General features: G+C 38.6%; 76 protein-coding genes (2 of these 76 cut by a window edge). 9 read left to right on the top strand and 67 right to left on the bottom strand.

Going from position 1 to position 55544, the window contains the following annotated elements; translation table 11 throughout:
* The 46 genes from MKY77_RS22395 to MKY77_RS22620 form a co-directional block, all read right to left on the bottom strand.
* Positions 1–2360: the 5' portion of a tape measure protein gene (locus tag MKY77_RS22395; protein ID WP_342515488.1), read on the bottom strand. Its footprint begins 1288 nt before the window's first position; 2360 of the gene's 3648 nt are visible here — the first part of the coding sequence; it begins with the start codon at positions 2358–2360; its stop codon lies off the left edge, out of view.
* The gene (locus MKY77_RS22400) at positions 2361–2930 is read right to left on the bottom strand and encodes a Gp15 family bacteriophage protein (RefSeq protein WP_342515489.1); all 570 of its coding nucleotides are present in this window, start codon (positions 2928–2930) and stop codon (positions 2361–2363) included. It abuts the gene before it with no gap.
* A gap of 8 nt (positions 2931–2938) precedes the next feature.
* Positions 2939–3388 carry a hypothetical protein gene (locus MKY77_RS22405; RefSeq protein WP_342515490.1) on the bottom strand — a complete coding sequence of 150 codons (450 nt, stop codon included), beginning with the start codon at positions 3386–3388 and terminating at the stop codon, positions 2939–2941.
* A 43-nt stretch (positions 3389–3431) separates the two neighbouring features.
* Positions 3432–3887 carry a phage tail protein gene (locus MKY77_RS22410; RefSeq protein WP_342515491.1) on the bottom strand — a complete coding sequence of 152 codons (456 nt, stop codon included), beginning with the start codon at positions 3885–3887 and terminating at the stop codon, positions 3432–3434.
* Positions 3888–4286, bottom strand: a complete 399-nt coding sequence (locus MKY77_RS22415; RefSeq protein ID WP_342515492.1) for a minor capsid protein — start codon at positions 4284–4286, stop codon at positions 3888–3890.
* Entirely contained in the window at positions 4286–4612 is a 327-nt protein-coding gene (locus MKY77_RS22420; protein WP_342515493.1) for a minor capsid protein, read from the bottom strand. Before MKY77_RS22420 ends, MKY77_RS22415 begins: the two co-directional genes overlap by 1 nt.
* Positions 4612–4953 carry a putative minor capsid protein gene (locus MKY77_RS22425; protein WP_342515494.1) on the bottom strand — a complete coding sequence of 114 codons (342 nt, stop codon included), beginning with the start codon at positions 4951–4953 and terminating at the stop codon, positions 4612–4614. Before MKY77_RS22425 ends, MKY77_RS22420 begins: the two co-directional genes overlap by 1 nt.
* Positions 4947–5345: a hypothetical protein gene (locus tag MKY77_RS22430; RefSeq protein ID WP_339147640.1), complete on the bottom strand. Its 399-nt coding sequence runs from the start codon at positions 5343–5345 to the stop codon at positions 4947–4949. Before MKY77_RS22430 ends, MKY77_RS22425 begins: the two co-directional genes overlap by 7 nt.
* Positions 5346–5374: 29 nt before the next feature.
* Positions 5375–5650, bottom strand: a complete 276-nt coding sequence (locus tag MKY77_RS22435; RefSeq protein WP_339147641.1) for a hypothetical protein — start codon at positions 5648–5650, stop codon at positions 5375–5377.
* Positions 5651–5670: 20 nt separating this feature from the next.
* A complete protein-coding gene (locus tag MKY77_RS22440; RefSeq protein ID WP_339147642.1) occupies positions 5671–6597 on the bottom strand; it encodes a phage capsid protein in 927 nt (308 codons plus the stop codon).
* Positions 6598–6616: 19 nt separating this feature from the next.
* A complete protein-coding gene (locus tag MKY77_RS22445; RefSeq protein WP_339147643.1) occupies positions 6617–7183 on the bottom strand; it encodes a phage scaffolding protein in 567 nt (188 codons plus the stop codon).
* Between the two features lie 171 nt (positions 7184–7354).
* A complete protein-coding gene (locus MKY77_RS22450; RefSeq protein ID WP_339147644.1) occupies positions 7355–7609 on the bottom strand; it encodes a hypothetical protein in 255 nt (84 codons plus the stop codon).
* 10 nt (positions 7610–7619) lie between these two features.
* On the bottom strand, positions 7620–8795 hold the full coding sequence (locus MKY77_RS22455) for a phage minor capsid protein (RefSeq protein ID WP_339147645.1): 1176 nt from the start codon (positions 8793–8795) through the stop codon (positions 7620–7622).
* Between the two features lie 4 nt (positions 8796–8799).
* On the bottom strand, positions 8800–9000 hold the full coding sequence (locus tag MKY77_RS22460) for a hypothetical protein (RefSeq protein WP_339147646.1): 201 nt from the start codon (positions 8998–9000) through the stop codon (positions 8800–8802).
* A gap of 4 nt (positions 9001–9004) precedes the next feature.
* Positions 9005–10501, bottom strand: a complete 1497-nt coding sequence (locus MKY77_RS22465) for a phage portal protein (protein WP_339147647.1) — start codon at positions 10499–10501, stop codon at positions 9005–9007.
* A gap of 63 nt (positions 10502–10564) precedes the next feature.
* Positions 10565–11911: a PBSX family phage terminase large subunit gene (locus MKY77_RS22470; protein WP_339147648.1), complete on the bottom strand. Its 1347-nt coding sequence runs from the start codon at positions 11909–11911 to the stop codon at positions 10565–10567.
* Entirely contained in the window at positions 11904–12665 is a 762-nt protein-coding gene (gene terS / locus MKY77_RS22475) for a phage terminase small subunit (protein WP_342515495.1), read from the bottom strand. Before terS ends, MKY77_RS22470 begins: the two co-directional genes overlap by 8 nt.
* A gap of 74 nt (positions 12666–12739) precedes the next feature.
* A complete protein-coding gene (locus MKY77_RS22480) occupies positions 12740–13210 on the bottom strand; it encodes a hypothetical protein (RefSeq protein ID WP_342515496.1) in 471 nt (156 codons plus the stop codon).
* Positions 13211–13314: 104 nt separating this feature from the next.
* Positions 13315–13440 (bottom strand): hypothetical protein, encoded by a 126-nt coding sequence (locus tag MKY77_RS22485; protein ID WP_342515497.1) that lies wholly within the window; start codon positions 13438–13440, stop codon positions 13315–13317.
* A 260-nt stretch (positions 13441–13700) separates the two neighbouring features.
* Positions 13701–14153: an ArpU family phage packaging/lysis transcriptional regulator gene (locus MKY77_RS22490; RefSeq protein ID WP_342515498.1), complete on the bottom strand. Its 453-nt coding sequence runs from the start codon at positions 14151–14153 to the stop codon at positions 13701–13703.
* A 74-nt stretch (positions 14154–14227) separates the two neighbouring features.
* Complete coding sequence (locus MKY77_RS22495; protein WP_342515499.1) at positions 14228–14431, bottom strand: hypothetical protein; 204 nt, start codon at positions 14429–14431, stop codon at positions 14228–14230.
* Complete coding sequence (locus MKY77_RS22500; protein ID WP_342515500.1) at positions 14428–14652, bottom strand: hypothetical protein; 225 nt, start codon at positions 14650–14652, stop codon at positions 14428–14430. Before MKY77_RS22500 ends, MKY77_RS22495 begins: the two co-directional genes overlap by 4 nt.
* On the bottom strand, positions 14652–14816 hold the full coding sequence (locus MKY77_RS22505) for a hypothetical protein (protein ID WP_342515501.1): 165 nt from the start codon (positions 14814–14816) through the stop codon (positions 14652–14654). The genes MKY77_RS22500 and MKY77_RS22505 overlap by 1 nt, the downstream gene beginning before the upstream one ends.
* A gap of 37 nt (positions 14817–14853) precedes the next feature.
* A complete protein-coding gene (locus MKY77_RS22510; RefSeq protein WP_342515502.1) occupies positions 14854–15168 on the bottom strand; it encodes a DUF3850 domain-containing protein in 315 nt (104 codons plus the stop codon).
* A 35-nt stretch (positions 15169–15203) separates the two neighbouring features.
* Entirely contained in the window at positions 15204–15713 is a 510-nt protein-coding gene (locus MKY77_RS22515) for a hypothetical protein (RefSeq protein WP_342515503.1), read from the bottom strand.
* 64 nt (positions 15714–15777) lie between these two features.
* Complete coding sequence (locus tag MKY77_RS22520) at positions 15778–15894, bottom strand: DUF3983 domain-containing protein (RefSeq protein WP_342515504.1); 117 nt, start codon at positions 15892–15894, stop codon at positions 15778–15780.
* Positions 15894–16346 (bottom strand): hypothetical protein, encoded by a 453-nt coding sequence (locus MKY77_RS22525; protein ID WP_342515505.1) that lies wholly within the window; start codon positions 16344–16346, stop codon positions 15894–15896. The genes MKY77_RS22520 and MKY77_RS22525 overlap by 1 nt, the downstream gene beginning before the upstream one ends.
* Before the next feature lies 1 nt (position 16347).
* Complete coding sequence (locus MKY77_RS22530; protein ID WP_342515506.1) at positions 16348–16899, bottom strand: hypothetical protein; 552 nt, start codon at positions 16897–16899, stop codon at positions 16348–16350.
* Positions 16896–17018, bottom strand: a complete 123-nt coding sequence (locus MKY77_RS22535; RefSeq protein ID WP_342515507.1) for a hypothetical protein — start codon at positions 17016–17018, stop codon at positions 16896–16898. The genes MKY77_RS22530 and MKY77_RS22535 overlap by 4 nt, the downstream gene beginning before the upstream one ends.
* A 22-nt stretch (positions 17019–17040) precedes the next feature.
* Positions 17041–17268, bottom strand: a complete 228-nt coding sequence (locus MKY77_RS22540; RefSeq protein ID WP_342515508.1) for a hypothetical protein — start codon at positions 17266–17268, stop codon at positions 17041–17043.
* Entirely contained in the window at positions 17252–17473 is a 222-nt protein-coding gene (locus tag MKY77_RS22545) for a hypothetical protein (RefSeq protein WP_342515509.1), read from the bottom strand. Before MKY77_RS22545 ends, MKY77_RS22540 begins: the two co-directional genes overlap by 17 nt.
* Positions 17457–18758, bottom strand: a complete 1302-nt coding sequence (dnaB, locus tag MKY77_RS22550; protein ID WP_342515510.1) for a replicative DNA helicase — start codon at positions 18756–18758, stop codon at positions 17457–17459. Before dnaB ends, MKY77_RS22545 begins: the two co-directional genes overlap by 17 nt.
* Positions 18751–19059, bottom strand: a complete 309-nt coding sequence (locus MKY77_RS22555; RefSeq protein ID WP_342515511.1) for a replicative helicase loader/inhibitor — start codon at positions 19057–19059, stop codon at positions 18751–18753. Before MKY77_RS22555 ends, dnaB begins: the two co-directional genes overlap by 8 nt.
* On the bottom strand, positions 19052–19825 hold the full coding sequence (locus tag MKY77_RS22560) for a replication protein (RefSeq protein WP_342515512.1): 774 nt from the start codon (positions 19823–19825) through the stop codon (positions 19052–19054). The genes MKY77_RS22555 and MKY77_RS22560 overlap by 8 nt, the downstream gene beginning before the upstream one ends.
* Positions 19826–20016: 191 nt before the next feature.
* A complete protein-coding gene (locus MKY77_RS22565) occupies positions 20017–20919 on the bottom strand; it encodes a RecT family recombinase (RefSeq protein WP_342515513.1) in 903 nt (300 codons plus the stop codon).
* The gene (locus MKY77_RS22570; RefSeq protein ID WP_342515514.1) at positions 20912–21172 is read right to left on the bottom strand and encodes a hypothetical protein; all 261 of its coding nucleotides are present in this window, start codon (positions 21170–21172) and stop codon (positions 20912–20914) included. The genes MKY77_RS22565 and MKY77_RS22570 overlap by 8 nt, the downstream gene beginning before the upstream one ends.
* Positions 21169–21624: a hypothetical protein gene (locus tag MKY77_RS22575; RefSeq protein ID WP_342515515.1), complete on the bottom strand. Its 456-nt coding sequence runs from the start codon at positions 21622–21624 to the stop codon at positions 21169–21171. Before MKY77_RS22575 ends, MKY77_RS22570 begins: the two co-directional genes overlap by 4 nt.
* 142 nt (positions 21625–21766) lie before the next feature.
* Complete coding sequence (locus MKY77_RS22580) at positions 21767–22195, bottom strand: hypothetical protein (RefSeq protein ID WP_342515516.1); 429 nt, start codon at positions 22193–22195, stop codon at positions 21767–21769.
* Positions 22192–23712: an AAA family ATPase gene (locus MKY77_RS22585; protein ID WP_342515517.1), complete on the bottom strand. Its 1521-nt coding sequence runs from the start codon at positions 23710–23712 to the stop codon at positions 22192–22194. The genes MKY77_RS22580 and MKY77_RS22585 overlap by 4 nt, the downstream gene beginning before the upstream one ends.
* Before the next feature lie 99 nt (positions 23713–23811).
* The gene (locus tag MKY77_RS22590; protein WP_342515518.1) at positions 23812–24009 is read right to left on the bottom strand and encodes a hypothetical protein; all 198 of its coding nucleotides are present in this window, start codon (positions 24007–24009) and stop codon (positions 23812–23814) included.
* 182 nt (positions 24010–24191) lie between these two features.
* Positions 24192–24524 (bottom strand): hypothetical protein, encoded by a 333-nt coding sequence (locus tag MKY77_RS22595; protein WP_342515519.1) that lies wholly within the window; start codon positions 24522–24524, stop codon positions 24192–24194.
* A complete protein-coding gene (locus MKY77_RS22600; protein WP_342515520.1) occupies positions 24517–24801 on the bottom strand; it encodes a hypothetical protein in 285 nt (94 codons plus the stop codon). Before MKY77_RS22600 ends, MKY77_RS22595 begins: the two co-directional genes overlap by 8 nt.
* Complete coding sequence (locus MKY77_RS22605; protein WP_342515521.1) at positions 24798–25523, bottom strand: antA/AntB antirepressor family protein; 726 nt, start codon at positions 25521–25523, stop codon at positions 24798–24800. Before MKY77_RS22605 ends, MKY77_RS22600 begins: the two co-directional genes overlap by 4 nt.
* A gap of 135 nt (positions 25524–25658) precedes the next feature.
* The gene (locus MKY77_RS22610) at positions 25659–25811 is read right to left on the bottom strand and encodes a hypothetical protein (RefSeq protein ID WP_342515522.1); all 153 of its coding nucleotides are present in this window, start codon (positions 25809–25811) and stop codon (positions 25659–25661) included.
* Positions 25808–25987, bottom strand: a complete 180-nt coding sequence (locus MKY77_RS22615) for a hypothetical protein (RefSeq protein ID WP_342515523.1) — start codon at positions 25985–25987, stop codon at positions 25808–25810. Before MKY77_RS22615 ends, MKY77_RS22610 begins: the two co-directional genes overlap by 4 nt.
* Complete coding sequence (locus tag MKY77_RS22620) at positions 25981–26226, bottom strand: hypothetical protein (protein ID WP_342515524.1); 246 nt, start codon at positions 26224–26226, stop codon at positions 25981–25983. Before MKY77_RS22620 ends, MKY77_RS22615 begins: the two co-directional genes overlap by 7 nt.
* Positions 26227–26276: 50 nt before the next feature.
* On the opposite strand from MKY77_RS22620, the gene MKY77_RS22625 reads away from it, so the two are divergent.
* The gene (locus tag MKY77_RS22625; RefSeq protein WP_342515525.1) at positions 26277–26519 is read left to right on the top strand and encodes a hypothetical protein; all 243 of its coding nucleotides are present in this window, start codon (positions 26277–26279) and stop codon (positions 26517–26519) included.
* Here MKY77_RS22625 and MKY77_RS22630 read toward each other — a convergent pair.
* Genes MKY77_RS22630 through MKY77_RS22640 form a run of 3 tightly spaced genes read right to left on the bottom strand, consistent with a single transcriptional unit; the run spans position 26516 to position 27258 of the window.
* The gene (locus MKY77_RS22630; protein ID WP_342515526.1) at positions 26516–26725 is read right to left on the bottom strand and encodes a hypothetical protein; all 210 of its coding nucleotides are present in this window, start codon (positions 26723–26725) and stop codon (positions 26516–26518) included. The genes MKY77_RS22625 and MKY77_RS22630 overlap by 4 nt on opposite strands.
* Before the next feature lie 30 nt (positions 26726–26755).
* Entirely contained in the window at positions 26756–26992 is a 237-nt protein-coding gene (locus MKY77_RS22635) for a hypothetical protein (RefSeq protein ID WP_342515527.1), read from the bottom strand.
* Positions 26993–27015: 23 nt separating this feature from the next.
* Positions 27016–27258: a helix-turn-helix transcriptional regulator gene (locus tag MKY77_RS22640; RefSeq protein ID WP_342515528.1), complete on the bottom strand. Its 243-nt coding sequence runs from the start codon at positions 27256–27258 to the stop codon at positions 27016–27018.
* 187 nt (positions 27259–27445) lie between these two features.
* Between MKY77_RS22640 and MKY77_RS22645 the strand changes: the two genes are divergently transcribed.
* Together MKY77_RS22645 and MKY77_RS22650 are read left to right on the top strand one after the other, a co-directional pair.
* Complete coding sequence (locus MKY77_RS22645; protein WP_342515529.1) at positions 27446–28102, top strand: S24 family peptidase; 657 nt, start codon at positions 27446–27448, stop codon at positions 28100–28102.
* A gap of 12 nt (positions 28103–28114) precedes the next feature.
* Positions 28115–29473 (top strand): recombinase family protein, encoded by a 1359-nt coding sequence (locus tag MKY77_RS22650; RefSeq protein ID WP_342515530.1) that lies wholly within the window; start codon positions 28115–28117, stop codon positions 29471–29473.
* A 34-nt stretch (positions 29474–29507) separates the two neighbouring features.
* Here MKY77_RS22650 and MKY77_RS22655 read toward each other — a convergent pair whose 3' ends face one another.
* The 4 genes from MKY77_RS22655 to MKY77_RS22670 all read right to left on the bottom strand — a co-directional run bounded on the left by MKY77_RS22655 (position 29508) and on the right by MKY77_RS22670 (position 33102).
* The gene (locus MKY77_RS22655; RefSeq protein WP_342515531.1) at positions 29508–30050 is read right to left on the bottom strand and encodes a hypothetical protein; all 543 of its coding nucleotides are present in this window, start codon (positions 30048–30050) and stop codon (positions 29508–29510) included.
* A gap of 92 nt (positions 30051–30142) precedes the next feature.
* On the bottom strand, positions 30143–30985 hold the full coding sequence (locus tag MKY77_RS22660) for a DegV family protein (protein ID WP_339147869.1): 843 nt from the start codon (positions 30983–30985) through the stop codon (positions 30143–30145).
* A gap of 226 nt (positions 30986–31211) precedes the next feature.
* Positions 31212–31934, bottom strand: a complete 723-nt coding sequence (locus MKY77_RS22665; protein WP_339147870.1) for a response regulator transcription factor — start codon at positions 31932–31934, stop codon at positions 31212–31214.
* Between the two features lie 25 nt (positions 31935–31959).
* Positions 31960–33102 carry a sensor histidine kinase gene (locus tag MKY77_RS22670; protein ID WP_339147871.1) on the bottom strand — a complete coding sequence of 381 codons (1143 nt, stop codon included), beginning with the start codon at positions 33100–33102 and terminating at the stop codon, positions 31960–31962.
* Positions 33103–33462: 360 nt separating this feature from the next.
* On the opposite strand from MKY77_RS22670, the gene MKY77_RS22675 reads away from it, so the two are divergent.
* Both MKY77_RS22675 and MKY77_RS22680 read left to right on the top strand, forming a co-directional pair.
* Positions 33463–34098, top strand: coding sequence for a YigZ family protein (locus tag MKY77_RS22675; RefSeq protein WP_339147872.1), 636 nt, complete (start codon positions 33463–33465; stop codon positions 34096–34098).
* 24 nt (positions 34099–34122) lie between these two features.
* Positions 34123–35103: an LCP family protein gene (locus MKY77_RS22680; RefSeq protein WP_339147873.1), complete on the top strand. Its 981-nt coding sequence runs from the start codon at positions 34123–34125 to the stop codon at positions 35101–35103.
* Positions 35104–35287: 184 nt separating this feature from the next.
* Here the strand turns inward: MKY77_RS22680 and MKY77_RS22685 are convergent, their stop codons facing one another.
* The 11 genes from MKY77_RS22685 to MKY77_RS22735 all read right to left on the bottom strand — a co-directional run bounded on the left by MKY77_RS22685 (position 35288) and on the right by MKY77_RS22735 (position 49432).
* Positions 35288–36349 (bottom strand): MraY family glycosyltransferase, encoded by a 1062-nt coding sequence (locus tag MKY77_RS22685; RefSeq protein WP_339147874.1) that lies wholly within the window; start codon positions 36347–36349, stop codon positions 35288–35290.
* Positions 36350–36884: 535 nt separating this feature from the next.
* The gene (locus MKY77_RS22690) at positions 36885–37643 is read right to left on the bottom strand and encodes a glycosyltransferase family 2 protein (RefSeq protein WP_339147875.1); all 759 of its coding nucleotides are present in this window, start codon (positions 37641–37643) and stop codon (positions 36885–36887) included.
* Positions 37644–37657: 14 nt separating this feature from the next.
* On the bottom strand, positions 37658–38341 hold the full coding sequence (locus tag MKY77_RS22695; protein ID WP_339147876.1) for a hypothetical protein: 684 nt from the start codon (positions 38339–38341) through the stop codon (positions 37658–37660).
* 16 nt (positions 38342–38357) lie between these two features.
* Complete coding sequence (locus MKY77_RS22700; protein ID WP_339147877.1) at positions 38358–39833, bottom strand: O-antigen ligase family protein; 1476 nt, start codon at positions 39831–39833, stop codon at positions 38358–38360.
* 126 nt (positions 39834–39959) lie between these two features.
* Positions 39960–41267: a UDP-glucose/GDP-mannose dehydrogenase family protein gene (locus MKY77_RS22705; protein ID WP_339147878.1), complete on the bottom strand. Its 1308-nt coding sequence runs from the start codon at positions 41265–41267 to the stop codon at positions 39960–39962.
* 5 nt (positions 41268–41272) lie between these two features.
* On the bottom strand, positions 41273–42163 hold the full coding sequence (gene galU / locus MKY77_RS22710) for a UTP--glucose-1-phosphate uridylyltransferase GalU (protein WP_339147879.1): 891 nt from the start codon (positions 42161–42163) through the stop codon (positions 41273–41275).
* Between the two features lie 25 nt (positions 42164–42188).
* Entirely contained in the window at positions 42189–43361 is a 1173-nt protein-coding gene (locus tag MKY77_RS22715; protein ID WP_339147880.1) for a glycosyltransferase, read from the bottom strand.
* Complete coding sequence (locus tag MKY77_RS22720; protein ID WP_339147881.1) at positions 43361–44824, bottom strand: MOP flippase family protein; 1464 nt, start codon at positions 44822–44824, stop codon at positions 43361–43363. The genes MKY77_RS22715 and MKY77_RS22720 overlap by 1 nt, the downstream gene beginning before the upstream one ends.
* A gap of 215 nt (positions 44825–45039) precedes the next feature.
* Complete coding sequence (locus MKY77_RS22725; protein ID WP_339147882.1) at positions 45040–46542, bottom strand: cell wall-binding repeat-containing protein; 1503 nt, start codon at positions 46540–46542, stop codon at positions 45040–45042.
* Between the two features lie 164 nt (positions 46543–46706).
* Complete coding sequence (locus tag MKY77_RS22730) at positions 46707–48869, bottom strand: SpoIID/LytB domain-containing protein (RefSeq protein ID WP_339147883.1); 2163 nt, start codon at positions 48867–48869, stop codon at positions 46707–46709.
* A gap of 200 nt (positions 48870–49069) precedes the next feature.
* Positions 49070–49432: a hypothetical protein gene (locus MKY77_RS22735; protein WP_339147884.1), complete on the bottom strand. Its 363-nt coding sequence runs from the start codon at positions 49430–49432 to the stop codon at positions 49070–49072.
* 169 nt (positions 49433–49601) lie between these two features.
* Here MKY77_RS22735 and MKY77_RS22740 point away from each other — a divergent pair, with 169 nt between their 5' ends.
* The gene (locus MKY77_RS22740; RefSeq protein ID WP_339147885.1) at positions 49602–50690 is read left to right on the top strand and encodes an acyltransferase; all 1089 of its coding nucleotides are present in this window, start codon (positions 49602–49604) and stop codon (positions 50688–50690) included.
* Between the two features lie 192 nt (positions 50691–50882).
* Positions 50883–51257 (top strand): hypothetical protein, encoded by a 375-nt coding sequence (locus MKY77_RS22745; protein WP_339147886.1) that lies wholly within the window; start codon positions 50883–50885, stop codon positions 51255–51257.
* Between the two features lie 147 nt (positions 51258–51404).
* Here MKY77_RS22745 and MKY77_RS22750 read toward each other — a convergent pair whose 3' ends face one another.
* The gene (locus MKY77_RS22750; protein WP_342515532.1) at positions 51405–51689 is read right to left on the bottom strand and encodes a hypothetical protein; all 285 of its coding nucleotides are present in this window, start codon (positions 51687–51689) and stop codon (positions 51405–51407) included.
* Between the two features lie 135 nt (positions 51690–51824).
* Positions 51825–52592 carry an SGNH/GDSL hydrolase family protein gene (locus tag MKY77_RS22755; protein WP_339147887.1) on the bottom strand — a complete coding sequence of 256 codons (768 nt, stop codon included), beginning with the start codon at positions 52590–52592 and terminating at the stop codon, positions 51825–51827.
* A gap of 140 nt (positions 52593–52732) precedes the next feature.
* On the opposite strand from MKY77_RS22755, the gene MKY77_RS22760 reads away from it, so the two are divergent.
* On the top strand, positions 52733–53482 hold the full coding sequence (locus MKY77_RS22760) for a hypothetical protein (RefSeq protein ID WP_339147888.1): 750 nt from the start codon (positions 52733–52735) through the stop codon (positions 53480–53482).
* Positions 53483–53686: 204 nt separating this feature from the next.
* Entirely contained in the window at positions 53687–54871 is a 1185-nt protein-coding gene (locus MKY77_RS22765; RefSeq protein ID WP_339147889.1) for a hypothetical protein, read from the top strand.
* Between the two features lie 98 nt (positions 54872–54969).
* Here the strand turns inward: MKY77_RS22765 and MKY77_RS22770 are convergent, their stop codons facing one another.
* A protein-coding gene (locus MKY77_RS22770; RefSeq protein ID WP_339147890.1) for an ATP-binding cassette domain-containing protein crosses the window boundary here: on the bottom strand, positions 54970–55544 show its end. The gene runs 1069 nt beyond the window's last position; the window shows 575 of its 1644 coding nt (coding positions 1070–1644); its start codon lies beyond the right edge, outside the window; the stop codon is at positions 54970–54972.

A 55544-nucleotide genomic window follows, 5' to 3' on the forward strand; every position in this document is an offset into this window, starting at 1 on the left:
CTCCATTCTTCTACTGCTTTTTGATTATGGAGCATCGTCTCAGTCATACTTTTCATCGTGTGATCGGTTTTGGTTTCGATCTTATCAAACGCATCAGTCGCAGCATCTTTTAAACTTTCATATGAATCTTTCATACTATCGAAAGCTGCTTTGTTTGCTCCTTCAAGAGCTTCATAAGAAAATTGCTGTCTGATATTTCCTTCTTCAATAGCAGCGGCCATTCCATCAGCTGCTTCTGACACAAGAATTTCGGTTTCTTTGTGTTGCTCACCTAATTTTGCGTTTGTTTCTTTTAGCGCTGCTTCTTTTTCATCTAAGCTCGCGAATGCTTTTTCTGCGTCACCCGCACTCACAGCATTTTCTTTAACTTTTTCACTCCATTCAGCCCTAAGTGCATTGATTTCTTCAAGTTTGGCATCTACTTCATTTTGCTCTTTGGAGATTTCCACTTGCCTTTCCCGGGCAGAAATTAACTTTTCTTCTTCTTTCATCAAATCCACTCGCGCGCTCAATTCTTCGGAAGACATACTTAAAGCGTTGGCTTCTTCATCAAAAGAAAGATTTAAATCCTTTACATTACCATTCATCTCTTCAATATAGGCGCTTAACAATTGTTTCTCGGCTGCGGACTTATTTTCTTTGGCTGCTAGGTCCTCGACCTTTTTCGCCAAGTTTACATTTTCTTCAGCTGTGGCTTTTAATTCGTTTTGATTTTTTCTAAATGCTTCATTTGAGCTATCCAGTTCATCATTTAATGAATCTATGGAACTTGATAAATCCTCCGCCTCCGCATTTAAACGCTTTGCCTCTTCACTCGACCTATTCAGCCATTTAATTAACCCTACAGCAGCTCCAACTAATGCACCAATTCCTAGAGTTACCCATCCGACTGGTCCCATTAGGACTTTCAGAGCCTTTCCTACCACGCCTACCGCTACGGCTTTTGCATATAGCGCAACGTTGGCCAATGTGATTTGTCGTGTGAAAAGTAGCTCGACCGTAGTGGCAGTTACCAAAACAGCAGAACGCGCTTTGGTCGCTACGGTTGCCACTTTTGCAGAAGCTGCATTGACCAAATACCCTGTGGAACTTTCTGTAATGGCCAAGATATATAATTTTTTAACAGTTGTCCCTACTGCTACCGCTGTGGTATTTGCTTTGATTGCTGCTGTAGTCAGATGGATCACTTTGTGCATGGCATATGCAGATGCCAACCCAATTAGCGCAGGGGACAAGAATTTCACAACCGGTAATGTCGATTGGACAGCGGAAGTAAAACCTTTAACATAAGGGGTTGTTCCTTCTATTGTTTTTTGAATCACTTTAAACGATTGATTCACAATTACTTTTAAACCATCTATATTTTCGGCTATCTCCTTGCCCGTTGCATCCCTTGATAATTTATTAAAAGAATCAATCATACCTGCTACACCACGGGCAGCTGCATTACGCAAATTGCCAAGAGAGGTAGCTATACCTAAACTGTTATCTTTGGCTAATTTAGCCATGATTCCTGTACCTGTTCCTACCTCAATTAACTTAGCGTTAAATTGATCCATTGAAATGGTCCCACTTTGTAATGCTTGGTACATCTCGGTTTCTGTCATTCCAAACCCTTCGGCGATTTTAACAAGCCCCACGCTCATTGTTTCCTGGAGGGTTGTCCACATGTTCATATCCATTTTCCCAGTTTGCAAAGCCTTAATATATTGATCTGTCCCACGTTTTGCATCAACTGCACTGGATCCAGAACCAAGTAGTGCATTATTCAATGCAAGTGCTGATTCTGTTGCCAAATCCATATCATTGAAGGAGGTGTACATTCTTTGTGCTATCAAAGCAATTTCATCAAGTTTGGTAGGTAGCCCGTCAATTCCTTCGGATAGCCTGGACATAGCACGTTCTGAGTCCTTTGCAGATACACCTAATGCTTGTAGTACTTTAGGGAACTTGTTAAGTGTGTCGAAACGACTTATCGCATCATCCATAGATGACTTTAAGACACCGAACGCAGCGGATGCTATGGCGATAAGTCCGATGGCTACTGCAAACTTTTTAGTTCTGTCCGATGCTTTATCAGATTCATCAGCTATCCCTTTTGTTTCATTCTTAGCCTTGTTTAAATCGTTAGCAGCTTCACTGGCTTCACTGGAAACCTGGTCTAAACTATTTGATACACCTTTAACACTCTTGGAAGCTTCCACACTACTATCACTGATGTTGTCCATTGCCTTTTCGGCTGCTTTGACACCTTTACTAGAATCTAAGCTAGTTTTTTCGAGCTTATCTAGTTCTTTAGATGCCACAGATACTTGTTTACCATCTACTTCGATATCTATTTTAATTCTACCGTCTGCCATTTAATCCACCTCCTCTTCGTCTCCGTCATCCAAGGCATAAACTTTTTGTAATCTTTTCATCGCTTGCTGATACTCACTCGACTCCCCTTTGGAGGGTTTCCACATCCTGATCTGGATAACTCTTTGCATGATGGTTTCACTTGGCAAACCATTTAACAATGCTTGGAATTCGTGCCAATGCAACTTTCCCTGATACTCAAGTAAGTTCAAATTGTACGCTTGCTTAAACGAAGCAAAAATATATTCTGCATCTCTATCCAAATTGATAAGACTTTTTGTATCTTCCTCTTGAACAGGTAAAGGATTTCCCTTAAGGTCATATTCAATTGGTTGCGTACTTTCGATTTTGATAAACGATTCATAGATGAAATTCCATAGCTGAATAGCTTCATGCCCTTTAAATGACTCATTCAGCAACAGAACAAGGCATATTTCAGCCTTTTCTTGTTCTCGAAGGGTTTTATCCCCTAACACGTCAAACACGTCTAGGACGTTATCAAAAGCCAAATCAAGAGGATACTTTTTATCTTGGTATAAAAAAGAGGTGACTAAAGGGTCGTTTAACCTCATTTAATCACCTACTGTTTTTGAGCTTTTTTATTTAAGTATTCGTTTTTCTTCACTTCTACTTTTTCGCTTCGTTCTACTTCTAATTCCTCAATCTTTTTAGCAATAGCCACACCGATGGGATCCAGGGCGTTTTCTAATGCCAGAATGTCTGGATATTCCTTGTAGATCTTTTTAAAAGTACCATCACCAAAGATAACATCGTATTGAGCTGCTATAAACTCCTTATTCACATCAAAAGCAGCATCCACTAATTGAATATCTATATTTTCTAACTCGATTTCTTCCGGAAAGTGTATATGTTTTGCCTTTTCTTGAGCCTGTTTTAATTTTTCTTGTGCAAGTTCTTCCACATCGAAAAACCGCCTTAAATTCTCTAACGAACTGTCAAACCATAATTCTATGGTTCCGATTTTCACTGGAAAACCAGTCCGGTGTATATCAACCTTTAACCCTTCCATGTTCATCCTCCTTTACATTGTAAAGGGGCAATAAGCCCCTCATTTATCCGGCTGGTACAACATCGGTTTCTTTTGGAATTTGGTCGAAACGAATGTTACAACTAAACGTCTCGTATGCTGATGCATCCCCTGCTCCAGCGACGATAGATGAAATAGTGGCACGTCCTATCCATTGTTTTGTTCCATCTGAGGAAACGACTTTATGCCATACCTTTCGTCCTTCTCCTACCTTATATTTTTTTCCTGCGATAAGCGCCTGGGCAGGATCATCAGAAAAGAAGTGACCTTCAGGTGTGTATGCTCCTGCAACAGAAATAATCTCAGTTTCTGGAGTTCCATCACCTGAATAATATGCTGTTTCCTCTGTTTCTTCTTGTGTATCATCCCCAATGGTTGAAATCCCTGTTGCTAATTCCAACCACTCTGTTCCAGGTTCTTCTTGTCCTGGCGTAAACTCTTGTACAAAATGAGTACGCATTGCATTTTTTAATTTACCCACTTATTTCTCCTCCTTATAAACAGTTATATTTGCTTGTATATTTAACAAAAAAATGTACCATCCTTGGTTATCAATCTGATTAATAAATGGCTTATTCGTCACCACTAATTCTTCCAATTCAAAGCTACCATTATGGCTACCTAATTCAGTTAATAATTCCAGTTCATTTTGAACTAGCCACAAGGTATCATTTAAAATCTTGTGGCCTTTTGACTTCATGGCAAACTCATAATTTAATTGCTGATCCTTGGTGCCATCCATATACTCCTGAACGGTTCGTGATCCAGGTAGTGGATAAACTACAAAAGATTCTTCTGCACCTAAGAATCCGGTTTTTAAAGGTATAGGGAGATCGGGCAACGCATTAACTTTATCTTTTAATCTCTCGATAAAATCCATCACCAGTCAGCTCCCTTCAAGAATGCTTTTACCCAATGTGGCGTGTGCGATGCTTTTGCCTTGTTATCCCACCGGGGTCCGGTTCCAGGTGTAGTATAGTTGTACATGTACATATAAAAGAGTCTTCTTGCATAAGGTGTGTTGTAATTAATCGCTTTGCCATCAATGTCTATGGTTGCTGTTTGCCTCAGGGTACCTTCATCCATAGGAACATATTGATTCATATCCGCTAATGCTTGATTGGCCAGTGCGTACCTTCCCCGGTCTACATTTTTCTGCTCTAGCTTTTGCTTAACGTTATTTAGATCCACTGTTACCCTTACCATCAAACCACCTCTAATTCATACGAATAAATAGTTTTAGAGTATGCTTCGTAGATGGGTACAACTTTAGTAAGTTTATGGTCAATTCCATCAAAATGAAGAAGAGATCCATGTTTAAATAAAGGTAATGGTGTTGTTATCCCTTCATAACAAAAAACAACTGCATTATAGATCAGTTGTTTTCCAGAGGTTGTGGATGAATATTCGGCACCGCGGTCAATACGACAATGTTCTATTAACTTTGGAACTGAATAAACAGGTTCTGACCAACTATTCTCGCCCATATATTCCTTGTATTCAAAAGAATCAATACAGAATTTTTTGGGTGGCTTAGGCATTACCATAGACTCACCCCTCTGAATAAAAGCCCAGTACCTTCAAGGTAAATAAACACATCTTCTGCAACTAAAGGTTTACTTTCATTTGCACCAGATGGATTATACCTACTTGCATTTGAGACGCTAGTACGGCCAGCAGTGAACGTCTGAGGAGTGTTGTTTATCTCTTCAAATGTCGTAGCACCCAAAACATGAAAATACTCAATTTGAGCGGTCAGAGCAAGTTTGAATTGCCGCACTCTCCAAGCATTATCTCCCGAAATATCTTGACGTTGATAAAAATGATTCGTCACGGTGTCCAGAATGGAAGAAGATTTAGGCAGAAGCTCACTAAACTGTTCTACCGGAATGTCTTTTTGCGTCATTTGCTGAAATTCTTCAAATGTGAGATAGGGCATGTTCTCCCTCCTATAAAAAGAAAGGAAGACTATTCGCCTTCCTCCTGATCTTCAAGTAACTGTTTAAGAGTTTCATTGCTAGCGTTCCCCTTAAACTCAACGCCTAGCTCTGTAAGTCGTTCTTTAGCAACTTCTCTATCAAACTCTTGTTTTTCCTCAATCAGTTCGATAAATTTCCCTTTTTCTTTAAGGTTGTGCTCCACTTCATCTGCTCGTTCTTCAGATAATTCAATTTCTGCATTTTGCTTGTACACTTCTTTTGTATGAATGTCGCGAAATGTGTTTAAAACCTTGTATTTAGCCATTGCTATCACCTATCCCTTTCTTATCCTACTGGTGCATCAATTACCTTGATGACAGCTTTCTTATTTGCTGGCAGGATAAACTCTCCCGCTTTACCAGCTCCCTGGAAAGCCACTCCATCAAAGTCTTCTGATTCGATTGTTCGAGTAGTGTTGATACCAGTGAATTGTTTACCGACTCCGGTAATGGAAGTGTAAGCAATTTCACCAGTTTGGAACTTCGTTTCTGGAACTTCTTTAATCAAGAAACCTTTGAACATAAGGATGTTATTTTGATCTACATTGGCACCAGAACGCTTTGCAGAAGTAGTAATAGGGTGGTCAACAATCGCATTGTACAATGCAGGTTTTACCCATGCCATCTTCGTCCCCACGGCTCCCATGTTTACGTATGCTGTAGATAGATCATTGAATAGTTTTAGTACTGCATCATTGGACAAGTCCAATAATTCCAGGGCAGAGGCAGCACTATTAGAAATGAATAACCCGCCTTTATTATCAAACAATTGTACCTTAGCTTGGGCCTGTAGCTCTGAGCGATCGGCAACGGTTGCGGCAAAGTCATTATTTACTGTGTGACGGTCAATACCTTCGTGGAATACCCATTCCCAAGTGTAAGGTACATCTGTGTCCGTGTAGATGATTTCTTGTCGTTGTCCAAAGCGTGTGGTGCTACTTGTGCCTGTTCCAAATCCAACGTTTGGATCTTTGTTGTATTCAGTCCCGATTACCACAGGGATGTCGCTGGTTTTAATGGAGAACGCTGTTTTGTTGTGCGTTACCCCATCCAATGCTTCCAGGCCACCTCCAAAGAACTCGGAGAAGTATGCCTGTTTTTTGTAAACGGCTTGCAAGAGCTCCTTGAATTGCTTTTGATAGCTGCGTACTGCTTGATTGTTGTTTTCACCGGCGAAAGTTTGTAAGTCTAATCGTAATAGTTGTTTTCCCATGTTTCATTCCTTCTTTCTTTTAATTGTATTTAGCCATTTTAGCTGCAAAAGGGTCATCGTCCCCCGTGCTTGTACCACCATTCGGATTACCTGGATTAACGATTGTTGGCTTGGTTGGTTCTGTTTCTTGCTCAAATAAATACGAATCACTTTCTTTCAGGCTGTTAAGTTGGTCATCAAGACCTTTCAGCGTTTCACCATCCAGTTTGATCGTATCCATATCCAAAAGCCCTCGAATTGCTTTTGAATTCTTTACCTTTGCGCCAGTCAGTGCCTTGTCCAGTGCAAAATCAAAAGCCTGTGTTTCTAACTTTTTTTGCAAATCAGCAGTGGCCGTTTTGTTTTCATCTTTCAAACGGTCTATTTCTGCCGTTAGATCCGCATTATCCTTTACTTGTTTTGATAAGTCATCCAGCTGCGTATCACGGTCCGCAAGTTGCGTCTTGTAATCTTCTAGTTGAGACTCCAAGCCCTCCACTTTATCTGCTTTATCTTTCGTAGCATTCACTACTTTCCCGTGTGCTGCCATCACCTTATCGATTTGTTCATCCGTTAATCCTAATGCTTTCAGTTCTTCTCTGTTCACACTTCATTCCTCCTACATTATTTTTACGTGGTAGAGTCCACGTTGGAATAGTTATTTAACGCATAACTGCGATTGATTGCATAATAAAAGACGGCACCTCGCCGCCTCAATGATTAACCCCGCCACCCGTTTTACCAGGTCTGCACCCAATGTTAATCTTCCCTTTATTCCTTAACCGATAATATCTAGTTGTTCTGCTCCGCCGTGCGACAAACCACGAATGAATACATTTTTATTCATTACATGGACTAAATCTTCAGTGTAACTTCTCTCATAAAACGCCTGTTTCTCGTCAAATGAGCGCTCTGGAATACAGATAGTCTCTTGGACACCTTCAGCTTCAATCCCAACAAAAACAAATTTGCTACCTTCTTCTTTTGCTTTGTTGAAGATTGTTTTTAAATCTTCCTTGGTTAACTTGGACATGATATCCCTCCTAATCTTTATATGAAAAATCCTCTAGCAAAGTAGCTAAAGGAGTGTAGACTTTTTCTCTTTTGTAGTTCCTTCTCAAATATCGGCCATTACTCTCCAAATGCTCGCGCATGGCAGCCTGTCTTTTTTTCACCATCATTCCCCAATAGTCTGCATGCTTGCTTTTAAGCGCCTCTGCAACCATTAGATTCTTCTTGTATTTCACTATTTCTCTTTCTATACGTCTTTGAACATCCATTGCCTGGGCAACCTTAGCGTTTAATTTCTCATCATATACAGGTTGATTGTTTGTATTTACCCCAGGAATGAAAGGTATGTGTAGATGCTTGCAATTTACCCCTCTATGGCCCCCGGCTTCACCATAACTTGCTTTCCAGGAAGAATCATAGATGGACTTATACTGGCTATCGGGAGGCAGCTGATCCACTGGCCTGAGATCCACCACGTTACCTTGGATGGTAGAACAAGCTTTTCTCGCTCCAACGTGGCTAGTTACAAGGACTGTATGGACTCCGTACTCCGCCATCCTTTCCGTTCTCAATTGGTTATAGGTGTTGCCAAGAGTTGACTTTAGGACGGTCCGAACGTACCTTTCAAGGCTCCAAGTGTTGCCTCCTTTATCAAGCAAGGTAGATTTAATACCCTTTTGGGCCAATTCAGTTACAGCTCGTTCCAATGATTGTTCGAATGTATATAATCCAGTGTTAAACATTGCAGCAGTTTTGCTTAATACATTTTGATAGGCAATTTGCGCAGTACCCATCCCGTATCTAGTTGTGATGAGTGTCTGGTTTACGTAATTGTCCATCTCAGTCCACACTTGATTGTGGTAAGCTCGCATCAGGTTATCGATGTTATTTGGCATAGGTTTTGTTGCAAATGGCATAGCCTTATCTACATCTTCGATTATAGCTACACCTGTTTCTTCAAACATCTTTCTAATTTGTGGCTCTGCTACAACTGTAACCCTGGATAACTGTTTCATCACTTCGTTATTGAACAACCCTAATTCATACATCTTTTGAGCTTGCCACTCATGAATTTCATTAAAACCACTATTCAATTGCTTAATAATAATTCGAATGATTTCACCTTCAAGAGAATTGTATATCTCGGCCATGTTTCCAGACCATATGTCTAATTGGTGAGGAGTGATTCTAGGCTTTTTAGGATCCATTTAATCACTCCTTACCAGTTACTTTAATTTCTCCTTGGTCGGTTTCTATTTCCACATCATGGACGCGGTAAGTTAACGTTAAATAATTACCATTCATTACACTCATGTCCAAATTCATTGCTGTTAAATAATTTAACTTTATCGGCTCACCGTCAAGAAAGACTTCGGTTTCCTTTTTGACTTGCTTTATTTTAAGCTTAGCCATTCACTTATTCCTCCTCACCAAACATATGCTTTGCTGTACGTTCACTAATTTCAGTTGGATCCACACCAGTGACTTCTCGATTTATTTCATCAAGCCATTGCTTTGCTGTTTCCTTTGGCACCTTAAATACTCGCTGAATGATCTCAGAAGTAGGTATGAGCCCCATAAGCTTTGCTTGTCCGTAGAATTTAAGCAGCGCGGACCGGTCCTGGAATACACCATCGTCAAAGTCTACGCCAATGTGTTCATGTGTTGGTATATCGCCCTTAAACAGGTCATAGGCTTGCGCTAATTCTAAAACGGATACAACCAACCCTTTGATGAATTGTTCCACCTCATACACATGATCGTTCCTTGTACGATAGGTTAAGTCATTCTCACTTACAATCTCAGTCGCTGTTTTCATGGAACGGCCATCGAAGGAGAAGGTACCCACTGATAGTTTCAATTCCATTTCTAGTGTTCTTAGCGATTGATTAATGGCTGCTATATACTGTTCCGTTCGAATGTCACTAGTCACATCTTTCACAGGGTCCTGTTTATCGTCCGTTGTGGGCATAGACTTAAATATATTCACATCCGGGTCAAATACCTGTTTCGGAGGTCGCCCTGTTTCATCTGGCAAAGTGTTAAGCATGGCATCACTTACAAACACTGTGCGTTGCCCCATTTTAATTTCCCACCAGAACTGATCGTAGGTGTCATTTACCTTCTGCAACGTGGAAACAGAGTTATCAGTAATCCCTAACCCTAGTGGGCTGTGAGGATTGATATTATTAAATCCTGAAGGCTTCAAGTAATTGAAAAGTGGTCTTGATAAACGTGAAATGTATGTTACTTCTTGCATTTCTTCGTATATATCACCTAATGGAACTCGCTTCCCGACTTCAGTTGGACTTTCAGATTTGTAGAGCTCATTGGTTATGACGTAGAGATCTTTTTTCCACTCATGGAATTCTAGCAAGGTATAATAAATGACTTTCTTTCCATCAACTCTAGTCGTTACAGACTTCATGACGCCCTCTGAGATACCATTGCTGTTACTTCTCAACGGATAAAATGCATTGGCCAAAGCCCATGAAAATTCAATCTCTCCGGAAGCATGGTCCACATATGGACGTACTGTCAACCCACCTAAAGCGAATGTAGGTTCCAGGTAATCAGCAAGATTCTTTTTGAATCTGTTATGTTCAAATACGTGTTGGATGAATTCATGCGCCGATTTGTATGTGTTCCCTTTTTCCTCTTCTTCTTTTGCATCCGATATAGTAATCTCACATTGTTCATTGAATACCAGGCCAGATAACACATCAGCACTTAATTTTCTTAGGTTCAGCGTCATGAAGTCCCGTTCTTTTAAATCTCCATTCGAGTTCAAATACTGGACTTTAGGATACTTTCCCTTGTATTGCGATAAATTGCGATCAATTCTCGCTAACTCCTCTGGATCGATGTTAATTTTAGGATGGTCATTAATCGACTTGAGTGTTTGTTCTGTCAAAGCATACCCTCCTCTCTTAAATAGATTTTTAATGCGTTGAATAACATTCACACTCTCACCTCCCTAGACTTTTAAGCGCAAGTCTCTAGCGTTGGAAACACAAAAATACTGAAAATCATCACATGTATGGTCGTCTTCTTTGACCACCTGTGGATTGTCAGTGTTCCTTGTCTTCTCTATCCATTGATACTTTTTATGCTCCTCTATGAATATGTCGTTGCTATCACAGTTTGCTAACCCGGTAGGTAATGGATTAAGAAGATAATAAAAACGACCCTGTGCTAAAAGGTCGTGGACGTAATCTACCATATCTACTTTTTTGAGTTTGTTGATAGGCAGCCAATGTTGCCCGTGATCTTTATAGTATTGATTTCGTAATGCACCCTCGGCACTATCGATGGTACGCTTTCTAATTCTTGCCCCTTTATAAGGTGCTTGTGTTGAAGTCATCTTGATGAACTGGTATATATCCTTTGAAAGTTCACTAGGAGCCTTTTTATTCACCTGACCAGCTGGGCTGTAGTAGTAGCCATTTAACCTGATAACCTTCCCCTTGGCTGTAAGTCCATAACACCCACAGGATGTAGCGGAAACACTGTGTCCTGTGTCCATGGCATAGTAGAGAGCAATGACCTTGTCATCGTCCGGCAACTTCTCCAACTTATTGAATAAGTTCATGTTGTAGACGTTGGTTCCAAGCCCCACAGGTTCACCTAGGTACAAATAGCGATAATAGTCATAATCATTTTTCTTTATTCTCTCAATGTCTTGCAGCATCTGTTCTGTGACAAATCCAAGCTCATCGTTTTTGTAACTGGAATCGTGGACCAGGTAATTATCTTCCGCTGCCATTTTGTCCGACCATTCGTTTATCCACGAGTACGGATTCCTAGGGGGATTATACGACCAAAAGAAACGTACAATATCCGCCAGTTGGTGCTTCTGTCTCATAAAGGTGGTATTCGACTGATCAAATTCTTCGGCATCATTGAACTCAGCTGCTTCCTCGTACCAGACAGCGATGATATTCCCGATATCGTTTGATTTAAGCTTTTGAAAGTCATCCTGTCCATAAAAAAAGAACGTGGATCCAGTAGCCTTGTGCGTTAATTTGAAAGGGGATACCGTATCTTTAAATTCTCCCATTATGCCGAATTTTTCTAAGGCCCACTTGATCTTGAGGAAAACCGAATCTCGAATCGTGTTCGCTACTTTCCTAATGACTACGACGTTTGCCTTTTCTCCTTTTTGGAGGTACCAAAGTATCATGTAAACAAGCAACAAGGCGATAACTGATGACTTAAAGGAGTTACGCCCTCCCCTAAGGACATTATATGGCTTCTTGGTTTTCCACACTCGTTTAAAGTGAGGGTTCACATTCTTCTGGATGTCAATGGTTGGCTTATTCATCGTCATCACTCCACGCATCCACAATAGTAATGGTTGGCGGTTTATTTTTGTTTTCATCCTTTGCAAGCTTATCAGCTTCTACTTCTGCTTTCTTAATATTAGCCTGCATCAGTTGGATTCTAAGCTTGCGTTCATCATCATCATGGGCTAAGTCATTAAACTGCTTAATCAAGCTCCTAAGCTCACTCATGGCTCTGGATTGGGCAGTTAAAAATGTTGCTTGGCGATCCCATGCAAACTGAAACTCAAACTCTTCTTCCGTTACTACCTTTTCAACTCCTCCACCCTGATCATCTGGAATCTCATGATACTCATATCTACCTTTCTTTAGCTCTTTGATCACTTCCTCTTTGCTAGTTACCCACATAACCTTCTGAGCTCGAATAATTGCTGCATACTGTATTTGTATCTGGTCCCAAATTATATCTGCTGGGGATCGTTCACTCATTTCCTCCATAATCTCTAAGGTCTCAAGAGGAAGGAATTTAGAGAAGAAGCCATGAGTTACTGCATTAGAATTACCTTTAGGAGCTGATCCGCCTTTATTACCTTTTGCGTTGATATTACCTTTAGGCGCTCCTCTGTTTTTTGTGTGCACACCTTTTTCTTTGGGTGCACCCCTTTCTCTATTCCAAGCATATCGTTTCTTCCATGACTTAACGGTGTTAATAGATACCTGATACTTCTCTGCAATATCCTTATATTTCATGCCTTTAACATAATCTTTTTCTGCTAATACATACTTCTCAGCCATATCACATCACCTTCCACCTCCTATAATTTGTGTTTGTTTTGGAAAAAGAAAAAAGCACCCAAGATTGGATGCTTCTAATCTAAACTTTCTATACCGGTTACCCCTCTTATAGTCGGAGGTAGTTTACCGTCTAAATATGCCCTTGAAAAATCCCCAACTAGTCCACCTGCTTTAACAGAGTTGTCATATTTTGTACTATATTCACCTAATAGCATTTCATCTATAGCAAATTTCACAAAATCGGAAATTTCAAGAAGATCCTTCACCATAGGAGAATCTTGGATATATTCATCTTTTATTTCTGTTGTTGTAATATTAAGTTCTGTCAAAGCTAAATCCAATGCCTTATTTTTTTCAGGACTACGGTCTTCATGAACATCTATCAGTAGGTAATTCCCGGTTAGTTGTTCAAGATAGGCATATGCCAAGTTCTCGGACATTTCGATTTTCTTTACCTCTTCTTCTACATATGCTTCTTCTCTAGTATCATCGTTGCAAGCCACTAAAAACAATAAGCTTGTAAGTAAGATAATTATTTTCTTCAAAGGAAGATCCCCCCCAGGCTAGTTATATGTAAATCTTACCACTTAAAGGAGGTTCATTCTATATCAAAATACAAAGCACCCTCGAAAGGATGCTTTAAATAATATTAATGTCCTACTGTTCCTGGGTCCATTACTTTATGACCACCGACTCCTGGGTCGTTATGTTGCATACCACCAGTACCCGGGTCTACTTTATGACCGCCTACTACTCCTGGATCAAATGTTTTCATTGATATCACCTCCTGCTTTTTAAATTCGACAAAAGGAGATAATTTCCTGCAATAAAAAGACACCACTCAAACTGAGTGATGCCCTCTTGATATATTTCGTTAATACCATAATAACACCCTGAAAGCGAAATGCTCATTTAACTTTCGTTTTAAAAACGTTTCAGAATCGTTGATGTTTCGTTGCGAAAACATTTTGTTCACGTTGGTATTAAAAATAGCTGAATCTGCCCTTATATCGAAAATGTGACGGTCTGGTGATATTATATGTCCCCATCCACTTCATAGACTTCTATTCTTAATATGAATGCTAGTTTATAGAATATTCTTGGCTTAAATTTTTGATGGTAGTGAAACTCACTCATTCCCATCTCGTTGTACACTTCGTAATCAAAAGCTTCTTCTTCCCCGAAATACTTCAGGATCACCGCCTGTCGTTCCCGTTTTCCTAGCCTGTTAACCGCCTTCCTGATACGCTCAATATAGCTGTCTCTTTCAATCTCGAAGTCTACCTTCTTAATTGCTGCATCTTCAGTAGAGGAATGGAATTCATTGGTGTTAGATGGTGGGACAAGCGAATAAGAGGCGGTTACTTTAGGCAAGCGTTCTTCCGGAACTGTGAGTAAATAATAACGATAGAGTTCTAGGGCTTCTTCAACGTTCTTTTGTGTTTCTTTTCTATTTATTTTAGGCAACTTAAACTGTAATTGAGACACCAAGATTCCCCCTACGGTAAAATATTCTTAGGGTTGGTCGGGAGAAATCTCGGCTTTTTTTATTTACCTAATTATTAGTGCTTATTTATTTCAGTAATGCTTTCTAGGCTGATGGCAGGATTTCTTTTATTACCTACATCAATATGAACGCTCTTATTGGTAATCTTCGAGATTTTACCCACACGTCCACCACCATCTAATGTACGAAATGCAGCTGTGTCACCAACAAAAAACTTCTCATTAATGCCCTGAATAAAAGTGCCGGTAGAATACTTCAATGTTCAACCCCCTTTTCATCTGCATCTCCTAAGCACATCAACATTGTCTTACTGCCTTTTCCTGGTACATATACACCTTCGACTTCTATTGACCTTCCAGGAAAATGTACTGTTTCCTTGCCTTTATTTTGAAGAATGTTCAAGAGATCTAACAGTAACTTCTGTGGCATTACTGCTTTTTCAAATTTCCCATTAGAAATTAGATAACAAGGTATATTCATTATTTTCCTCCCTGTTTTTTCACACGTTCACCATAAGTATGGATGTTGGAAAACGCTTCTTTCTTTTTCTGTAACCTTTCATCATCCGGTTTAGGCGGATATTTCTTCCTGTATTCCTCTAGCTCCTCGGGAGTCATTTTCCACTCGGTTACTTTGCCAATCATGGGAATCACCTCTTTCACTATATGGTCGAATAGTTCACTAAAACGGTATCTCTATTTCATCATCAACCATACCAAGAATTACGTATCCTTCTTTAACATATTGTTCATCAGTTAACATGTAGGTGATTCGCTTTGTAATCCGTTGACCTAATTGTTTTGTTTGTTGATTATAATGTACTAAGTCGATAAAATCCCCTACCTGAAAGTCTCTATCAAACTTTCTTACTTCGAACGTTTTCTCTCCTCTTTTTACTGCTGAAAAGTAAGGCTCTATCGTCTTCAATTGATGCTCTCTTATATTTCGGTTGTCTGTTTTATAAATAATCGGCTGTTCTTTTTCCAAATTTCTCACCCTTTCGTTATGACGCTATATCGGTCAAATATTTATTACTTCAGTACACTTTCTAAATCAAACCTCACTCTAAACCGATAGTTACGGTTTTGGTGTTTAACTTTAATGTTTCTAATATCCCCGAGCACCTTCCCAATTGATTTCTCTGAAGGCTTTTGATTAAATATTAGTTCCTTTAGTGGGGCCAGTAATTCTATTTCGTCTTTTATTCGCCTGCGTTCCTTCCTAGCTTTTTGTAGTTCCTTTGCTAATTTGTAACCATCGCGGGCATTGAAGTTACTCAGTTCAATTACATGGAGCAAGTCCTGGATTTCTTCATCAATTTTCTTGAGCTCTTCCTCATTGGACCTACATCTTTTCATAGAATCAACATATACCTCTCTTACCGCCAATAAAGACTGTTCGACATCCAAGTTACTCCCCCCATTTTCTAAAGAAAAATCCCATCCAACCCCAAAGGCTCTTTCTCTTCTATCCGCTTCTTTTCCTCTTGGCCTCGTTTGATTTGGGAAGGGTGCTGTAGCTGGTATCTCCTCCCCTGCCATTCTATAACCGTTGGAACACCCTTCTTCTCTTTAATGACTTTGATAACCCTTGCCTGGTCTGCTCTCATTTAAGTAATCCAGCTTTCACAAAAATGTTTCTCCAAGCCCTGGCAACACTCTGCTTATGACGGCGGGCAAGTGCTTTGCCCAACCGTCTTTTCTGCTTTTTACTTTTCACCATTAGTGGACGTTCTCCGGATCCGTCTCTTCATCTTCATCCTGGTACTCGTCAAGTGTCAGCTGGCCATCAGCAACCTTCGCTGTTCCATCCTTATCCACGTTGTACTTAATGCCCTCGTGTGCATCATTGAATTCATCGATGCTCATTTGAGATTCGATAATGTTTAGCGTGACATCGGATCCAGCCTTCTTGTAAAAATTGAAGGATTGTTCTGCAGAGGTATCGCCTTTTACGATAAAGTCAAGAGTCGTTTTCTTGCCATCTTTCGTGGTCTTGCTAAATTCACATGTAAGCTTTTCCTCTACTCCTTCGATTTGCAATTCAACTACTTCACGAACCAATTGAGAGAGTTCTTGCTTTTTCTCATCCTCACCCTTTACATAGAATTGAATGAGCTCCTTCTTGCTGTCCTTTGTTTGTTTGTTGAAGTTTGCTTTTACGGTTACTTGCATGCTAACACGCTCCTTCTAGAATTTTTTGTATGACTTGAGATTGATAGTTTGGTAGCAATGAAGAATTAGTTTCTTGTATAAAAAAGCATTCCATCGCTATCCGTGCCATGATATATGCATCTACCACGTTGTCACTTTGATGAGTAAAGCCAAAGTGCTCCTCCACTGCTTTCATGACAGCTTTCTTCTTTTGAGGGCCGGTAAGTCGTTTCTTACTGCCAACTTCTCCAACCCAGCCTGTGACATTCACAAACTTCTTCACAGCATTTGGTGCTGCCTCGTAATAGCTCAATTTTCGCTTGTAGAGCTCATTTCTAATGCCATGGTGTAATCCCCCTGCGAACATGGCTTTCTGCGTGTCAAAGGGGAATCCCTCAATGCAAATAATGTCTCCTGGTTTAAGATGAGCAACTACATCATTTATCAAAGTGACCATCCGTTTAGGATCCACACTGCCCACTCCTGTTAACTCTTTTGCCCGCAATACCTGACAGTGGGCATCCAGAGCGACAAAACCTGTTTTGGATGCTGGATCTATTCCTAAAAACCTCAATATCTCTCCTCCTCTTGCATTCTGTAAAACTCTGTTTCTAGTTCCTCGACGGTGAGCTCTCTTAAAAGCCGGCCGTCTTGGGCTTCTTGCTTCCCTTTTAAAGAGAGTTCATGAAGCATTACCTGTCTCCTTAGCTCCATCTTATTCCCAGCAGCTTGCTTCTTCTTCGCAAGCTCCCTCTCGTATCCACTGATCATTTACTTTGCCATCATACAATCCATCATTTATGTCATTCTGTACCATTTCGTCTATGTCTTGTTTGGTATATCCTGCAACCAAGCACATTCTTTCGTAATATCCTGCTTTGGGATAACGAAATTTCATAAAGAACATTTGAAACTTCCATTTTAATTCACGAAACTTGTTCATTTTTCTCCCCCTGTTCTTTGAATTTGGCAAGGTGCTCGTTCATTTTCCCTCGAAATTTATCTTGGAAGTAGAAGTGCAGCTTTTCTTCCGAATCATCGAAGCTTAGGACCTTTTTTTCATAGATGAGGAAATCAAGAAGTAATAAAAGAGGCTCCTGGTTGTAATCAACGGCATCCAGATACCAATCCCTAATTAGCTTGGGCATGTCGGTCATGTAAATCCCGCATTCTCTGTGTTTTTTTGTTGTAATAGATATCCACCTTTCCAGTTGGGCCATTACGCTGCTTGGCAATATCAATTTCTAAAATGCTCTTTTTTTCAGAATCGGCATTATAGTATTCATCTCGATAAAGGAATCCAATGACGTCCGCATCTTGCTCAATGCTTCCACTTTCCCTTAAGTCGGACATTACCGGTCTTTTGTTGGATCGTTGTTCCACTCCCCGTGATAACTGAGCAAGGGTAAGGACAGGACACTTAAACTCTTTGGCCATTCCTTTTAATGCAGCACTAATTTCTGATACCTGCAGATGGGCATTCCCATTGTGGCTTTCTTCTGGCTTGATCAAGGTGAGATAGTCAATCATCACCAGAAGCTTTTTATCCGGATTTTCCCGTTTCACGTCTCGGATATGAGCACGCATTTCATTCACCGTCTGACCAGGCTTATCAAATATCTGCATGTTGATCCGTTCCAACAACCCAATGGCTGCCACCCAATTCTCATGATCCTTGTCATCAAAATAATGGTATGGGTTTCGTGCTTTAATACCTTCTATTCCGCCAAGAAGGCATAACATGCGTTTAATTAGGCTTTCCGCGCTCATTTCTAGGGAGAAGATGACCGGGATGGCTCCCTTATATCCAGCATTGGCAGCAATGTTCAGAATAAGTGCTGTCTTCCCCATGGAGGGCCTTGCCCCGATGATGATACTGTCCTCATCCTGAAATCCATCTGTCATGTCATCGAGGTCCTGGAAGCCACTCGGGATCCCGGAATAGCCTTTTTCCTTCTTGATAAGTGGCAGCTGATACATTTGGACCAGGTGCTCTTTGAGATCAAACTTTTCCTTTGTCCCTGTTTTATCTATGTCATTCAGCTGCTTGATCATCTTTTGAATATCACTCGAGTCAAATTCCTGTTTATCCACAATCGGCTTCAAGATATTGTGGATATTTTGTTTCTTCCAGGCATCGATGACAGCTGCTTCATAATTCCGGAATGCATGGATGGAAGGGACACTTTCTTTTAAGAGGGAAAGATGGCCCGTTCCACCTAATCGAGAAAGGTTGTTGCGTCCAATCAGTTCAATGATTGTTATGGCATTAATCGGTTCGTCCTTTTCACCAATCTTTTTCATGGCCGTAAACAATTCCTTGTTTTGATAGTGCTGGAAGTGTTCAGGCTTTGTTACTAGTTCATTTAATATGCTGTTATCAATGAGTATGCAGCCTAGTAAGGCGCATTCTGCTTCGTAGTTATTAATCACGCGATCCACTCCGTAACTTTCTCATGTATTCCAGGTGCTCATGGTTCACTTTTGACTCGGATGGTTCTTCATAAAGATCTGCGATGGTAGGTGGGAATTTGTTTTTAGTGCAATGATTATCAAACCTTCTCATTACGCATTTAAAATCCTGATTTCTCAAAAGTCTATGCCAAGCTTCAACAAGCTTTATCATTTTATCCGTTGCTGTTTCCCCATCATTTAAATTGAAATTCCGACTAAATGGTTGATTGTAGAAAAGCTCAATCTGTTCTATCAAACTTACAACCTCTTTTTTATTCATCTTCCATACCTTCCTTCAAAGCTTTCCAATCAAGTGATTTAGCTGCTTTCTTCTTCACTTTCGAATCAAACTCATTGTGATTTGCTTTAACAGCATCTAAAGTTAAACGATTGTTTTTATGGTGATCCAACAGAATCTTGTCAATATACTGCATTGGATGTTTTGCTTCATTCGTTTTAGCTCTAGTAATCACTTCACAGATGATTTCTTCTGGATTTACAAACTGACTATCATCTAACCAGTAATTAAATTTATTGATAACTGAACTTGATAATAGACCAAAATTTTTCTCATATTCTTTAAAAGGATTTATGTTCATCTCATATGCATCTTTCTTTATATTTTTCTTTAAGTTCTTTCTTTCTTCTTTGGTAGAATTACCAATAGTGCCTTTGGTAACTTTACCAATAGTGCCTTTGGTAGAATTACCAATGGTAGAACTACCAATAGTTTCACTTTCTAACCATTCGTCATGATTTTTATTGAAGCTAATTATCCTAGGTTTTCCTCTTTTAACTTTCTGGACAATTATCTTTCTTTGTTCTAGCTTTATTAATTCTCTTTGTAGTTGCCTTTGATCGTACTCTGTTGCAGTTCCTATAAAGCTTAGTGAAAACTCATGCTCTTTTCTGTTAAAACCATATGTGTATCTCCAGATGACAAAGAGTATTCTATACTGTATTGGGCTTAGCTTTGTTTTTGCCATCTGCTCGAATATATCGTTTGCAATTCTTGTAAATCCGTTTTCTAGTTGTACATCCGCCAAGCCCAACACCTCCTTACTTCTTGATGCATATTACAATGTCAGGCAAATTTTCGCCTCTTGGCATAATCTTCATGGGATACAACCGGGGATAATAGAGGTTTATGTACCCCTTTATATATCTGATATAAAGATTCTTGTTCCCGGCTGCTAACCATTTGTAGGTGTATGGTATCAGCACCTGCTTGTCCATCTTAGTCCAGCGTCATTCCCTCAAAATCGTCAAAGCTCATTGCTTCTGCATCCTGCTTTTCTTCTTGTTTAGGAAAACTAAAGTCTATCAACTTATTAAGGGCCACCGTTTCCTGCAGTGTTAGTTCCTTGCCTTTCTTTTCAAACTTCTCCTGGACGAATTTGTTCAAATCGGTCTTGGTAACACCACGTTCTTTGGTCTTTTTCTGAATTTCGGCCCAAACTTTTGCAAGTTCTTCATCCGGATCAATCACCTTGTCACCAGTGTCAACACTATTTTTCTCAGGCGTAATATCTACCCTCTGGCGCGGTTCGTATTGGTCATAAGCATCTTGCTGTGTTTGATCGTCATCTACTTCAATACCAAACTGCAATTTAAGAGCACGTTTCAACGCATGTTTTTTGAACATATCATTGTAGTACGTTTTCCACTGGCTCCCTTGCTTGTTTCGTAAGTGTTCCACCTCTTCGGCTTCAATAATAATCACTTTATCTGGATATCCTTCACGGCGTGCAATGGCGTAGGCAGCTGCCACTTTCCCCCGTGGAAATTTTATAGAGTGCTTGGTAATCTTAAGTTCCTGAGTTTCTGAATCAATTTCCACCTCAAACTCATCGTTCTCATGTACCAGTTGAGTAGTAACTCCTTTGTAATCATCCCGTTGCTGGGCCAAGTATTGAATCCCTTCCACGGAAACCTGGATGCTCATCTGGTTTCCATACTTGATGAAGTAAATATGGTTCTTGAAAGGATCCAGTCCATTGTGTTTGCAGATTTGGATGAAGAGAGCAAGCTCCTCATTTGTTGCGTTCTTAGCAATGCTGTTGACCACTACCTCCAATTCTTTCTGGGTAAAGTAGTATTCAAATTCCTTCGTGTTGATAGCTGCCAATTGATTACTCATTAATAATTACCTCCTCGATTTCCTCAGTTTGGATATCATGAACTGTATGCTTAAATACCTTTCCGTTTAAAGAACTAGCAACTTTTGTTGCAAAATCCTCTTTAACAAATTTCGTAGCATTTCTCCCATAGAAAGTTATTAATTCGTTGTTTGTTCCAAACCCTTCTACCTTCGTCACAACTCGATTTCCTACTTGAACTGTGTAGAAAGTGCTAGTCTCATTCTTTAACACCTTGGACTCTTTCTCCATCACAACTTTCCTCCTCCGTAGTTATCCGATATCATCATGGCGAAGTTGGCCATGTTTGCGCATCTTAGTGTAATTTCATACTTATCATGGTCCTCTTTGGCGAGCTCTTTTTCCAACTTCACAGCGTTCTTTCCAAGCTCTCGAAGAAGATACTCATGATGTTCTCTACGCCAGTGTCCTTTTTGTTCGTTTGAAGCAAGCTGTAATTCCATAGCCTGAGCAAATTCCCTTACTTCTTTTCTTGGGCCAGGTTGCGGATCCATTTGCTGAACAAAGTTGGCAACCTCATCACCTAGTTCAAAAACATGAACACAATCCCTGTCAGATCCCATTCGAAGGGCGATCATTTCACTTGTCGGATGGTCCCTGTACGTTTCTAATAAAGGATTATTTTGAAATGCATCTTTCGCCTTTTCTACAAATTGCAAGTGCTGATTAGTTATCTGATGGGTCATTTAGTTGCTTCCTCCTTCAATTGCTCAGACACACATTTAATATGGCAAAACAAATCTTTTCCTCGTTTCCAAACTGTGTCTCCTTGATAGATTGGCTTTTCACAGTTTATATTGGCACATACATTAATGGGGTCCTTACTCATTAGTAATTACTCTTATCGAATTGAACTGTGATAGAGGGTCTCCATTCATTTTCAAGATTGGAAACAGTATTGTTTATCATTGTCTTGGTAAAAGCTTCAATACTTCTTTCACTGGACAATTGTTTCTTCAACTCCTTCTTTATTGAATCCCGATGCTCTTGAATTAGTTCAACCGCTAACTCCTTGCACATTTCTGTTACAGTGTTATGAACATGAAAATCTATTAAATTAAATTTATTGTCATGAGAGTAGGTGCTAACCTTACCGTTCTTATCAACTTTGGTCATTAACATTGTTTTCACCGCACTGCCCACTAGCTCATCCTTCACTCCAAGTGCTTCAACTATGCTAGCTTGAACAACGTTTTTAACAATTTCACCAATATACTTTTCATCAACTTTTAAATCTAAGCCCATAATGTTACTCATTTATTTTCTCCCTCCAACGAAACATTTTTTATACTAAACTCTTCATCTACCACTCTTGCAACGATCAACTGACCAGGCGGTGATGTAAAATGAAGAATAGATTCTGCATTATCCACAAAGCACGGTGTAATTATCTGTGACTGATTAGAAAGCACTTCTATGAGTTCCAATCCTGCCTTTATCTTCTCTGCAGTGGAGAGCTTGCTATATGGCTTCCCATCCATTTCAATCTCAAAAGTGGCTTTCTCTTCACCGTTCTTCAGTTGTTCATAAAGCTTCACCGAGATTTTGGTAAAGAGAGCATCAACTTTGTTCACCATCAGTTCTGAACGGACAGACCGGAATGTTTTAATGGCATCCAGGATGCTGATAGATGTGTTACGGTCCTTGCGAAGTTTTTCTTTGTTTGCTTCTGCTACTGATACATCCTGATGAAGTTGCTCCACTCGACCAGCACCATTCATCTTTACTTGCAAACTCACAATCTTGTTATCTACCTCGCTAAGTTCCGTCCGGTCTATTTCTTCTGGTACCGGCATTGCTGCAAGTGATTCTTTTAATGCATTTAATTTTTCTAGCATCTCTTTTCCGGTTGAAACTTCTTTATCGAAACGTGCCTGTCTATTTTCTTTTACTTTGTTGATAGATTTTTCATCTAGGCCCTGACCACATGTTTGGCATGCTTCTTGAATTTCTTCATCTTTAATTCCTTGTACAACAGATTTCTGTCTATCGATACGTTCTACCAAGGATTCAATTTGGGATTCGATACGACCTCGGGCACTTTTTCTTTGATAAAAAGTGTCAATTTCCTCTTCCAAAGTAGTTCGTTTGCTAATCAAAGGGGCTAATTCTTTTTGAATGGCTGCCACATCTACGCTTTCGGAAGAACCTTGTTCCAATTGCTCTTTCAAAGTAAGATATCGTTCAGCTGCTCGTTCATAAGAAACATCTAACTGACGTTTTTTATCTTTGTTCAGCTTCTCCAGATCCTCCAAAGAGTATTTCTTTAGATTCTCTTCCAGGGTTTCGCTTTCAACCTTTCCCATCTTGGCCAAAACTTCTTTATTCAAAGGTTCACTGATGTATTGGAGCAACTGCTCACGCTGTTCTGTCCATTTTTGAGAAGGGAAGAATCCTGGTGTGAATAAAGAGAAGAACAATTTCTCGTCCAACATAGAATCCACAAACTCTTTAAAAACAGTCGCTTTCTCTGGTACCTCATTGATGTAATACTTGGCCGTTTTCTTCTGACTTCGACCTAGCAGATATTGCTTGCTGCCTACCTGCAAGAGCAACTCCACTTTCGTTTCTAAATCTGTTCCGATTGGCTGCGGTTCTAACTTGGATCCCATTACATCTTTTCCGTAAAGGCACCAGGTAATGGCATCACCAATGGATGATTTCCCTGCACCATTCTTTCCTTGAATGTTGGTGATATCACTGAAATTCACTTCCAATGACTCATGGTTCTTGAAATTTGTTAATACTAACTTGATAAATGAAATTTGATTCATACTTACCTCCCATTGATTTTTAAGGGGAAACTCGATATCATGGGTATAAGCCTATAGAGTTTAACCCCTTTAATGGATCCGTGTTCCAGCACGGATCTTTTATTTTCCTGCCGTCTTTCTTACTGCTCCAAGAATGTCCACTAGGTAATCCATAGCATTACACTCCAGGATCAATTCACCGTCATGCTCAAGAATGTAATCTCCTTCAAACACTTCATCACCACATGCATCAGTTCCAAAAATCTTCCCTTCAGGAAGTCCTTCTTTCTCCAATTTAGTAATTGTCGGATGTTCCATCCTGTACCTCCTTTCTTATGTATTGGTGCTTTCTGTTGCACCGGGCTGAGTACAAGGGGGGCTTTGAAAAGGGGGGAACAAAGACCTCATACTCAGCCCGGCAAAACAGATTGCCGGAACATATTGTTTATGTTAAAATGAAATTCCATATCCCAGAGCAGCGTTTTAAGTGTTGGTTGCACTTAGCTGCTCTTTTCTATTTTTGGACCATTTGTGTATTGATAATATTGGCGTTGTAAATCAATGTTGTTTGCCAGTTCGTGGAGAAAATCACTATCTCTTAATCTGTCATTTTGATACAACATGGTTGATCTATAGCGAAGTGCCTCCACAAAAGTAATCATTTCCCCTCCATCAACTTTCGGGTTTGAACTGTCTAGCAACTTCTTGAATGCTACCTTTGCATATGGAACATAACCCTTTCTTGTTTCCATACTTCCCAACCATTTGATGTATCTTCGTAGAGCAATGAGTAGTATGAATCTTTCTGACTTCGTGATCTCCAACTTATGCATGATCCTTCCTCCCTTTCCAGGCAATTAGTTCAACGTTATATCCCTGCACTTGCAAATCCTTCACCAGCTTCTCCATCCGGTCCTTCAGTTTCTTCCTTTCCATCAATTGATCCAGCTCTTTCTTGCATCGCTGGAACTCAATCATCCACCTTTCACATTCGTCCAGATTATCTCGATACATTTCCATTCGCACTCTGTTTAAGCAGCTGAAACAACATTCATATAAATTTATGGCTTGTTTTAAATCATTTGGGTGCACCTTTGTATGTAAGTTCATGATGTTGGCACCTTCGCTTTCGTGAGAAATCCAGTGAGTATGCTATTAAATTTGTCCAAGCATTCCATTCGAACCATGACGTCAATCCCATTCACTTTCTGTTTAAGAGTGGATTCGGCATATAGCTTTCCGGTGCGCTGGTAGTATTCAGCATTTAGCTCGCGTCTCTCGTTCTCCACTCTTGCTTTCACATCAATCCCGTGTTGTGTTTTTAGAATGGAATAAATGCTGTTGTACACTTCGTTATGGCCAACCCTTGTCCACCTGGAATATTCTTTAACATTTTCAGATACTTCTTTTAACAGGAGGGCTTGTCGCTCTCGATTGGCTGTTTCTCTTTCTTCCTTTACCATCTGCTTTGCACGATGGAGGAGCATCTCTGCTGGAGTCTTTGGCAAGGATTTTTCTTTCTCTATAAAATGTTTCCGTAATGCTCTTCCCATTTCATTGTTCTGGACCATAGCCAATTCTTTTCCTGCATCTATAGTCAACCAATAATCATGTTTCCTCACATTTTGCAGTGTTCCTACTATCGAGAAAGTAAGGAAATAATCTTGATTTTCAACGAATTCATATTTCTTGATTTTGTCCTTAATCCACGTTGTGAAATCTTTACCTATCACTAGTTGTTCGTGAAGCTCCCTGGCATTAATCAGCCGGTCTCCATTTTCATTCTCGTAAACTGGTAAGAAGTCATCTGCAATAACTTTCAAATTCTCCATAAATCCTCCTATCTTCGACTTAGCAATAACGCTAAGTGACATTTAATTTTGTTTTTGCGTGTTTCCGACTTCATTCAGCACAATTTTTCGCCATTTAGGGTAAAAAAAGTAGGGTGGTTAGCCCTGGTAATCACTTTATATAGAGGATAGAAGTCTACATTTTTCTTCCATCAATTCTTCAACTAGTGCCACATCCAAATCGATTGTTGCCTTAGCTATTAATTTGTTTAACCTTCTCAAATCTCCTCGTATGGAGAGATATTTGTTCTTCCTTCGGAAAATCTTCACTTCACACCCTCCTCAAAGTTGTAGGAGGGATTTTCACGATCAATTGATAAGATGATATTTTCGAGTTCCAGCTTTACTCGTTCCAAGTCGCTGTCACCTGAATTAATTCCGGAGTAGATATCCATCAGTTGGTTCTGCAGCTGGCGGATCGTTGAGACCAAGTGGTTTTCTAACATGACCTAGCCTCCTTGTACTTTCTGATTTCTTTGTGCATAAGTTCTTTATAAATCTTGAGACGTTGACTCCTGTATTTGTAGGAGCGAGGTTGTTTGTGTGCTGGGTGAACTGAAAGCTTTTCAGCAACCTTCCTTGTAAAATATTCAATGCGATGTACCACACCTTTTTTCACTTTCATAGCCTCCTTTGGATATCCAACTTCTAAAATGATAAAATCCAGTATTTTGAAAGTTCCCATCTCCTTGTCTCTCCCTTTTGGTATAATTTTCATGGGAGGAGGTGATATTGATGAAAATAGATGTGCACTCAATAGCTAGCGAGATAATGAAAGAAAATCGAGAGGCCGAAATAGCAATGATGGAACAACTTTATGACGAGTTTAATGGTCAATTAATTGAATTAGATAATTTACCCGGAAAGTTAATAGAAATGAGTACTAAAATCAGTTCTAAGCAAAGGAAGGCTCAATCAATTTTTACGATAGAACTTATTCAACGTGTAGTCGATGAATTAAGTAAACAGGAAGATTAATCAATATCTTCAGTTGTTAGAATTTTTGCTAATTCTTTTCCATCAATTTGAAGAGCTACCGTTGCCGCGGTGGCTTTTTCTTTTTCTAGCTTTAAAACATCTTCTTGCAAAGAACTTACAATTCCAAAAAGTGTTGAAACCTGTGCTTCAAGATTTGCTATTCGTCTATCTGTATTTGATTGATGAACTATCTTTGTTTCTGGCATGTTTCATCCTCCTAATTGGTTCTAAGTTAACTATGATACCTTCTCTTTCTCAGCTAACCCTACATGTCTCAATTGGGTTTTTATTACTCCGTCTACTACAGTGACTTGACGTTGATACAATGATGGAGTTTTTATATTCTCCTTTTTTGAATCTTCTTTTCTCCAGACCCCCGCTTGATTAAAAAGCTCAGATAACCCCTCAGGGATTCTCACCTCTTTTCCATCTAATTTAATTTTAGTAATTATTATTTCTTCTTTAATCCTCAAGAAATTCCACTCCTCTCTCTACTTTAAGAAGTTGCAGCCTTCCGAAAATTTCTACTTAAAGTAGAGTTACGATCAAAAAAAATATAATCATAATCCAATCCTAAAATTTCGCTAATTCTCTTGGCTTCTCCGATAGTAACAGTGTCAGGTTCTTTCTCCATCTTGCTATAAGTTTGAACGTGAACTCCAAGCTCATTAGCAATGTCTCGTTGAGTAAACCCTTTTAATAGGCGAGCTTGTTTTAGTGTGAGTTTCAAATGTATCACCTCGCTTTTTTTCTTGCTTAAACACATATTAATCTACTTTAAGTAGAGTGTCAACAACCTTTTATCACATTTTTTCTACTTAATGTTCACCTTTTAATGAAAAAAGTAGAATTTTTTCAACTTTTTGTTGTCTTTTTTCTACTTTTAGTTTATTGTTTTAATTATAAATTAGTCCGGAGGTAACAAAATGAGTATAGGAAGAAATATTAAAAGGTTAAGAGAACTACATAATCTATCTCAGAAAGAATTTGCAGAGATAGCAGGGGTTAGCGACAAAGCCGTTTCAACTTGGGAAAACGAAATTAAAGAGCCACGTATGGGAGCTATTCAAAAAATTGCCGATCATTTCAACATTTTAAAAAGTGACATCATTGAGGATAGAAATTTCAACGTAAGTCCAATCGACAAAAATGCACCAGTAATTAAGGGAAGTTCTAAACCAATGCCCTTACTTGGCTCAATAGCAGCTGGAGTCCCGTTGGAAATGGTAACTGTTCGAGAATGGATAAACGTACCTACAGAAGTTGCTGATCAATACCCAAATGGTTTTTTAGTAGAAGTCAATGGAGATAGCATGAATAAGATAATTCCTTCTGGTGCGTTAGCCTTAATCGTACCAGTGACTGATGTCAATAACGGAGATATTGTTGCCGTTGCTGTTAATGGTTATGACGCTACTCTAAAAAGATTTTATAAGTTTCAAAACGGAGTTACATTAGAGCCAGAAAGTTATAATCCTAAAAATGTAACTCAGTTTTATAACTGCAATGATTTAGAAATTAATCCAATCAGTATAAAAGGTAAGTTAGTTTGGTATATGGCCCCATTGAATATGAAATTCTAGAGGTGACGAATCATGAATAAGGCTGCTATTTATATTAGAGTTAGTACACAGGACCAAGTTGAAAACTATAGTATTGAAGTTCAAAGAGAGCGTTTAGAGGCTTACTGTAAAGCCAAGGGGATGGAGATATACAATATCTACATTGATGGTGGATATTCTGGTGCCAGTATTGAAAGACCAGATCTAAAAAGATTACTAAGCAACTTAAAAGATATTGACGCAGTTGTTGTTTACAAGTTAGACAGGCTTTCAAGGTCCCAAAGAGATACCTTAGAGTTAATAGAAGAACATTTCCTTAAAAATAATGTGGATTTTATATCAATGACAGAAACTATTGACACTTCTACACCATTCGGGAAAGCGATGATTGGTATTTTATCAGTTTTCGCACAATTGGAAAGGGAGACTATAGCCGAAAGAATGCGTATGGGTCATATTAAACGTGCAGAGAACGGTTTTAGGGGGATGGGAGGGGACTATGACCCTGCTGGGTATATCCGTGTAGATGGTCTTCTTGAAAAAAATGAGGAAGAAGCAACACACATAAAGAGGGCGTTTGACTTATATGAACAATTACATTCAATAACTAAAGTCCAAGAGGTTTTAAAACAAGAGGGTTTCCCTGTTTGGAGGTTTAGAAGGTATAGAGATATCCTTGAGAATCCATTGTATATTGGTAAAGTTAAATTTTCAGGTAACTTGTACAAGGGGAAACATGATTCTATTATCTGTGAGAAACAGTTTAAACGGGTCCAAAACTTATTGCAAAGACATAAAGGAAATAACGCTCATAAAGCAAAAATGAGTCTTTTAACCGGTTTGGTACGTTGTGACCAGTGCGGTGAATCTTTTGTCTCATATTCAACTGGTATATCCCAAAAAAATAAAAAGCCATATTATTACTACATTTGCAGATCAAGAAGATTTCCATCAGAATATGATGTTAAATGTCAGAATAAAATTTGGAGCAGAAAAAAACTTGAATCTTTAATCATACAAGAACTTAACAACCTCTCTTTTGAAAAGTCGAAGTCAGATAGTCCTATGAAGAAGAAAGTGAATTACGATAGGCTTCTAAAAGAAATAGACAAAAAAATGGAAAGGTTAATTAACTTATATGCATCTAATACCAAGATTAGTTCACAAATGCTAGAGTCCCAAATCGAAAATCTTAATACTGAAAAAGAAAAATTGATTGCGGAACAAAGTAGCTCATCTGAAACGGATGAATTGATTCCAGAAAATATGCTTGAATTAATTAATACCAATTTTGATGATTTAGAGTTTAGCTTTAAACAAAGTATAGTTCAAAAATTAGTGAAAGAAATCCATATTAATGAATTAGACGTCACCATTGATTGGCGTTTTTAATTTTAATATTTTTTATGTATTCATTACCGGCTGTTCAGACTGCCCAAACTAGTAATGATGAGTTGGTTTGGATAGCTCCCACAACCTCGTCGGACGCTTGTTGTTGCCCCTTTGAAAGGGTACCTTTCCATTCCAATTTACAACTATTGGTTCCACGCGCAGGCTTCGGTCCACTCCAGCTAATGAGAGGCGTGCATTCACTCACCCTTCCCATCATGATGCAGTGCCGGCAATAATTGCATTCTCGCCTGCATCGGGCACAATGAAAAGCCGCAATGAGACTAGCTTTTTCATTTCCACATCTTTGACAAGCGTAGCCAAGCTTGGTGGCAGTCACACCGTGATCATATTTCAAATATCCATGCTGGTAATGAGATTGAATGGTTTCTAAAGGAAAAGGAATTTCATCAAGGAGAAGTCTTTTGCCATGGAGATAGTGCTGAAGCTGTTGGTTGATGGGGAAAGTGGTGTCGAGCAGCTGTTGGGGTATGTCTGGAAAATCAGAGATCCTTTTTGCGAGCTCACTTTCTCCGGCGGTCTGAATCAATATTTTATTTTCTTTTGTACAAAATAGCATCACTTTCCTCCTCATATAAAAAAACAGACACCCCAAGCAAGCCTGCTCATGATGTCTGTTTTTGTCGTTATGGTTGTATAGTAATTTAAGTATTATCGCTTGTACCAGCCAAGTCCCAATGCACCTTCACCTAAATGCGTGCCAATTACCGGGCCGAAGTAGCTTAGGAAAAACTCCACATGTGGGTACTTCTGTTCCAGTTCTTTTTTCATCTCTTGTGCTTCCGTCTCACGATTGGCATGAATCACTACCGCACGCATTGGCACTTGCTCTGAAGCTACTTCATCTAGTAGGTCATGGATGCGCTTGACTGCTTTTTTTCGTGTGCGAATCTTTTCAAATGGCACAATTTTCGTGTCAACAAAGTGCAAGAGCGGTTTTACCTGTAACAGGCTTCCGACTATCGCCTGCGCGCTGCTTAGGCGTCCGCCGCGCTGAAGGTGAGAAAGGTCATCCACCATAAAGTAGGCACGGATGGATTCTTTCATTACGTCCATGCGTTCGATAATCTGTTCGGGATCCTTTCCTTCTGCGGCCATCTCTGCCGCTTCCAAGACGTATAATCCTTGAACCATACAACTAATCTCCGAATCATAAGCGTAAACCTGGATGCCTTCGACCATATCCCCTGCAGCAGCTGCTCCCTGGTAAGTTCCACTGATGCCGCTGGAAAGGTGGATGCTGACTACTGCATCGTATTCCTTTGCAAGTTTCTCATATAGGGCTACGAACTCGCCGATTGCCGGCTGTGAGGTGGATGGTAGGTCGCGACTATTTTTTACTTCTTCGTAGAATTGGTCGACTTTAATATCGACTTCCTCTTGGTACGATTCGTTCCCGAAAATAACATTCAGCGGGATCATATGTATATCATGCTTTGCGCGTATTTCTGCTGGGATGTAGGCAGTACTGTCTGTAACAATCGCCGTTTTCATAAATAGTAGACCTTCCTTATACTAAGTATTTCTGTTATCTATTTAGATTGTACATGAAATGTGGATAACTTTCACCATTTGTTTGATTTTTATTGGCGTAGGTGATATATCAACCAAGCCGGACTATTTATCAACCATCCTACACCACCAGACAAATTCCGCCACCTCTCTGTCCTCCGCCACTAACACCCACAAAAAAAACCTTGGAGACTTGAAATCCCCAAGGTTACCTAACCTCTACCCAGCCATTCTTGATTGCCACAACCACAGCCTGTGTACGGTCATTTACATTCATTTTTTGAAGGATGTTACTTACATGGTTCTTAACCGTCTTCTCACTGATGAAGAGAGACTCACCAATCGCCTTGTTGCTCTTACCGTCAGCAAGCAACTGAAGCACTTCGCACTCACGGCGTGTCAGCAAGTGAAGTGGACGGCGAATTTCGATTTGTTGGTAAGTTGTAGCCGTTGAACCGCCACCGTTTCCGCCACGTCTGCTTCCGGTTCCGACTCCGTTTTCGGTTAAGCGTCGATACTCCCTAACCAAATTGTGTGTCACTTTCGGGTGCAGATAAGATCCGCCATCCGCAACGACCTTGACTGCATCCACCAAAGCATCTGCATCCATTTCCTTCAGCAAGTATCCTCGTGCACCTGTTTGCAAGGCATGTGTTACATAGTTTTCGTCATCATGAATGGATAGTACGATGACCTTCGCTTCCGGGTTGGCTTCGACAAGCTGTCTTGTAGCCTCCACACCGTTCACTTTCGGCATGTTGATGTCCATGATGAACACGTCGGGCTCATGCTTTTCCATGAGGTCAAGCGCTTCCGCTCCGTCGTCCCCTTCCGCTACCACGTGAAAGTTTGTTTCAAAATCCAGAATGCGTTTAACTCCTTCACGGAAAAGCTGATGATCATCAATAATAACGATTTTTGTCGTATCCATTCCTCTCATCCTCCCAAATACATCTTTAGCTTAACGGAATTTTGATAAAGACGGTGGTACCCTTACCGGTTGAGGACTGGATGTCCAAGTCACCGCTGATAAGCTCTACCCGCTCCCTCATTCCGATTAATCCAAACGACTTTTCTTTTTTTTCTGTCGTATCAAATCCTACACCGTCATCTTTGACAATGACAATAATATGGGTAGGTTTCACTTCCAATTTCACATAAATGGAGCTTGCTTCTGCGTGCTTGATCGCATTGGTGAGCGATTCCTGCACAAGCCGGAACACTGCCACTTCCAGGTTTGCGGAAATGCGGTGCTCCACTCCTAGGTTCATGAATTCAATTCTCGGATACCCATTATGATAATCCTCGATAGTCGAAATATATTTTTTTAAAGTAGGCACCAACCCAAGATCGTCGAGTGCCATCGGACGAAGATCATAAATGATTCTCCGTACTTCATATAGAGCGGAGCGCACCATCACTTTCAAGGAGCGGATCTCTGATAAAGCCTCTCCAGGGCCCCGCTCCCGGAAAGTGCGATCAATCAAGTCGGAGCGCACCATCACATTCGCCAGCATCTGTGCCGGACCATCGTGTATCTCCCTTGAGAGGCGCCTGCGTTCCTCTTCCTGTGCTTCCATGATTTTAAAGCCAAACTCACGTTTCTCAGATGCGTCCGCTATCATTTGGCCAACCTGTTGCAAGTCCCCGGTAACATAATTGAGTACCACGGAGACTTGGCTGACAAGTCGATCCGCCTTAATAATCGTTTCTTCGAGATTCAAAAGCCTGCGCTCAATTTCATTTCTGCGATTTCGCAGTTGCACTTCTTTTTGGGAGATGGTATGTAGTTCTAGTTGAAGTTCGTGTGCGTGATCATACGCATCTCTGATTTGTTCTTCTGTATAGTTTTTAAATTGCCTGCTTACTTCTGATAGTCGGTTTCGTGCCATGCGGACCTGAATTTCAAGCTTATCTTGTTTTTGAATAAGCTGTGTCACTTCAAGCTTTACCGCATTCAACTCTTTGCCAAGGTTCTCAAATTCCTTGCGGGAACTTTCCCCTATCTCGAAAATTTCATCCTTGCTCACTTCCACCGTTTTAACCATTTGTTCAATAATCATGTCTAATTGTTTAGAGTTTATAACTTTCCGCGACATAGGACATCCTCCAAAAGGCCCGGTATTCTTAAAAGAATATCGGGAATACTTCATTATCCGATATAGTACATTATACCCAAACGCATGAAAGACACTATATGCTATATCATTCCAATTTTACCAAACGTTTGTGGGGGTACCTGTCGAAAATTGTCCACACTTTATTATATCGGACCAAAGTTTTACTTGTATAACATTATTATTACAATCGGGTTAAAGTTTGTCGATTTTTGACGCACAAAAGGAGTTATGGACTAGAATTCATTTGATGTCCTTCCCTTTTGCACTTATAATAGAAAGGGTATGGGTATAAAAAAAACACCATACAAAAGTGCCAGTCATCAAAGGGGAGTTGTCAGAGTGCTGTCTCACTACTATACCGTAAAAGGGCATGGAGAGCATGAAATAACGATTCAAAAGTCCAGATTCATTGCACATATCGCCCGTGCCACAACCGAGGAAGAAGCCCAAAACTTCATACAAGAGATAAAAAAGAAGCACTGGGGTGCAACACACAACTGCTCCGCCTACATGATCGGTGAACAAAACCAGGTTCAAAAAGCCAACGATGACGGAGAACCGAGCGGCACAGCCGGCGTCCCCATCCTTGAAGTTTTAAAGAAAAAGGACCTAAAAGACACTGTAGTTGTCATTACCCGCTACTTTGGCGGTATTAAACTTGGCGCAGGAGGATTAATCCGTGCGTATGGGAAAGCCACCTCTGAAGGGATAAGCGCCACAGGAATGGTAGAACGAAAATTAGTGCAAATTATGCATACAAACGTTGAGTACACACTTCTAGGAAAACTGGAGAATGAATTGCGTTCGTCCTCATTATTCTTACTAAAAGACATCCACTATCTAGAAGATGTGACATTTGACGTGTATGTAGAGGAAAATAAAATAGAGACGTATCAAGACTGGATGACGGAACTTACAAATGGAAAAGCAGAAACCACTCCTGGAGAATTGCTATATCTTGAACAGGACGTGTAAATTTTTGATAGGGGAGACAAAACATTGGTTAATTCTAGATATGAAAAGAAGAAAAGGAAGGGTAGAAGGTTAAAGCGAGTCCTTTTCGTCTTTCTGACACTTTTTTTGGCAGTTGTTGCTTATGGCGGTTATCTTTTTTATGAAACATACCGAGCTGCAAATGAAGCATATACGGAATTGGACAGAGACAAGTCCAAGTACCGGGACAAAGAAGTAGAAATGAACAAAGATCCTTTTTCCGTCCTGATTATGGGGATTGAGGATTATTCCACCGGTGGAGAAAATGGACGAACGGATACACTGATGGTCGCTACCCTTAATCCTAAAGACAAAACGATGAAACTGTTAAGCATCCCTCGTGATACGCAGGTTTATTATGAACATCTCGGCTATTATTCCAAAATAAATCATGCCAATGCCTATGGTGGCAAAGAAATGACTATTGAGAAAGTGGAAGAACTGTTGGAAGTTCCGATTGATTATTATACAACTGTGAATTTTGAAGGCTTCAAGAATGTCATTGACATTGTAGGCGGAGTAGAGGTAGAAGTTCCATTTGATTTTACTGAAAAATCTGATGTAGACAGCTCCAGAATTTATTTTAAAGAGGGGCCCATGAAGCTTAATGGCGAAGAAGCTCTTGCATATGCGAGAATGAGGAAACAGGACCCTCGTGGGGACTTTGGTAGAAATGACAGACAAAAGCAGATTATTCAAGCAGCAATGAGTGAGATACTCTCTCCAAGTAATCTGCTCAAAGTTGATAATATCGCTAAGGAAATGGGGACAAATGTCCAAACGAACATTCGAGTATCTGAAGGTATCGGTTTAAGCAAGCTATATTCAGGCTTTAACTCCTCTAAAATGGAGAATCTTATACTTGAGGGCGCCGATGACAATAGTAGTGGTATCTACTATTTCATTCCATATGAAGAGAGTATTATTGAGGTCAGAAGCGCATTGAAAAAGCACTTAGAAATTGAAGAGACAACTATAGAGGAATAAAACTGACGGTTCGTAAAGCAGGTATGACCTACTTTCGGGCCGTCTTTTTTGGTGAAATTACGTATAATATACACTTCAACAGGATATAGTAATAATCTCCAGCTCCGAAAGTAAGAGTAATTTCTAATTGCATAAAAAAAGAATGTAGAAAGATTGAACTTAACCTTCTACACCCTTTTAATCATTAATTTTTCCCTGTAACTTTCTTATAAAAGCTTAGAAACGGTTTATGCCTTACATTGATGATACCGACCAATTCTGCAATAAACTGTATTGTTATAACTAATGCAATCATAATAAGGATAGTACCGAGGAATGTTGCAGACGTCAGCATAACGGCACATACACTAAAGAAAATACCAAAAACATAAATGAGTAGAACCGTATTTCTATGGGAGATACCAATCGCCAATAATCGATGGTGCAGGTGACTCTTATCAGGTGCAGAGATAGGCTGTTTGTTTAAGAATCGTCGAATAATGGCAAAAGCAGTATCAAAAATCGGTACACCTAGGATGATAATTGGTATAACAAAGCTGAATAACGTAACACTTTTATATAAGCCCAATAAGGAGAATACCGATATACAATACCCTAAGAACAACGCACCCGTATCACCCATAAATATCTTTGCGGGATGGAAGTTATAAAATAAGAAACCAACAGTACTTCCCAAAACGATCAGGCATAATGTCAGGATCATTTCTTTTCCGGCCATACCGGCCATTACGGCCAATGTAGCAATCGCAATAGAAGAAATACCTGCAGCCAGACCATCAAGGCCATCAATTAGATTAATGGCGTTGGTAATACCAACAATCCATAAAATGGTGACAGGAATAGCTAGCCAGCCAAGGTCGAATCGCTCAATGACAAAAGGAATAGTGATAAATTCAATTTTCAAACCAGTATATACGACCACACCAGCGACTAGAAGTTGACCAATCAATTTGGTTCTAGCCTTTAATTCGTACATATCATCTAAAATACCGATCATTACAATGAGGATAGCTCCTGCTGTAATCCCATATATTCGTTCATCATAAAGACCTGAGGCAATGTAACCAACTACTACACCAATGAAGATTGCTAAGCCACCAAGTCGCGGCATCACCTTTTGATGCACTTTTCGATGATTTGGTTTATCTGTTGCACCAATTTTATGAGCAAACTTTATCACTAAAGGGGTAACCAAAAGGACGGTACCAAAAGCAGCCAAGAATGATAAGATTAATTTAATGTCCATTGTTAGAACCACCTGTAATTTTATTTTCTGTCTTAGTTTATTTTTAACCCTATAAGAAAAATGAATGTTATTTTTTTTTCGCCAAAATTTGCAATTAAATTTGTTAAACCCTGTACCATTTTAACAAATAATCTGGTTTTAATAAACTGTCTAAAGAATTAATTTTATGTTACGTTTGTAAACCTGACATAATATAAAGGTTCCCCCTTGTTATACCCCCTTATAGAGACGTAAAAACTCTTGAAAAGTTTCGAGTTCTACTGAGTATTGAATTGGTAATACTTTCTACAAGGCTCTTTTCCTAAGCTTGTTGCTATCCGCTAGTAAAAAGTCGGCAGTTGGACTTTTTACTGCTTTGATACTTTAATAATACAACAGTAAATTTAGTAATACAGGGAAAAGAGCACGAAAATAAGGTATATTACGGTTGGTTTTTAAGTACGAAAAAGCAAAAAGTTTACGCAAAGAGCCTTCTACAAATAAAAAAAGCAGGAGAATATTGATATTCTTTCCTGCTTTTTTTTCATAAAGGATATTATGCTTGAATTCTCTTCTTGACTGCATAATAGGCATAATTAATTAGGCACCAGCTTGCATATGGAATACTAAGCTTTTCAATATGCCTGTAAACATACCAGTTTCTCTTTGCTGCTTTCAACTTGTTACTCGATATGGATCCTTCCACAAGGCGGTAATTGGATAATGGCTCTTGGATCCCGTACGCTATATATCCATCACGAAGAACTTGCAGCCATAAGGCATAATCTTGCCGGGTTCTTATTAATGGCATTTGTAGCTGTCCAACCTGCCTGCGATCTATCATAACTGTTAAACAACCAATAATCGTATTTTTCAGCAAGCCTTTATAATCAATTTCAGAAGGGATTCTAATGACTTTATCTAAAAGATTACCGCTCTCATCCATTAAGTTATAGGCTGTGTAAGAAAAAGCATGATTATGTTGTTGCATGAACGCTAATTGTTTTTCTAGCTTTTCTGGTAACCAAAAATCATCGCTGTCCAAAAAGGCTACATAATCACCTTTCGCTTCATTTAGTGCCGTATTCCTTGCAACAGCGGCACCACTATTTTCTTTAAGGAAGATTGGTTTGATCCTTGGATCATTAGCTGCATAGTCCTGTAAGATTTCCCTTGTATTATCACTTGAACAATCATCCACGATGATCATTTCCCAATCGGTGAAAGTTTGTTTTTTTACTGATTCAATGGTTTCAGCAATAAACCTCTCCGCATTGTAGGAAGGAGTGATGACTGAAACTAATGGGGAAGACATAGAAAACACCACCCTTACATATCGTCTTCTCTGAATAGAATTGGAACCACAATATATGCAAACACAAATGTTAGACCAACAAGCCCACCTAAAACTGCCCGCTTTTTGGCAGAAAAGTTTTCTTGACGGTATTCATTTACTTTGATTGGCTCGGATAACTGCGAAGGATACAATGTCAATAACTCATTTTGCAGTTCAAAGATAAAGCGTTGTTTATCTACCTTTGAATCCTCGCTCACCGTTTCATCACTCAGTGTTTGATAACTATCTTCCAAAATGGATGCTTTCTCTTGATACTTATCTTCGTCAAACTTTAAAAATGCGCCGACAAGCTTGTTCGATACTTCTTCGACTTCCTCTTCATCGTCCGAGCGGTAAGTCAAGTCAATGGCACTATTGGAAACAGTGTTTATAACCAAGCCCGATTTAACATCCTCTAACTCTTCAGGCCCATATTGAGGAAATACCGATTCAAGAAACGAATATCCGGAGATAAAGTTTTTAACACTCTCTGGACTATTCATATTGGGGTCATCATAATACCCCAATTCTATCTTTGTCTTAGCAGAGTAACTAATGATAGGCTTTGTACTTTTTTCCAAAAAATAACCTAATCCTCCTAATAACAAAGGTAATATGATAAGCAACGGGATCGTTTTTTTTATTCGAGTCAACAATTTCTTAAATAAGTTGTCCATGTTAATCTCCTTTTTTTCAAAGGTTATGATGAGGTACTATATTATCTCTTCGTTTCGTTCTTAATAAATTTAAAGTGGCTATGCCAAATGCCAACAGCACCCAATGGAAGAACAGGTTAGCAACCGAACTAGGGCTTATACTAGAAATGACGAAGGCAGCCAAGGCAACAACGATTGCTTCCGTTACAAGTTTATACTGAGTGGTTAATCCATGCTCATGGTGTTTATAAAGTTTAAATAGTAGATATCCAAAAAAGGTTAAGTATCCGAGAACAACAAAGATACCGAAATTAGTGAAAATCTCTAGAAACCAAAAATGTACATTGGCTACTTCATCCGTATCATGAATGGAATAGTTTTGCATATAGTATTCGGTATTACCAGCCCCAACTCCCATCCCAAAAGAATCCAATGAGAAGTTGAAAGCATTTCTAATCAGATTGGCTCTACCAACATTGGATGGAAGCCTTTCGGAAAAATCATGGATGGTTGGGCTAAGGAACAAGCCGGAGAAGGTAGTCCAAAGTTTGTTGTGGAATACGGCAACAAATACTGCTGTCCCAATTGCCCCCAAGCGTAGTATCCATTTCTTCAACATTTTATTGCATAGAATAAATACATATACACCGATCCCAACCATCACAGCCAATTGGCTTGCGCGTGATTCACTTAAAAGAATGAGATGGATTGCCATAAGTGATAACACAATTCCAAGAGCCTTCCAATATTTATTTTTCCCATTACGTATTAACGATAGGAAAAAGAATAAAGTAACAGACAGAAAGGTTGCAAAATCGTTTTGGTTCGTAAAGACGGAAGTAGGATAATGCTGTTTATATTCCGGCCCCAAATATAAAGTGGAGCTAGGAAGATGGTTTTTGGTAAAGGCATTCCAATAACCAATTAACATCACAAATACAGACATGAAAACCCATATGTAATAGAAATTCGACAGCCTTTTCAAATCATTGATAAATAGGGTTACGACAAATATCAGAAAGATCCCCATAACCAAGATGGAAAGGTACTTAATTCCATTTGTAACCGATTTAGCCCACAAAAGTGTCAAAAGGGCATAATATAGCCAAAAAACAAAAAAAAGTAGAATTCCCTTTACCTTTATTCCTTCCCACTGTGCCCACAAATCTTTTCTAAAATCACTGCGAATGAAATTAAAAACAATCAAAAAACCTACTATTAACAGCAATATCCGATAGGGAAACAGACTGAAAAATCCTAAGTTAATCGCGAAAAAAGCATTGTTCAAGAAGGTAAGCCCCAATAAAACGTAAATGGACACCATCAAGAACCTACTATCGAAAAGGTATTGTTTCATGATTACCAATAATAGCAGACCTATATTCAATAAAACTAAGAGAATAGAGAATTTCGGTATATCAAGAAAGATTAAACCTACAGTTAGTATTGCACCCAGTAATAATCCTCCTACCCCAATTGCCACTTGCCTGTTGCCAGCAAATCCCAGGTTCATTTTCCTCCTCCTAAATCCACAACCAATATTAAATGAGGGGGCTCTCCTTGGAACTTTAGAAAGCCCTTAAAAATAAGTGTTGCAAATTATTATTCCAAAATATTCTTTACTGATACACACATAACATTAATGAATCACAGGTCGCCCGATGGAATGGTAGATGATAGAATGTTTTCTTGCATCTTCCAGAGTAAAGATGTTCCTGCCATCTATAATGATAGGGTTTTTCAAGTACCCTTTCACCTCATGAAGGTCTAGAGCCTTGACCTCAGGTAGGTCTGTTACAATAATGCATGCATCTGCATCCTTTAAAGCTTCGTACTCCTTCTCAAAATACTCTATGCTATCACCAAAATGCTTTTTCGCTTCATGAAGTGCTATCGGATCAAAAGCCTTTACCTTCGCTCCTGCATCAAGCAGCTCAGGAATGATCTCAAGTGACGGGGCATCTCGCATATCATCGGTGTTTGGTTTGAAGGCCAAGCCCATTACGGCAAAGGTTTTCCCTTCAATGTCACCGAAGACATCCATGACCTTTTTAACCACTTTGGTTTTTTGATTATCATTTGTCTCCATAACTGCCCGGATCAATTTAAAATTATATCCGACTGAATTTGCTATATGGAGCAAAGCACTAGTATCTTTTGGGAAGCAGGACCCTCCGTAGCCTATACCAGCGTTGAGGAATTTCTTGCCGATTCGACTGTCTAGACCCATACCTTCTGCCACTTTGGTCACGTCTGCACCGATTTCTTCACAAATGTTAGCTATATCATTAATGAAAGAAATTTTTGTGGCTAGAAAAGCGTTTGAAGCATATTTAATCATTTCAGCGCTTTCCAAGTCTGACTTGATTATCACGGTATTAAAAGGAGCATGTAATTCTTCAATGATTTTTGCTGCTTTTTCACTGGAAGCACCAATCACGGCACGTTCCATATTCATAGTATCTTGAATTGCCGACCCTTCACGGAGAAATTCAGGATTTGAAACCACATCAAATTCCTGGTTTCCACCAGAGACTTCTCTGATTATTTTAGTCACACGTTTCCCTGTACCAACAGGGACAGTGCTTTTATTTACAACTATTTTATAACCGTTCAGGTTCTCGCCGATAGTCTTTGCAACAGCATCCACATAAGACAAATTAGCTTCGCCGGTATCTGCCATCGGTGTACCTACAGCGATATAAACAATATCCGCTTCCTGGATAGCATTGGGAATATCGGTTGTAAAGGAAAGGGTATTTCTCTCCACATTTTTCTTTACGAGGTCTTCTAACCCCGGCTCATAAATAGGAATGATCCCTTTTTGCAAGTTGCTTATTTTAGCTTCGTCTATATCGCAACATGTTACATGATTTCCAATTTCCGCAAAACATGTACCGGACACTAAACCCACATATCCAGTCCCCATTACTGCTATTCTTTTCATATTACCTATCCTTTCGTGATGTAATTGGATTGAGCTAAGGAATTTAGATAGTCTATAACTTCTTCTCTCAGATCATCTCTATCAAGGGCAAAATCAACAGTGGCTTTAATAAAGCCGAACTTATCTCCGACATCATAGCGAATTCCACCAAATTGATAGGCTAAGACTTGTTGCTGGGTATTCAGGGTGTTAATCGCATCTGTTAGTTGTATCTCCCCACCTGAACCCTTTGGCGTATTTTCGAGTATCTCAAATATCTCAGGAGTTAACACATAACGTCCCATGATAGCATAATTCGAAGGGGCATCAGCCAGTTTAGGCTTCTCTACAAATCCATCTACATTTATGACATTCTCTTCTAGCTTCTCTTCTTTTGGGGAAACAATTCCATATTTTGATACATCTGTATCAGGCACGCTTTGAATACCTACTACAGACGAACCGTATTTATCATAAACATCAATTAATTGCTGCAGACAAGGAGTCTCTCCTTTTACGATGTCGTCGCCAAGCATGACTCCAAAAGCATCGTTTCCAATGAACTTCCTTGCACACCAGATGGCATGTCCGAGTCCAAGGGGCTCTTTTTGCCTTATGTAATGGATGTTCGCCAAATTTGCAATGGATTTAATCTCTTCCAGGATGTCGTACTTTTCTTTTTTCTCTAACGTTTCCTCTAATTCATATGATTTATCGAAATGATCTTCAATTGCCCGCTTACCTCTTCCACTGACAATGATGATATCCTCAATACCTGATTGTACCGCTTCCTCCACGATATACTGGATGGTAGGTTTATCTACAATCGGTAGCATTTCTTTAGGCTGTGCCTTTGTGGCAGGCAAAAAACGCGTACCAAGTCCAGCAGCTGGGATAATTACCTTTTTAATAGTCATTGCTTCCACCTCAGAAATTGAATTTTCATTTTAATAATTTTCGATAAGTTTCTATAAGCTCTTTTGAATTTTCCGTAACATCAAACTTGGTAGTCACTCTATCGTAGAGATCCTTAATGATTTCTACATTATAAACCCCTTCATCTATATACCCTAAAACTCCTTTTACAATCTCACTTGAGGATTTAGGTTCAATCAAAAGGTCCTTATATTCTCCAAACAATTCAGGAATACCGCCAACATTGGAAGAAAGTACAGGAACTCTTAAAGCCAACGCTTCAATGATGACAGTAGGCATCCCTTCCCTGTATGAAGGAAGAAGGAAGATATCGGCTGCTTGAAGGTGCTCCTTTACCTTTTCGTTCGGAAGTTGTCCCGTTAGAATGATCTTATCATTCCCAACCATTGTCGTCCTTAACGGTCCATCGCCAACAAGCACTAATCGGAATCGGTCATCAAGTTCGTCTATTGCCTGAGCAAGCTCTCGAATACCCTTTTCATTCATCAAGCGGCCAACATACAATAGAAGCTTTTTATCATCAGGTAAGCCAAGCCTTTGTCTTAACTCGCATTTTTCCTGATGACTCAAATCATTACTTGAGAACCTCTGCATATTCACCCCGATAGGAAGAACCTCAGGCTTTACACCTGTCAGTTTCTCTGTACTCTGAGCTAATGCACCACTCACAGCTGTTACCTCGCCAGCATTTCTAACTGCCAGTTTAAATGCTTCCATTGCGCCTTTACTGTAATGGGGATATACATTTACATCACTACCGTGTAGCGTCAACACATAAGGTACATTGTATTTCTTTGATAGAATTGCTGCGGCACCACCACTTGGCATCGCAAAATGTGCGTGGATGACATCAAATTTAACGTGTTTTTTTTCAATATATTGACTGATAGCTTTTGCAAAGCGTTTATGAGGCTGAGCCCATTTCAGTTGCCCTGGCAGAGCTAAGAACCGAGGACGATGAACATTGACCCCATTCCACTCATAGTTTTCCGGGAACTTTTTATAATTACGATATTTGTTACTTACCTTTGTTAAAATGCCGGGTGAATAAGGTACAGGTGCCACCACTTCAATATCCACCCCTAATCCCCGAATAGATTCTGCCTGTGTTTGATGGAACACACCAGCACCCGGCAAATGATCTGAAGGATATGCTGATGTAATAAAAAGCACCTTCATCACAATCCCCCCTTTTTAAGAATTTTCTTCACAGGTTTCCATTCTTTAACTTCTGGATACCCAAAATAGATTGCAAAGATATAGATGATCCCACCGACTCCAACCGAGAGGGCAATATTTATATAGATATTAACAGCTTCGACATTGTATAAAGCCGTCTTGAGGAAATAGACCAAAATGGCCATCATACCTGTTAGAACAATCGGTTTTAACAAAGTTCTAACGTATTCCCTCATTTCCAAATCAATTAATAATTTCAGTAACCATCTTCCAATCAAGAAGTTGATAAAACTTGTGACAACATATGTCCAAGCAACTATATATATATCATACTTAGTAGCAAAGTACATAGTGATACCATATAGGAGCATGACACCGAAGTCCCAATAGAAGGCAATATTTGCTTTTCCTTTTGCCAAGATGACGGAACCATTAGGGTTCATCAGCACTCTTAAGATACCCACTATCGCCAAGATTCCTAAAATAGGTGCTGCATCCAACCATCTTGCTCCAAAGAACACTTCAATAAACAAGTCGGAAATGGCCATTAACCCTAGTAATAGAGGCAAACTGACAAGTGCCAGCATTTTCGTTACATTTAGGAACCCTTCAATCAGCAACTTGTTATCAGACTGGCTTCTTGAGAACACCGGAAAGGCAACCCGCGTTATGATTGGGTTTATCTTCATCACCGGGATTGTGACGACTTGATAGGCCAGTGAGTAGATACCGAGCGCTTCTGCTCCTAGAAATCTTCCTATTAATATGTAGTCGATGTTTGCTCCAATCCTATTTACAAGACGGGACATCAGTTGGAATACACCAAACGACATCAATTCTTTAATGGAAGATAAATTAAATATGAAGGATGGCTTCCAAGTTTTTGAGTACACAACAAAATACAAAATGCCCTTTAAAGAGTTAAGAATAACTTGCGAGATGACATAGGCATATAACTCCTGGATAAGGAAAATCAATACAAGTAAACTTATAAATGAAGCAACGTTCGTAGCCACTTCTATCCTACTTAATAGATTGAAATTAAGGTCTTTCTGTAGCAAATATTGAAATTGCTGACCAATCGGCGCAATCAGGAACATTATTCCGAGTACTTTTATTAATGGGATTAATTCAGGCTGGTTATAGAATCCTGCAATCAACGGACTCGCAAAAAATAGTCCAATAAATAAAAGGATACCTACAATGATATTCAGCCAATATAACGTAGATAATTGTTCATGAGATACCTTTTCTTTCTGAATGATAGCTGCACTAAAACCCATATCTAGAAGAATTTGAGTGAAAATGACTACGGTTGTTATCATTCCTACAACACCGAATTGTTCTTTTGTTAAAAGATTCCCCAAGATGGCAAATTGAACAATTTGAATTACGGTAATGATAATGGTGGATAATGCTGTCCATTTTGCCCCGGATAAAATCTGTTTTGTGATTGTCGACATATATATATACCTTCTTTAAAATACTTTCTGCTATTATTTACAAATAAAAACCCATTTATAGATTATAGCACAAAGTAATTTAATACTACCTCTAAGACGGCGTTTAGATATTACAATTACTTTTCATTCATGTAAAGATTTTCACTAAAGTTTCAAAGGAAAAAATTATAGCCTGCTTCTTTGAAAAGAAACAGGCTACATGAACACTCATTATTTTAATTAGAGAAATACTTCTCTACCCCATTGTAGATTGCTTGGGCTGCTTTTTCTCTGAAGGAGGCATTAGCTAAAAGCTTTGCTTCATCAGGGTTACTAATGAATGCAATTTCAACCAATACACTAGGCATCTGCGAATCCCTGATCACTACGAACGAACCTTCTTTAACACCTCGATCACGTAAACCAAGCTCTTTCACCAACTCTCCTTGGATAGCTTCTGCAAGCTCTTTACTCTCTTTTGATTGATATCTGCCATTATACCAAGTCTCTGTTCCATTAGATGAAGGATCGGTGAAAGAGTTTGCATGGATACTGACAAAGATATCTGCCCCCCTATTTTGTGCGTCTAGCACACGATCTGCTAAGGGAATATATACGTCGTTAGTCCTTGTCATTAAAGGTAGTGAACCAGCAGTGGTGACTTTACTCTCTAATCGCTTGGCAATATCCAACACGACTGTTTTCTCTTGTACGCCATTCCCCACAGCACCCGGATCTGTTCCACCGTGTCCCGCATCAATCGCTACTCTTTTCCCGAGCATAGGCGCAGATAATGTTCTTACAACATTTGTCCCAACCGAAGTTGTCCCACCTAGCACCACAAAAGTCCCGATACCTTTTTCCTTGATTACATTTATTGTTGTACTCGGCACCTGAGTAGGCTGAGTCAATAGAATAACAGAGTTTTGCTTAGCCGCAAGGACAGAACCTGCCAAAGCATCGGCATAGGCATGTCCATTAGCAATGTAAGCTTTCTTTGCATTTAGGTTTAACTGCTTCACAACATTCGTTGCAACCTGGAAACGATCATTACCGCCAATTCTGGTTTTGGTCGTAGATGGTAAGTTGTTGAACACAGTACGGGAAACACTTGTTTCCCCTCCCATAACATATGTGGTCGAAACATTTCGATTTCTTAAGGTAGTGGAAGTGATACTCGGAATACTATTGCTTTCTGTCAACAAGATAGGAATACCGTTTCTTGCCGCATATGGAGCGATGGATAGGGAATCAGCTTCCGCTCTTCCATTTGCTACTATCGCGATGTTTTTAGCCGGTAACTCATTTGCGATATTAGCTGCCACTTCAAAACGATCTTTCCCACTAATTCTTCTTACATTAATGCTACTTCCCAATCTTCTAATCTCAGATATTACATTATCAGATACACTTGTCGTACCACCGATTACAATTACATTGCTTGCCCGTAATTCTTGTAATCTCTTTTTCGTTGTATCTGGTAAACTTCCAGCTCGTGTCAATAGTATCGGTGCATTTAAACGATATGCCAATGGAGAAGCTGCCAATGCATCTGCATAGGCATCACCTGAAGATATGATAACGGTATTGGATGTAGTCCAGCCTTCCCTTGAAACATTCACAGCAACATCGTAACGATTTGCTCCATCTATTCTTGTTGGTCCACTAGCTTCAGCAGTATTTACCTCTAAAAGCGTAGTAAAAAGAACCAAACAGATGAGCATAATAAACTTACGCACTTGATTACCTCCCTAAAATTTTCATCTCTCGACAAATATACCAAATTTCTGCAAATTTTTCATTAGTTTATTACAAATCCAAGTCGTTTTTTGCAAAAATAAGTCAATATTCACAGGTAACCTACTATTCTATGACCATAAAAAATAAGCCGGAGTGATCCGGCTTATCGTTTTGTAACATTTGTACCATAATAATAGAAATCTAGGATCTGCTTGTAATTATGACCTGCTTTAGCACGAGATTGGGCGCCATGCTGGCTCATTCCTACTCCATGTCCAAATCCATTACCGACTACTTTTAGGGTGTTGCCACCATTTTCAACTTGATACATCGTACTTTTGATATTCATAGTACCAAACATGGTTCTAAACGCATTCGCAGTAATCGTTTGGGATAAAGTATGCTTCTTCAAAGTCCCATCCGATTCGTTGACAAACCCTTTGCTGAGATCTCTCACAAAATATTCAACCTCAATTTTTGTGTCTTTATTACGTCCGCTACTATTAACATTCAGCGGTTCAATATTGTTTATGCCTACAATTTTAAATTCAGAATTGCTATGATGATTGTCTGACAACCACTTTTTCAGACCGTTCATAGAACTCGCCTGAACCTCTTGTGTTCCATTCCACCAAGCAGTCGGATTCTTCAAGTCAAGCCCAGACAAATCTAACTGTGTCTTATTCATGGTAAGGTTCCAACCTTGGTAGGAAGTATCCATGGAATCAGCTTTTGCTGTTAAGTATGGTAATTGAGTAGACGGCCAAAGATTGGAGTTCGATTCGGTAAACCCTCCATTACTTGAGGAGAATACCGCATTTTGACCAATCGGATTTCCGTTGAACGTCAGGATTTCTCCTTTTGTAGCTTCGATGGCGTTGTTTGTATTCACATGCCACTCATAACCTCTGTAAACCTGGAATCCTTGTGTATCATTGATGGTAGTACCCATTGTGGAATAAGCGTATGTTCTTGCTGCAACTGACTGCGCCTTTAATGCTTCCATTTCCCAAGATGCAGGCATTTCAGCAGGAACCACACCTTTTAAATAATCATCAAACGGGATATTACGGTTATAAGGTCTAACAAAACCGTTTTCTAGAATGTATTCTATCTTACCCAGATATGGACGGTTATTTAGCTTAATGACATTACTTTCATTGTATGCTTGAGGAACCATGCTGAAATTCGAAGTTCCAAAGTCCTTTACAAGTTGTGTACCTTCATACAATCCAAGTCGTCCGTTGTTGTTCTTGACATGATATGTCTTGCTGCTATCAAGGTATAATTCATTCGGAAGCTGGTTTTCCACTTCTCTTGTAACAGAAAGTGTACCACCCAGAATAGTAAATGATCTAGTGTTCTTACTCTTAATAATATCTTGAACAGCAGTTGGAATACTAGATGCTCTTGTCAGTAAAAGAGGACGGTTATTCTTGGCAGCTAACACTGCTCCCGTAAATGCATCTGCATATTTCTCTCCGTTGGCAAGATAAACCTCGGACGCTGCCAAATTAAGCGTTTGAATAATATTAGCAGAAACCTCGTAACGATCTGCCCCACCTATACGGCTTTTAGTACCTGGCAGTTGATTATAGACATTTTGAGAAACACTTGTTGTTCCACCTATTACTGTTACCTGTGTTTTCCCATTCAAGGCTTCGGATGTTGATGATGGAATACTAGTGTCTCTAGTTAAAAGAATTGGAATTTTATTCACAGCAGCATATGGCGCTACAGACAATGCATCCGCATAAGCGTTTCCACCAACGACTATTGCTCTGTTGGAACTGCCTAATAATGTTGAAATATTCTTAGCTACTTCATATCTATCAGAACCATTCACTCGAGAAATAGTGGTAGTAAGAGCCTTTAGTTCGTTAAAAACAGTATTAGATACGCTCGTTGTTCCACCAATAACGATGATCTCTCTCGGCTTCAATTGTTGAAGCTTCTTTTTAGTCGTATCAGGCATGGAGTGAGGGCGTGTTAATAAAATGGGTGCATTTTTTGCATACGCAAATGGTGCAGTTGATAAAGCATCTGCATAAGCTTCCTGACTAACGATAAATACTGTATCCGCTACATTCCAACCACTTGAAGCAATATTTGCCGCCACTTCAAAACGATCAGCTCCAGAAAGTCTAACATTACCGTTTTCCAGTTTGTATTGACCAGTAGTGTTGATTTGGATTTCCGTTTTATTACCTATGTAGTTCTGCAACTTTATTGAGATGGTTGAAGCTGAACCGATTGATGTTAAAACAGGTGAAAAGAACAGAAACAATGCGAGCGTCGAAACTAACAAAAACTTAAATTTATTCAATTTTTATGTATCCCCCTTAAACTTTTCCTATTAATCTCTTTATTACTAATCTAACAAAATATTACCATATAGTAAACGGGTATTTTGTAATAGAATGTCAAGAAATATCAAAAACTGTAATAGGAATCGGGGGTAACGGAATGATTTCTGTAGAATTCCGCATGAAAAAAACACCCTAAAATGGGTGTTATGTAATCACGTTATTTAGCTTGGATGCTTTGTAGTTCCAATCTTCCTTCTTCATTTTCCAAAAAAGAAATCGTCACTTCAGATCCTTCTTCCATTGCCTCTACTTCTTCTTGCTTTTCAGGTGTTACATAGTAGGTAACATATCCACTGTCAGTCTCCACTTCAATGGTATGATTATCTGCCCATCCTTTGAACACGCCAACCGATTCTTGGATAGTAGCATCGGGAGTTTCTTCACTTGATCCACTATTGTTATTGTTAGCACCTGAAGTATCTTCATTCGATTCATTATTACCGGCATTATTAGTAGTGGAAGTTCCGCAAGCTGACAATACCATTACGATTGAAAACATTAAAATCGCTAGTTTCTTCATTGTATTTCCTCCTCTCTTATCATGATTACACATTTCATACTATGAAACGTTTGGTGTTTAGTCAATGAATTATTAGTATCATTTTGCTTTATTTCAATTTTTAACCATTGTTATACTAATATAATTCCGTTACAATGTTGTTGGCATTCCAGCAAAGGAGTGAAACAATATGAAAAAACAAAAATCAACTTATATAGAAGAAATTCACATTATTAGAGCCGTAGCCTGTCTCCTAGTGGTTTTAGTCCATGTTTCCGCCACTTATTACTACCAGCAAGACGGCTATAATAATATCACTTTTTTCTTTAACCAAATAGGTAGATTCGGGACTCCACTTTTTGCAGTGATCAGTGGCTTTTTATTATTCTATCATGTAAGAAAAAAAGGATTTCAGTTAAATAAATTTATTACTTCACGTTTTGTGAAAGTCGGCTCACCATTTTTATTTTGGAGCCTATTCTATATTATGCTACTTGTATTTCTAGAGGGTGCAACACCATTAGCTGAAGGGAAAAGAATTTTTACTGTTAATTTCCTTTTAGGTAATTCATATGTACATCTTTATTTCATGTCGATTGTTTTCCAATTTTATCTACTGTTTCCATTATTGCAGAAGATTCGCTCGAAAAAATTATGGAGTATTCTCTTACTATTATCATTAGCAATGAACTATTTCTTCGTTGAGATCTATTCGCCTAGCGCTAATAACGAATTGATTCATTATGCGTTATCACAAAGAGCTCTATTTCTCAATTGGATTTTCTTTTTTATCTTCGATGGCTTTGCTGCCTATCACTGGGAGAGCATTTATTTTTATTCAAAAAAATTCAAGTTAATTTCATTGGTTGCGTCTATTTTCATCATTCTACTCACGGTTTATGAGTACAAAGCAAATGGTTCTGTCTCTTCCAATAGACCCTTGAACTTTATTTATATACCTGTTCTTTTTGCCGCAATCATAGGCTTATATGACTATATATCTAAAGTTAGGATTATTAAAAACGCACTTTCGTTTGTTGGACAATTATCCATGGGTATCTACTTGGTACACATGTTTATCATCTATGCGTTTGTGAATAATATGCCAGAATCCATCTGGACAACATTAAACTTCCCCGTTGTATTCATTGGCATCCTGGTAGGCTCCATCTTATTTGTAAAAGTCATTCAGCTATTACCTTTTGATCAGTATTTGGTAACCGTGCCGAAAGCAACCAAATCCAGCAAAATAAACAATCAGTTAGCAAAATCTGCTTAACAAAAAGCTTTCTAGTAGAGTAACATCACTAGAAAGCTTTTTTGTTTGAATTTCTATCAAAAAGGGAAAAGAATACTTTGAAAGAGTCTCATAATTTACTATTTCCACTTCAACATCTTATTCTATCCGCCCAAGTTGCTTCATAGATTAATACATATATATTTTCATACATTCGAGAAAGAGGGTGGCAGTTTGGCAGCACTTACAGACAAATTAGTTCCTTATATGAAAAACAGATTCGAAGGCATAAAAGCTAGGGGAATGAATTGGGATTGGGACACCACTAAAGTTATCATGAATGCATATGGAATACGATTGATAATCTTAACATGCTTAGCTCCCCTATTGACCGTGATTCCTGCAGTCACATTCAAACTGGCAACAGGTTCTCATTCTCTATTGGGGTATATACTTTCGATTATTCTTTTGTTGCCTTGGTTGTTAATACCTACACTATTTATACAGCATTTGACGGAGCATTCTAAGAAAGGTAAGATTTTGTCTTACTGTTATTTAGGATTGCTTTTAGTTACATGTGTAATATGGATTATTATTATTAATATCTAAATACCTAATCAAGAAAATTAAGTGCACCACTTTATGCAAACGCCTAAAAAATAATAGCCCTTCATTTCATTCTTAACTGAAACGAGGGGCTATTTATGGTTTAAAAATCTCTCGTAAACTCAACATAAAAACTGAATACAAACACTTTTATTTATTTAGTATATAAATGAAGTCATCAACTGCATTCTTAAAATCTTCTTTTAACCAATGCCATGTTCTACTTGATTTGAAAATATTAAGGCACAAAATTAGATCTTTTCGTAGACTTGGGGAAAGTTTCATCTTAATATTATCGGACGAAATATTTTTAGTGAAACTTCTAATAGCCTGATTTTGAAAGAAACTTAAATCACTGTAAGTAACCTCGTGTGCTACCTTTAAAGACTCTTTAAGTGCGTACACGTCTCTCACTTTTAATTCAAGTTGCATCATTATATTACACCCCTCTATCTATATTTATCTTTATCATATAGATACCCCATTAAGAAAGTTATCAAAACAAGTCGGGGAAAAGAGTTTATTTTATCTTACAAAACAACAAATTTCTACATATAATTCTCACTTTAGTCACTTTGAAACAAAATATTTGATGATATAATCTGCCCAAATGTTTTGCCCATTAGCGTTTGGAAAGGTCCCTTGCAAGGCTTCCTTAATATTGTCAGAAGATGTGTCTGGCCAATCTTGCCAATGATTAAAATACTCAATATTGTTTTGTGATGTAAACTCTTTTAAAGCATTTTCTTGATCAAGGTATGTAACCGGCTCAAAGATAGGGTTAGGCGGCTGAACTATTATATATGTTTCAGGATTAAGCTGCTTTACTGTATCAATTATCGTCTCGAGATTTTGTAATGTATCCTCCACTTTAACAAATCCGTTGTCATTTAACAGTAATGGTTCAATGATCAATATATCAGATTTTGCTGCAGCTATTTGCTCATGACCCTTTGTTTCAATTAAGTGATTTGTAGTGATGTTTTCAAAATTCATTACATCTAAATTAAATATATCCTGGCCATAATTTTCTTCCAACGCATTTTTCACTTGTAGTGGCCAAGGCAGGTTGTTTGCATCCCCATTCATAATTGCTTCAGAACCAACAATAAGAATATCAATTACTTCTTCAGACTCAAGCTTAGTTTTTACGTTGTTTTGCAAATCCTTACTCATATTATTTGTTAGCTTAAACAAATTGCTGTTTATCGGATCATCATTTTGACTTTGAGCTGTTACTTTACCAGCCTGCGTAATTTTCTTATCATACTGTATCTTTCCTATGAAAATTAAAGAAATAGCTACTGCACATATCAGTAAAATTGATACCTTCTTCATTTATTTACACTCCTAAAAAGAATCTATAACCATTATAAACATAAACCTTATAAACTTATAGATTTATAAGTTAATTTTTTCAAAATATGATAAAATAAGTTGAAATCATACATATTTATTAAATTTTTCAGGAGGAAAATATGTTTAAATTACGCGTTCCTATTATTTGCTCTCTTACTTTTACCATTACATTATTAGGGATGGACTCTATATCTTATGCGGAAGTTTCAAAAAGTAAAATCTTTTCACAGACCTCACAGTTCCTTGCTTTAAATACTAGTCCAATTCCGCCCCCTGCTACTGAGCCAGAGCCAGAACCTGAGCCAGTTCCTGAACCAGAGCCTGCGCCTAAGCCTGAACCCAAGCCTGAGCCTAAACCTGAACCTAAACCAGAACCTAAACCAGAACCTAAACCTGAACCTAAACCTGAACCTAAACCAGAACCTAAACCAGAACCTAAACCAGAACCTAAACCAGTTCCACAACCCAATACTCCCACTACTAGCTCTGAGCCTGAAGAGATTTTGGAAGAAACAGAGGAATTGGAAGAGGTTGAAGAGGAAGAAGTTGATGAAACTGCCTCTATCTCAAAGGAAGCTATAATTAAAATATTCGAAGAAAACCAGAGTAACTATTCAACGTTAAATACATACATTTTCACAAATATCATTTCTATTCTTATCGAAAACAAATATACTTCTGAATCATCAAGCTCTTATTCTAAATCACCGATAAATGATTTAGCAGTTAAACTTTCTTTGCAGCAGATAGAAGAGTTGGAAGGGTTTTTGTCTTTAGAAGTTAAAGAGATGGATACCCTACTTGTAAGCGAGATATTGGCTGATGTTCGTGCGAAAAAGTATGAAATAATTAAGAAGGAAGATATATGAAAAATATTCGTAATTGCTACTTTTAACTTAACTAGAGTAACTTTTTCAAAATAAATAACATTATACAACCTGTTCCTGTTCTAGAATATTACAAGTTAATAAAAAATGTATAACACTAACACTCAAATTTATCTTGTACGATCATTCTAGTTAACATAAAATTTACAGGTGAAAATTATCATATTGTGACGGGATGGATGTAGTTTGTCTTTAAGTAAGGTATACTTTTTTAATTTTTCAATCTCAGTTGGATATATTGAGTTTTGGTACAAAGATTACAAAAATGATGGAACCATGGTTTCACATAATAAAATATATTTTGAGTTATCCCACCCTATCCAACCTAATAACGGTCTAATTGCAATTGCAATTTCAACATTATGCGCAAGGAAATACAAATTTATCCATATAGACCTTCCTATAAGTGAGAAAGTTATTCAATCCATAAAGGAATTTACTTTAGCAGATGTAACTGCTATTCGTAGCTCTGAAAAAAAACTCGAAAGAAAGAATAGGAATAACATTGTTTTGAATTTCAGTGGGGGATTTGATAGCTTGGCCGCAAAATGCTTAATGCCTCCTGATACAAGCCTAGTTTCAATGGATTTTGGAGGTCGATTTTCTAGAGAGCGTTCTTTCTTTGAAAAGTTTGATACTTACATTGTTAAAACTAATTTATTGGAAACTCCTATTAAAGAAAAAACTTGGTCGTATATGGGTATAGCATCTATTCTTTATAGTGACTATTTAGCAACTGACTATCAAACATTTGGAAGTATTCTAGAGGCAGGTCCAGATAACTTTTCTGACTTGCCTGTAGCTGCTAAAAATATCAGTTTTCCTCCTTTTAAAATGACTGGAATGGAAAACGCCCCTTATGTTCTCGGTCTAACAGAAGTAGGCACATTAAAAGTACTTGGTTATCATGCACCAAATTTCATTGGGGAATCACTGGATTCTTTAGCAACACCAGGAGAAGAGAAAAGATATAGAAAACAAGTACTATCTCAAATAGCATCTAAAAAATCAGGGATTGATATCGAATTGAATATTGTAGATCGTCCGACTAGACCACACTTTAAATTTGGTCAAAATTTCGCAGCTGATTTCCTTTCATTCTATATTATTAAAAACTCAGATTTTGAAATTGCTTCAGATACAATAAGCGATATACCAGAAGAAGTTAGGGAAGCAGCAAATAATTTAAAATTAGACTTTTACGAGAGAGTAAACACGAATTTTTTATTGAATTTTCCTAAACCTCTATTAGGTGGATTACTATCTAGATTAGCAGAAGCTAACGTAATCCCCTATACCCAAAATGACTGGATAGAGTTTTTTGAGGTAAGAAAAATATTATCTAAGCATTACAACATTCAATATAAATAGAAATAAATATTTTATTCTATTGCAACTTATAAATATAAATAAGGGTCAAAAGCGTTTTCATAATGCTTTTGACCCTTATTAAGGTTTGGTAGGCTTCTTTATAGAGGTTTAGTAGACGACAGTTTAATAGTGTTGTTTTTTTGGTCCAATATTACATCATACCCCTTAATTTCAAAGTAATATAAACCCTCTTCTTCTGATGAGAATAGAAAATGTTCTTCCAGGGGTATAATAGATGAACTACTATTATTTATAGAATCTATTATTAGCACATTTGCTACATCCTCATCATTAAATAAATATGTTATATTGTCTACACTTACCATTTTTCTACCTTCATTATCTATAAATTCAGTTCCACTGTTGAATATTTCTGATTCATTATACTCACTTCCTACAAAAGCTAAGTAATATTCATAAGAATTAACAAAAGTTTCTGGAAGTATATATAATATGTCTTCTAATTCAAGTTCATCCATTACTTTTTTTTCTACTAAGGTTATTTCCATATTGTTTATAAAACCAGTCTTATTATTTGTACTTATTTTATAATAATCTTTTGTTTTCTCCAGTACTTTTACTTTTGACCCAAATTCTAAAGACTCTATTTTATATTGGGAATCCATTTCATAATAAAGTGCAGCGTTATTTTCTGTAATAAAGCCTAATTGGT

The organism is Sutcliffiella sp. FSL R7-0096 (genome assembly GCF_038595065.1).
In the GTDB taxonomy this organism is placed as follows: Bacteria; Bacillota; Bacilli; order Bacillales; family Bacillaceae_I; genus Sutcliffiella_A.

What these genes read in the sequence shown, in the direction of transcription:
- MKY77_RS22400 (WP_342515489.1), bottom strand. Translation starts at nt 2,930, where the DNA reads ATGAGGTTAAACGACCCTTTAGTCACCTCTTTTTTATACCAAGATAAA.
- MKY77_RS22405 (WP_342515490.1), bottom strand. Translation starts at nt 3,388, where the DNA reads ATGGAAGGGTTAAAGGTTGATATACACCGGACTGGTTTTCCAGTGAAA.
- MKY77_RS22415 (WP_342515492.1), bottom strand. Translation starts at nt 4,286, where the DNA reads ATGGATTTTATCGAGAGATTAAAAGATAAAGTTAATGCGTTGCCCGAT.
- MKY77_RS22420 (WP_342515493.1), bottom strand. Translation starts at nt 4,612, where the DNA reads ATGGTAAGGGTAACAGTGGATCTAAATAACGTTAAGCAAAAGCTAGAG.
- MKY77_RS22425 (WP_342515494.1), bottom strand. Translation starts at nt 4,953, where the DNA reads ATGGTAATGCCTAAGCCACCCAAAAAATTCTGTATTGATTCTTTTGAA.
- MKY77_RS22430 (WP_339147640.1), bottom strand. Translation starts at nt 5,345, where the DNA reads ATGCCCTATCTCACATTTGAAGAATTTCAGCAAATGACGCAAAAAGAC.
- MKY77_RS22435 (WP_339147641.1), bottom strand. Translation starts at nt 5,650, where the DNA reads ATGGCTAAATACAAGGTTTTAAACACATTTCGCGACATTCATACAAAA.
- MKY77_RS22440 (WP_339147642.1), bottom strand. Translation starts at nt 6,597, where the DNA reads ATGGGAAAACAACTATTACGATTAGACTTACAAACTTTCGCCGGTGAA.
- MKY77_RS22450 (WP_339147644.1), bottom strand. Translation starts at nt 7,609, where the DNA reads ATGTCCAAGTTAACCAAGGAAGATTTAAAAACAATCTTCAACAAAGCA.
- MKY77_RS22455 (WP_339147645.1), bottom strand. Translation starts at nt 8,795, where the DNA reads ATGGATCCTAAAAAGCCTAGAATCACTCCTCACCAATTAGACATATGG.
- MKY77_RS22460 (WP_339147646.1), bottom strand. Translation starts at nt 9,000, where the DNA reads ATGGCTAAGCTTAAAATAAAGCAAGTCAAAAAGGAAACCGAAGTCTTT.
- MKY77_RS22470 (WP_339147648.1), bottom strand. Translation starts at nt 11,911, where the DNA reads ATGAATAAGCCAACCATTGACATCCAGAAGAATGTGAACCCTCACTTT.
- terS (WP_342515495.1), bottom strand. Translation starts at nt 12,665, where the DNA reads ATGGCTGAGAAGTATGTATTAGCAGAAAAAGATTATGTTAAAGGCATG.
- MKY77_RS22485 (WP_342515497.1), bottom strand. Translation starts at nt 13,440, where the DNA reads ATGAAAACATTTGATCCAGGAGTAGTAGGCGGTCATAAAGTAGACCCG.
- MKY77_RS22500 (WP_342515500.1), bottom strand. Translation starts at nt 14,652, where the DNA reads ATGAATATACCTTGTTATCTAATTTCTAATGGGAAATTTGAAAAAGCA.
- MKY77_RS22505 (WP_342515501.1), bottom strand. Translation starts at nt 14,816, where the DNA reads ATGATTGGCAAAGTAACCGAGTGGAAAATGACTCCCGAGGAGCTAGAG.
- MKY77_RS22515 (WP_342515503.1), bottom strand. Translation starts at nt 15,713, where the DNA reads ATGGCAGGGGAGGAGATACCAGCTACAGCACCCTTCCCAAATCAAACG.
- MKY77_RS22520 (WP_342515504.1), bottom strand. Translation starts at nt 15,894, where the DNA reads ATGGTGAAAAGTAAAAAGCAGAAAAGACGGTTGGGCAAAGCACTTGCC.
- MKY77_RS22525 (WP_342515505.1), bottom strand. Translation starts at nt 16,346, where the DNA reads ATGCAAGTAACCGTAAAAGCAAACTTCAACAAACAAACAAAGGACAGC.
- MKY77_RS22535 (WP_342515507.1), bottom strand. Translation starts at nt 17,018, where the DNA reads ATGCTTCATGAACTCTCTTTAAAAGGGAAGCAAGAAGCCCAAGACGGC.
- MKY77_RS22540 (WP_342515508.1), bottom strand. Translation starts at nt 17,268, where the DNA reads ATGAACAAGTTTCGTGAATTAAAATGGAAGTTTCAAATGTTCTTTATG.
- MKY77_RS22545 (WP_342515509.1), bottom strand. Translation starts at nt 17,473, where the DNA reads ATGCCCAAGCTAATTAGGGATTGGTATCTGGATGCCGTTGATTACAAC.
- MKY77_RS22555 (WP_342515511.1), bottom strand. Translation starts at nt 19,059, where the DNA reads ATGAATAAAAAAGAGGTTGTAAGTTTGATAGAACAGATTGAGCTTTTC.
- MKY77_RS22565 (WP_342515513.1), bottom strand. Translation starts at nt 20,919, where the DNA reads ATGAGTAATCAATTGGCAGCTATCAACACGAAGGAATTTGAATACTAC.
- MKY77_RS22575 (WP_342515515.1), bottom strand. Translation starts at nt 21,624, where the DNA reads ATGACCCATCAGATAACTAATCAGCACTTGCAATTTGTAGAAAAGGCG.
- MKY77_RS22580 (WP_342515516.1), bottom strand. Translation starts at nt 22,195, where the DNA reads ATGAGTAACATTATGGGCTTAGATTTAAAAGTTGATGAAAAGTATATT.
- MKY77_RS22585 (WP_342515517.1), bottom strand. Translation starts at nt 23,712, where the DNA reads ATGAATCAAATTTCATTTATCAAGTTAGTATTAACAAATTTCAAGAAC.
- MKY77_RS22590 (WP_342515518.1), bottom strand. Translation starts at nt 24,009, where the DNA reads ATGGAACATCCGACAATTACTAAATTGGAGAAAGAAGGACTTCCTGAA.
- MKY77_RS22595 (WP_342515519.1), bottom strand. Translation starts at nt 24,524, where the DNA reads ATGCATAAGTTGGAGATCACGAAGTCAGAAAGATTCATACTACTCATT.
- MKY77_RS22600 (WP_342515520.1), bottom strand. Translation starts at nt 24,801, where the DNA reads ATGAACTTACATACAAAGGTGCACCCAAATGATTTAAAACAAGCCATA.
- MKY77_RS22605 (WP_342515521.1), bottom strand. Translation starts at nt 25,523, where the DNA reads ATGGAGAATTTGAAAGTTATTGCAGATGACTTCTTACCAGTTTACGAG.
- MKY77_RS22615 (WP_342515523.1), bottom strand. Translation starts at nt 25,987, where the DNA reads ATGTTAGAAAACCACTTGGTCTCAACGATCCGCCAGCTGCAGAACCAA.
- MKY77_RS22620 (WP_342515524.1), bottom strand. Translation starts at nt 26,226, where the DNA reads ATGGGAACTTTCAAAATACTGGATTTTATCATTTTAGAAGTTGGATAT.
- MKY77_RS22625 (WP_342515525.1), top strand. Translation starts at nt 26,277, where the DNA reads ATGAAAATAGATGTGCACTCAATAGCTAGCGAGATAATGAAAGAAAAT.
- MKY77_RS22630 (WP_342515526.1), bottom strand. Translation starts at nt 26,725, where the DNA reads ATGCCAGAAACAAAGATAGTTCATCAATCAAATACAGATAGACGAATA.
- MKY77_RS22645 (WP_342515529.1), top strand. Translation starts at nt 27,446, where the DNA reads ATGAGTATAGGAAGAAATATTAAAAGGTTAAGAGAACTACATAATCTA.
- MKY77_RS22650 (WP_342515530.1), top strand. Translation starts at nt 28,115, where the DNA reads ATGAATAAGGCTGCTATTTATATTAGAGTTAGTACACAGGACCAAGTT.
- MKY77_RS22655 (WP_342515531.1), bottom strand. Translation starts at nt 30,050, where the DNA reads ATGCTATTTTGTACAAAAGAAAATAAAATATTGATTCAGACCGCCGGA.
- MKY77_RS22660 (WP_339147869.1), bottom strand. Translation starts at nt 30,985, where the DNA reads ATGAAAACGGCGATTGTTACAGACAGTACTGCCTACATCCCAGCAGAA.
- MKY77_RS22665 (WP_339147870.1), bottom strand. Translation starts at nt 31,934, where the DNA reads ATGGATACGACAAAAATCGTTATTATTGATGATCATCAGCTTTTCCGT.
- MKY77_RS22670 (WP_339147871.1), bottom strand. Translation starts at nt 33,102, where the DNA reads ATGTCGCGGAAAGTTATAAACTCTAAACAATTAGACATGATTATTGAA.
- MKY77_RS22685 (WP_339147874.1), bottom strand. Translation starts at nt 36,349, where the DNA reads ATGGACATTAAATTAATCTTATCATTCTTGGCTGCTTTTGGTACCGTC.
- MKY77_RS22690 (WP_339147875.1), bottom strand. Translation starts at nt 37,643, where the DNA reads ATGTCTTCCCCATTAGTTTCAGTCATCACTCCTTCCTACAATGCGGAG.
- MKY77_RS22695 (WP_339147876.1), bottom strand. Translation starts at nt 38,341, where the DNA reads ATGGACAACTTATTTAAGAAATTGTTGACTCGAATAAAAAAAACGATC.
- MKY77_RS22700 (WP_339147877.1), bottom strand. Translation starts at nt 39,833, where the DNA reads ATGAACCTGGGATTTGCTGGCAACAGGCAAGTGGCAATTGGGGTAGGA.
- MKY77_RS22705 (WP_339147878.1), bottom strand. Translation starts at nt 41,267, where the DNA reads ATGAAAAGAATAGCAGTAATGGGGACTGGATATGTGGGTTTAGTGTCC.
- galU (WP_339147879.1), bottom strand. Translation starts at nt 42,163, where the DNA reads ATGACTATTAAAAAGGTAATTATCCCAGCTGCTGGACTTGGTACGCGT.
- MKY77_RS22715 (WP_339147880.1), bottom strand. Translation starts at nt 43,361, where the DNA reads ATGAAGGTGCTTTTTATTACATCAGCATATCCTTCAGATCATTTGCCG.
- MKY77_RS22720 (WP_339147881.1), bottom strand. Translation starts at nt 44,824, where the DNA reads ATGTCGACAATCACAAAACAGATTTTATCCGGGGCAAAATGGACAGCA.
- MKY77_RS22735 (WP_339147884.1), bottom strand. Translation starts at nt 49,432, where the DNA reads ATGAAGAAACTAGCGATTTTAATGTTTTCAATCGTAATGGTATTGTCA.
- MKY77_RS22740 (WP_339147885.1), top strand. Translation starts at nt 49,602, where the DNA reads ATGAAAAAACAAAAATCAACTTATATAGAAGAAATTCACATTATTAGA.
- MKY77_RS22750 (WP_342515532.1), bottom strand. Translation starts at nt 51,689, where the DNA reads ATGATGCAACTTGAATTAAAAGTGAGAGACGTGTACGCACTTAAAGAG.
- MKY77_RS22755 (WP_339147887.1), bottom strand. Translation starts at nt 52,592, where the DNA reads ATGAAGAAGGTATCAATTTTACTGATATGTGCAGTAGCTATTTCTTTA.
- MKY77_RS22760 (WP_339147888.1), top strand. Translation starts at nt 52,733, where the DNA reads ATGTTTAAATTACGCGTTCCTATTATTTGCTCTCTTACTTTTACCATT.